Origin of the sequence: Gillisia hiemivivida (assembly GCF_007997295.1) — a bacterium.
Lineage (GTDB): Bacteria > Bacteroidota > Bacteroidia > Flavobacteriales > Flavobacteriaceae > Gillisia > Gillisia hiemivivida.
Window position 1 is genome coordinate 1 of sequence record NZ_VORY01000021.1, and the last position, 57,671, is coordinate 57,671.

Here is a 57,671-nt window from a genome sequence, read left to right on the forward strand (position 1 = left end):
GTTCTTTCTTCATTTAAAAGGGTCTGGATAATGACTCTTTCTTTATAGGTTAGTCGCCTGTGTTTTTTTACTTCCATTTTACAAATCTATTATTTTAGATTTGTTGCGTTAAGTTATTGAATGGAACCTGGAAACAAAAAAAAGCTTCAGTTTTTAACTGAAGCTTTTTAAATAATATTAAAATTGAATTTTATTGGTCTTCTACCTTTTCTGCTAATTTCTCATTTTTTCTGCGCTCTTTCAAAAAGGATTTTAAATCTTTTCCATATTTAGATTTTTTGACTTGGGGAGTAAGAGAAGTGTAAATAGTATCTAAATATTTAATATTTGCATCAAACACTTCAGATAGTGCTAAATAAGGTGCGATCTCTAGATCTTTATTATTCATCGCGTAATTAACGGTATAAAGATATTTACGCGTTAAAAGTTTGTCGAACTGTTCATTTGTAGAAATGATCAATTCTTCATTTTCATCTCGCTGTGCTTCAAAATTCATCTGGATCAATTCCAGATTCTTATCATTAAACCGCTGCATCATCTTTCTGTAATCCATCAGTTTTTCCTGATTTACAGAACCTACTACTTTAGCATCGACTTGAAAATTCTTTAGAGTCGTGTTAATTGTTACTTCGCCTTCTTCGGCAAAAAACTCGATACGATCATCATATTCTATATTATCTGCTTTTTCTAAGAATAAATACATAATTTGAGGGCTTTCCAAATAACCGCCTAATTCAAAATTCGCATCGCCATTTATCTGTATAGAATCTACATTTATCAATAAAGTGTCATCAATTTTCTGAAGATAGATAGTTCCTTTCTTTAGCCCTTTAACTTGGCCTGTAACAAAAAGGTTGTTTTCTTTTTCAGAGCATGCAGTAATACCTATAAGAACTAGAAGTAATAAGCTTAGTTTTTTCATGAAATTTGATTGGAATATTGGATCGCAAATATCTTATTATTTTTCAATTTATACTAACTCGCGGCAGCCAATTGCATAAGAATTGTACACAAAATAGCACCGTAGGTTCCCACCACATAACCAAAAACGGCAAGTAGCACTCCTACAGTAGCTAAAGAAGGATGAAAGGCTGCAGCTACCACCGGAGCACTTGCTGCGCCACCTACATTCGCCTGACTACCAACTGCGAGAAAGAAATATGGAGCTTTAATTAATTTAGCAACCAAAATTAAAAGTACCGCATGAATACCCATCCATACTAAACCAATAGCAATTAGGCCCGGATTTTCAAAAACCATGGTTAAATCCATTTTCATCCCAATGGTTGCTACTAACATATAGATGAACACACTTCCTATCTTGCTTGCTCCAGCACCTTCATAAGATTTGAATTTGGTGAATGAAAGTATTATTCCAATTGCCGTTGCAATAGATATCATCCAGAAGAAAGAGGAGGAGAAGGACGATAATGCACTTTTACTATCGGTAAACACTTCAAAGTTAGCAGTTAGATATGTCGAAATTACATCTGCACCCCAATGTGCAAGCCCAACAGCTCCAAACGCTAAGGCTAAGAGTATCATGAGATCTGCAAGAGATGGAACTCTTGTAATACTTTCAGAATAAGCTGCTACTTTGTTTTTTAAATTTACTATTGCCGAATCATCTGCACCTAGCCATTTATCAATTCGCTCGTTTCTTCCAATTCCAAACAAGATTAAGGCCATCCAAAGATTCGCTACCACAATATCTACAAGTACCATCCCACCATATAGATCTGGATTGTATTCGTATATCTCTAGCATAGCAGCTTGGTTAGCGCCACCGCCAATCCAGCTTCCAGCTAATGTAGATAAGCCTCTCCAAACAGCATCTGGTCCAATTCCCCCAACAGTTTCAGGAGAAAAGAATGAGATTAAAAGAATTGCTAAAGGGCCACCTATTATTATTCCTATGGTACCAGTAAAAAACATTATTAATGCCTTTGGCCCTAAATTAAAGATGGCTTTCAAATCTATGCTCAAGGTCATTAAAACCAAAGAAGCTGGTAATAAATACCTACTGGCTATATAATATAGTTGTGAGGTTTCATCTGAAATGATATTCAAGGAATTGAAAATCGCTGGAATCAAATAGCACATTAAAAGTGCGGGAACTATAGAATAGAATTTTTTCCAAAACCCATTTTCTTTAGAGGAAGTTAAAAATACAAAGCCTAAAGAGACCATTAAAATTCCTAGTACAATAGCATCGTTAGTGAAGAGGGGAGCGTTTTCCATGAATTATTTTGTTTGCCCGGCAAAATACAATTTTAATCCCTCATTGAGGGTTTAATTTCCCGAGGCTTGTTTCGAATTTTTAAAAGGATTTTCGTCCCGAGTCATCTCTCTTGGGCTTGTCCCGAAGTTCTTTATTAATCTATTCTCCTATTAGGGATTGTTACCGCTAAGCTAGCGTCAAAATTTTAAAATTATTTTCCTCCGGAGCTACCGCAATGTAATTCGGTGGCTTGCAGTGAGATTACTTATATGGAAAAGACAAAGAGTTTTACCAATTTTTCAGTGGGCCTAATTGCTGTAAGCTTAGAGCAACACCATCTTCAATACTTAAGGCTGTGATATGTTTTGCGACAAGCTTAGCTTCTTCTCTTGCATTTCCCACCGCAACTCCAAAACCTACATGGTTAAGCATTTCCACATCGTTGTAGTTATCACCGTAAGCAATCACATCTTCAAGAGCAAAATTAAAATGTTGATCTAGTAAAAATTTAATTGCTGTTAGTTTAGAAATACTTTTAGGGGAAATTTCGAGATAAGTAGATTTAGATCTATAAAGATGAAGTTCATTTGGATATTCTATACTAAGAAAATCTACAATTTGGTCTATTTCATGCACCTCACCCATAGCCATTATCTTATGGGCGCCTTTATTTTCTTTTCTCCATTTTGTAATAATATCTTCACTTATTTTTACATCTGGCGAGATCTTGGTATTATTCTCTTCCCTTTTTGCCCAATAATCCATCGAAGGGACATACCATTCGTCATTATGATATAAACTCAAATGACACTTTAAATTAGAATTCCAATTGCTTAGATGCTCTATGATGGTAACAGGGATCTCAGTAGTGCTTACTACCTGATCATTGACTATGATAAGACCGCCGTTATAACTAATAATCGGGAGCTCTTCTATTTCTAATTCTTTCTGAAGATGCCTCATGGCTGCTGGCATTCTAGCTGAAATAAGAATAAAAGGGATCTTATTTTTCAACTTTCTTATTTCTGAAATGGTAGAAGGAGATAACTGGCGTTCCTTATTAAGTAAGGTGCCATCTATATCTGAAAAAACTATTTTGTACTTCATTTAATTTTCCTCTTTCTTTTTGGGATGCCTTTTGGCTTCCTTCAATGCTTTAGAAAGCATATACTCTATCTGTCCATTGGTACTTCGGAAATCATCTGAAGCCCATTTCTCGATAGCTTTTAGCATATCTTCATTTAGCCTTAAGGCAAATGCTTTCTTTTTGCTCATTTTACTTTATTCTTCCTTCTTTATAAAATTCACTAAAACCGAAATAAGCTCTGGATGTAATGGTCTGTTTGGCTCATTATAGGCTTTGGTGTTCTCTAAATTATCTCCTTCAATCTTTCTAAAAACGTGATTCATTTTATCTAGTATCACTAATTCTGCTTTTGGATTAGCTTCTTTTAATAGCTCCGCTTCAGTAGTATCTACCTGAATATCGAAACTGCCATTAATAATAAGGATAGGTATTTCTAATTTGGCAATTTCTTCAGTAGGATTATATTTCATCCAGGATCTCATAAAAGGCTGTACGCTGGGTCTAAATATAGACTGAAGTAAAGGATTGTAATTTGAGGTCTTACCTTTTTCTTCTATTTCTTGAAAAGCATTTTTTGCGTTTTCAGCTAAGTCTTCAGATTGTTTTGCTAACTGATCTATAATTATTTTATCTATACTTCTGGCTGGTCCTGCAAAAGAGATAAATGCATCAGCTTTATTTTGTGCAGCAAGCATTCCTATGAGTGATCCTTCACTGTGTCCTGCAATAATTATCTTTCTGTAGGTTTGCTCTGTTTTAAAATGATCTAAAATATCACTTACATCTTTTACGAAATCTTCAAAACTAAGTTCTTCTTCGCTAATCTTAAATTTATTCATTTTGAATATTCGCTTGTCAAATCTATAAGAAGCAATACCATTTTTAGCAAGTTCTTTTGCGATGAGTTTCGAGCCGTCATTTTTCATCATAAATCCATTCCCATTCCTATCTGTAGGGCCAGATCCTTGAATCAAGATCACTAGATAAGGATTTTCTGCCGCTACAGGTATTGTTAAAGTGCCATCTATAAACTTATTGATGGACAATTCGCTTTCAACTATAGAATCGTTCTGTGAAAACCCTAAATTGAAAACCAATATTGCTAAAATGATTAAGTGATTTTTCATGATTTCTAGTGAGAATTTATTTGCTAATTTTTTCAGTATATCTTTTTAAAACTCGTTCTGCATCTTCTGGCCTTTGAGTTCCTATTAAAAATTGCTTGCTCTCCTTGGTTACAATTTGAATGCCATAATTACCTGAAACGTTATAAGCCTTGGCTTCAGTAAATCCTCTAATTCCCCATCCGCCATATTCTGTTAATGCTGAATATTTTCTAACATAAATTTTATCTATTTCAGACCAATTATAGTGTCTTTTGAAAAAAGGAAAAGGTCGAAAACTTGTATTTATTCCATTTATATCTATTTTGGTATGTAATTCCATTTTATAAAGCAATATGAGCAATGAAAAATTTAAAAAAAGTATCGCGAATAAAATTGTTGTTTCTTGTAAATTCGAGCTGTTCGAATAATAAATTTGAATAGAAATTCCCAAAATGACTATTAGAAATATGACATGTACCCACCACTGCCTGAATTGTTGCTTTTCTTCAAAAACCCTCATTTTAATGATTTAAAGTTCCGGCATTCACAATAGGGGAAGCATCTCTATCGCCACAAAGGATCACCATAAGGTTGCTTACCATAGCTGCTCTGCGTTCGTCGTCCAGATTCACTATATTTTTCTTACCCAACTCATTTAATGCCATCTCAACCATGCTAACAGCACCTTCCACAATCTTATGTCTCGCAGCAACAATAGCTGTGGCTTGTTGACGCTTAAGCATTGCACTTGCAATTTCATTAGCATAGGCTAAATAACCAATTCTAGCTTCTAATACTTCAATTCCTGCAATATCCAGTCTTTCTTGCAATTCTTTCTCTAAAGCTATACTCACTTCGTTAACACTAGAGCGTAGAGTGATATCTTCTTCCAATCCTTCATCGGCAAAATTATCATAAGGATACATACTTGCTAATTTTCTAACAGCAGCATCTGTTTGTACAACCACGAAATTCTCAAAATTATCTACATCAAAAGAAGCTTTGAAAGTATCTTTCACCCTCCAAACCAAAATGGTACTTATCATTATGGGATTACCCATTTTGTCATTTACTTTTAATCTTTCGCTATCAAAGTTTCTCGCTCTCAGTGAGATTTTTGTTTTAGTGAAGAAAGGATTCACCCAGAAAAGTCCATTGCTCTTTACTGTCCCTTTATATTTCCCGAAGAGTAATAATACTCTAGACTCATTAGGATTAACCAAAATCAATCCTGGAATAAGACCAAGAGTTATTAAAATTAAAAAGAGGAATAATGGCATTTTCATTGCTATAAGCCCTCCAACCCCTATAATTAAAAAGAGTACGATAACAGAGAGCATTACATAACCATTAGAAGGAGTGGTAGTTTTTTCGTTGGAATTCATAAGAGTATAATTAGTTATGATATTAAATTGATATCATAAATATATCTATTTAAATTTAATATTCAAAATTTATTATTATTAATTGTATTCCTTTAAGATGTATATATTTGTAAAAAATGATTTATGAAAAGTATAATACTAGCAGTTTGTTTTTTATTTAGCAGTTTGGTTGGATTTTCTACTGAAAATGATTGGGGCCAGACGGGCCATAGAACAACCGGAGAAATTGCACAAGTAAATTTAAGCAAGAAAGCTAAAAAAGAAATAGCAAAATTATTGAATGGTAAAAGCCTAGCTTTTGTTTCTACTTATGGAGATGAGATAAAAAGTGATTCTAAGTATAGAAAATACAGTCCGTGGCATTACGTGAATTTACCTGGTGGGGCAACTGAATATAAGGCAGAAGACGCGAATCCAGATGGAGATCTTTTAATGGCTATTAGAAAATCTGTGGAGGTTTTAAAAGATAAGAATTCACCAAAAGAGGAGAAAGAATTTTATTTAAAAATGTTGGTTCATTTTATGGGAGATCTTCATCAGCCACTTCATACGGGTAGAGGAGAAGATAAAGGCGGAAACGATATCCAGGTAAGATGGTTTGGAGATGGATCTAATCTCCACCGGGTATGGGACAGTGAAATGATAGATTCTTATGACATGAGCTATACTGAAATGGCAAGTAATACTCTTAACATTTCAGAAATACAACGCAAAGCGATTGTTGCGGGAAGTTTTGAAGATTGGATGTATGAATCTAAGAAATTGAGCGAACGAGTTTATGCTTCTGCCGAAGTTGGTGAAAAATTAAGCTATAGATATATGTACGATTGGTTTCCTGTAGTGAGGGAACAGCTTCAAAAAGGCGGAATCAGGCTAGCTCAGGTTTTAAACGAGATTTATAAGTAATTAAGGTTTAGATACTTTAATCCTTAACAAGGAACGAAATCGGTTGCTTTTAAAGCAGCCGATTTTATTTTCTATTAATTTGGATTAATCTATATAATTGTCCTGAAGGTTAGATTGATCCTCGGAGAAATTTCTTTTTTGGTCTTTGGTAATTGATGTTTCCAAAATTCCTGAGTGCTGCCTTTCATAATAAGTAAACTTCCATGCTCTAATGCCAATGCATATTTTAACGCTGAATCAGTCTTGTGCTTAAGTTGAAAATTTCTGACAGCCCCCAGACTTAAAGAGGCTATTATTGGGTTCTTTCCTAATTCTTTTTCGTCATCTGCATGCCAGCCCATACTATCATTCCCATCTCTATAAAGATTTGCTAGGCAATGGGTAAAATTAGATCCGGTTAATTCTAAAATTTTGGAGTTAATAAAACTGAGTTCTTCAGTGAAGGGTATAGGTTGAAGCTTTAGGGCAGAGTAGGTGTATGGCTCAGAATTTATAGCATATAATGCTGTTAATCGAGGTTGTGGAATTGTTTTTCCGAAGAGCTTGATATAATATTGTTCCCATTCAAGTGTATTTAAAAATGTCTTATAATAGGAATTAGCTAATTCATTATTCAAAAAATTAGGATAATATTCCAGATTGGCATCTGGTATCGTGATTTTTCCGCTCTTAAATTCAAAATTCATTTTAAATATAAAAATAAGCCCACCATATTAGAACAAATTGAAGTGGAAGCCTTATAATTAATGCCCAAACAGGAAATCCTGCTGCTGCTTTTTTGGAACTAAGCATATAAAAATGCACCAGTAAGAAAACTAATAACATTGCGATTATTCCGTAAATGGCTAAGGCTTTAGTTTCTTCAAACAATAGCCCTATCCCAAGTAAAACTTCCGAAACCCCGCTTAATACTATCAATAATTTGGGTGCAGGTAAATATCGCGGCATAATTCTTAGATATGCTTTTGGTTTAATAAAGTGGAAAATTCCAGCAATAATATACATTGCAGCCATTAGTAAAAAATGCCAAGGATAACTCATAGATCTAGATTAAATATTTGAAATGAAACTTGTTGAATTTAATTAAAATGATTCGCAAAACCCCATATTTTAATGAAATAGATCGATTAATTCTTAAAATAAAGATTTTATTTTGCCTAATTGATTAGAATAGAGTAACTTCCCCACCCAAATTCACTTTACTTAACAGCAGAACTTCTTGAAAAAAAACTACTTTTCGCTTTTACTTTTATTCTTTATCGCTGGAAATATCTTCTCCCAGGGGGAAACTTATGAAGATAAGTATTTGGATTCTTTAAATGTTGTTTCTTCAGATTATTTGGAAAATTATAATTATAAGGAAGCTATTAATAATTCTATGACCTTAGTTGAAGAGGCTAAGAAAAAAGAAAACACTTATTATAGTTATCGTGCTCACACTTTACTTGGATATAGTTATGAGGATCTTAATGATACCGTTCAAGCTTTAATACATTATAATTATGTTTTAGAATATGCAGAAGAGCTTGGTGAAGTTGCTTATTTGATGAAATCTTATAATAATTTCGGTAATATTTATTCTGAAAATAAAAAAACAGTTCAAAAAGGGATAGATTATTATCACAAGATCATCGATTTGGCTTTGGAGAAAAACATGGACGATGAACTTTTAGTTCCAACATTAAATATAGCATGGACTTATATAGATAATAAAGACTATGATAACGCCTGGATCTATTTAAGTAAGGGTTTAGAATTGTCTTCTGAAACAAAAAATGAGCAACATCTTTCTCAACTTAACTTCTTAGCTGGAAGGTATTATATGGCTAAAAATGATCTGGTAAAAGCAAAAGATTATTTTGAAAAATCTGCAGCTTTAGTAGAAGATGAAGGTCTTATCCTAATTGGTGGCGATGTTTATAGTGAGTATTCTACACTATTGTTTAAAGGTGGACAATTTGAAGAAGCCTATATAGCATTATTAAAATCTAAAGAATATAATGACAAAATTTTTCAAAAAGAAAAACTAGAACAAATTCAACTTGCGAGTGCGAAATTTGGTTTAGGAGAATATCAAAAGGATTTGGAGGTTGCAAAAAAAGAACAACTTTATAAAGACGGCTTAATTGAAAAATCCCAGGAGCGAATGTATATTATGATCATCGCTTCTATAATTCTAATAGTAATTATAATTTTAGTGTATCGTATAAATCTTTCCAGAAGAACACTAATTCAAGAATTAAGTTTAAAGAACGAAGAGCTGATAGCAGCCAAGGAAGAAGCGGAACGTCTTACCGTGCTCAAAACAAAATTCTTTTCTACCATAAGTCACGAATTGCGAACGCCACTTTATGGAGTGATCGGACTTACTTCAATATTAATGGATGATAAATCACTTTCTAAACACGAGGAAGATCTTAAATCTTTAAAATTCTCTGCAGATTATTTATTGGCATTAATAAACGATGTTTTACAAATGAATAAAATGGAATCTAATTTATTAGATTTAGAACCCATGCCTTTCAATTTGAATGAATTAATGAGAAGTATTGTTAAATCATTTGAATTTACCAGGCTTCAAAATAAAAATACGATCCATTTAGAATTATGCCAAGAAGCAAATTCTAACTTGATTGGAGATAAAGTTAGACTTTCACAAATTTTGATGAATCTCGTTGGTAATGCAATGAAGTTTACTGAGCGTGGAGATATTTGGATAAAAACTAAGCTAATTGAAAGTTCAGAAAAAACGGCTAAAATTTATTTTGAAATTAGGGATAATGGCTCTGGGATCTCCAAGCATAATCAAGAATTGATCTTCGAAGAATTTTCTCAATTACAATCTGCAAATTACAACTATCAAGGAACCGGACTTGGTTTGCCAATTGTCAAAAAATTATTGGTATTATTCAATTCAGAAATAAACCTTGTGAGTAAGGAGGGGGAAGGTTCTACCTTTAGTTTTGAAATTGAATTTGAAAATGGGAAACTCTCTAAAGAAGATTTTATTCAAAACATACAGGATCACGAGTTAAGTTTAGAATCTATTATGTCCTCAGGAGAAAAGCGCATTTTAGTGGTAGACGATAATAGGATTAATCAGGTGGTAACCAAAAGAATTTTAGAACAGCAACAATTTGTGGTGGATATTTGTGATAATGGAGTTGATGCTATAGAAAGGGTGAGAAATAATCATTTTGAGTTGGTTCTAATGGATGTGAACATGCCAGGGATCTCTGGATTAGAAGCCACAAAAAGAATTAGAGAATTCAATAAGGATATTCCTATTATAGCTTTAACAGCGATGGAAATAGATGAAATAAGAGAGGAGATCTATGAGTCCGGCGTAAATGACATCATCGTTAAACCTTACGATACGGCTAGATTTTATCAGGTCATCTTCAAAAATCTCCCTTCTTCAATTTTAAACTAAATTTTATTTTTCTATAATTCTAGAATCTTCTGGTTTTTCGAACAGCTCATCTTCGGCGTTAAAAAATACGATATTGCTTAGACTGGCTTCCCCTATTTGTTCTCCAAAACCATCTTTTAAGCTCCAATTATGAAAAGTCCATTTGGTAGCTACAGGGATTCCATCAATCACTTTATATTCTGAATATACAATCCCATGTGGGTTTTCTTCAGCTTTTGCCTGATCACCACTTCCAAAAGTTACAATGTATCCTGCCCCATGCATTAAACCGGTTTCTCTTTCTTGATATACAACATACCAATCGTCTGGAGCATCTCCTATATTTTCACCAAAACTGAGTCTTCCTACATCAAATTTATTTCCACCCATTTCTACAGATTCCAAAGTTTCCCAATTGGTTCCCGGATCGGTCAATTTAAATGGGATTGCAAAGAAATATTGCCAAGTAAACATATCGAATCTTGCGCCTTTTGGTTCTGCATCTGCAGGACATAAATAAACTTGATTCCCATCATATATCAACTGGGTGTTGTTATTTTTATCTACTCTAACTTTGGTAGAATTTGTTAGTGTGGTAACTTTTCCATTCAATCGTTCTTGTCCTCCAAAAGTTAAAGAGATATCAAAAGAAACTGCTTTATTGGCATTCCAATCTGTTTTATTATGGGCACTTTCTATCCCTTGTGCAAAGGCAACCGCAGGAGAAACAGCGCCATTTCCAATGCCGCCATCTGGCTCTGTCATTATAACCTCATCTGGAGTTGTTTCTTTTTTTTGCTCCTCTTTACAGCCAATTAGCATAAGAATAGAAATTAATAAAATTAAATTTTTCATAGTATGTTTTTTGTTTAGGTCCTTAAAATTACGAAAGCTTTCAGTACAGAGTATAAAAAAACCGTTTAGTTGTAATGAAACAAACTAAACGGTTAAATAGTTATAGATAAAATATGCTTATTTCACCATATCAAAACTTCTCTTGATAAAAGCAGTTAACTCTTCTCCTTTCAAAAGATTCTGAGATAATCTTGCCAAATCTAAAGATTGCTTAATTAGGCGCTCTTGTTTCTTTTCGGTTTTAGAGTTTAGAATTTCAGAAATTAACTCATGATTGGTATTAACAACCAGATTGTACATTTCTGGCATATTACCCATTCCAAACATTCCACCGCCACCGGTTTGTTGCATTTCCTTCATTCTTCTCATAAACTCAGGTTGAGTGATGATAAGTGGAGAAGCAGTACTATCCATAGATTCTAATTGAACAGTATATTTTCCTTGTGGAATCACTTTTTCGAAATCTGCTTTTAGTTTTTCTTTTTCTTCTTCAGAAAGTTTAGAGATCTTCTCTTCTTCTTTCTTGATCAGATTATCAATATTATCTCCATCTACACGCACAAAAGAGACCTTTTCCTTACTTCCTTCAATTTTCTGAATTAAATGCGAAACTATCGGAGAGTCCATCAATAAAACTTCGTAACCTTTATCCTTTGCAGCTTCAATATAACTGTGCTGTGCATCGGTATTTGAAGCATAAAGAATAATTAAGTTCCCATCCTTATCTGTTTGGGTATCTTTAGTTTTCTCCTGAAGCTCTTCAAAAGTGAAGTAGTTATTATCTACCGTTGGATATAGTGCGAATTTATCTGCTTTTTCAAAGAATTTATCTTCTGAAAGCATTCCGTATTCAATCACGATCTTGATATCATTCCATTTCTTTTCGAAATCTTCTCTGTTATTGGTGAAAAGTGCTTTCAACTTGTCTGCAACCTTTCTTGTAATATAACTAGAGATCTTTTTCACTGCACCATCTGCCTGAAGGTAAGATCTAGAAACATTCAATGGAATATCTGGAGAATCAATAACTCCACGTAACATTGTTAAAAACTCTGGAACGATCCCTTCAACATTATCTGTTACATATACCTGATTTTGGTATAATTGGATCTTATCCTTTTGAATATTCATATCCTGACCCATTTTCGGGAAATATAAGATCCCAGTAAGGTTGAAAGGATAATCTACATTAAGGTGAATATGAAACAAAGGATCCTCAAATTGCATAGGATATAATTCCCTGTAAAATCCTTTGTAATCTTCATCTTCCAAATCGGCTGGCTGCTTAGTCCATGCCGGAGTTGGATTGTTAATGATGTTGTCTACCTCTAAAGTTTCTGGTTTTGCATCTTTTTCAGCATCCTCAGCAAGTGGTAAAGTTTCTTCTCTTGTTCCAAATTTAATTGGCACTGGCATAAACTTGTTATACTTCACCAAAAGCTCCTGAATTCTTCCTTCTTCAAGAAACTGATTGTCTTCCTCATTAATATGAAGAATAATCTCTGTTCCTCTTTCAGTTCTATCAGATTCTTCTATACTAAAATCTGTAGTTCCTTCACAAACCCAATGAGCACCTGGCTCATCTTTATAAGACTTAGTGATGATCTCTACTTTATTTGCCACCATAAAGGCAGAATAGAAACCTAGACCAAAATGTCCTATAATTCCACTGTCTTTAGCAGAATCTTTATATTTTTCTAAAAACTCTTCAGCTCCAGAAAAAGCTATTTCATTAATATACTTTTCTACCTCCTCCTTAGTCATCCCAACTCCTTGGTCTATCACATGAAGGGTTTTATCCTCTTTATTTATTTTAACTTCGATCTTCGGATCTCCGTATGCCACATCTATCTCACCAATACTTGTAAGGTGCTTTAATTTTAAAGTCGCATCTGTTCCGTTAGAAATTAATTCTCTTAAAAAGATCTCATGATCACTGTATAAAAACTTCTTTATTAACGGGAAGATGTTTTCTACAGATACATTAATTTTTCCTTTAGCCATATATCAAAAATTTTATTGAATTAGTACTTTCCTTTCTACAGTCAAAAAAAATACCAAGACCGATGCGCTGACAAACTGACACTTGTAATGTGGAATTCTTAATTACGTCTAATAAATATTGGCAATTTAATGCCAAATAAGATTTAACAAATATTTCTGTTTAATCATTATCAAAAAAGACTAAACAAGTTGTATCTTTGAAAAAGAAAGAAAGAATTATGGCAACGAAAAAGCAACCCGCAGAAAAGAAATTCAGCAAAGAGATCTTAATTGGTCTTTATATGAATTATGTGTTAGAGCATGAACATATGCCTAAAAGCGTTTATAAATTCGCAAAGGAGAATAAGATAACAGAACAGCAGTTCTATGATTACTTTGGGAGTTTTGAAGGATTGAGAAAGGGTATATGGAATCAGTTCTATTTGAATACTATGCAACTAATGCATAAAAGTCTCGAATTCGAAGCTTTTACTCCTAGAGAAAAACTACTCACCTTTTACTATACCTTTTTTGAATTGCTAACTGCAAATAGAAGTTATGTCCTGTTAACTTTAAATGAGAATCCAGATAAATTTAAAAATTTAGAGCAGTTAAAGGAATTGCGTAAAGACATAAGAGTTTTTGCAAAAGGCTTGATCTCTGAAGGGAATGAAAATAAAAACAATCAAATTCTTAAACAATCTGAAACAGTTTTTTCTGAAGCAACATGGGTTCAATTTTTATTTATTCTAAAATTTTGGGTAGATGATAATTCAACAAAATTTGAAAGTACCGATATTGTTATTGAAAAGTCTGTAAATACTGTTTTCGATCTTTTTGATAATACACCTCTGGAACGTGTTATTGACCTGGGAAAATTTCTTTGGAAAGAAAAAATGAATTAATAGTTTTTAGAATCACTCGGGTGTGTCATCCTATAAGTGTATTTCCCTACAAGTAACTTTCACGCCTGTGTGATTTTAATAACAATAGCATAATATGAAGACAATAGACAGCATACCTACCGGAAAAATAGGAAGAACTAGTAAAATGGTTCAGACTGGAGTTAAGATTGGTGGGAATTATATCAAATATTACAGTAAAAAGGCTTTCGACAAGAATATAAATCGCGATGAGTTAAATGAAGATAATGCATCAGATATTTATGATGGCTTAAAAAGTTTGAAAGGAAGTGCACTTAAAGTGGCACAAATGCTCTCTATGGAAAAGAGTTTGATGCCTAGTGCGTATGTAGAGAAATTCTCTTTAGCGCAATTTAGTGTCCCACCTTTATCTGCTCCTTTAGTACGAAAGACCTTTAAAAAATATAATGGAAGCTACCCCGAGCAGCTTTATGATACGTTTGCAGCGCAGTCGGTAAATGCAGCCAGCATTGGACAAGTGCACATGGCTACAAAGAATGGGAAAAAACTTGCTGTGAAAATCCAATATCCGGGCGTTGCAGATAGTATCAGTTCAGATCTTGCAATGGTAAAGCCTATTGCTACAAGAATGTTCAACATGCAGGGGAAAGATTCAGAAAAATATTTTAAAGAAGTAGAAGGGAAGCTATTAGAAGAAACAGATTATATTTTGGAAGTGCAGCAAAGCAAAGAGATTTCCGAAGCTTGTGTAAATATTCCAAACCTTAAATTCCCTAAGTATTATGAGGAATTATCTAGTGAGCGTATTATTACGATGGACTGGATGGATGGAATTCATTTAAGTGAGTTTACAAAGTTAAATTCAGATCAAAATCTATCTAATAAAATAGGTCAGGCGCTATGGGATTTTTATATGTTCCAGATTCACAACTTAAAAGCAATGCATGCAGATCCGCATCCTGGTAATTTTTTAATAGATAAAGATTACAATCTTATTGCAATAGATTTTGGTTGTGTTAAAAGAATTCCTGAAGATTTTTACAATCCATATTTTCAGCTTGCTGAAAGGGAGAATTTAAATAATGACGAGTTTTTCAATGAGAAATTATTTGAATTGGAAATCCTACGGGAAACTGATTCAAAAAAAGAAAGAGATTTCTTCTCAGAGATGTTTTACGAAATGTTCAACATGTTCTCTACCCCGTATCAATCGGAAACTTTTGATTTTTCTGATGAAGCCTTTTGGAACAATCTCACAGAATTAAGTGAAAGGTATAGTAAAGATCCAGAATTACGAAAAATGAATGGAACTAGAGGAAGTCAGCATTTTTTATATATGAGCAGAACTTACTTCGGACTTTACAACTTGCTTCACGATTTAGAAGCAAAAGTAGAAGTCAACAATTATAAAACAATGAGTTAAAGGTTAGTATTGGTTAGGTTGTTTAGGAAAGCGTCACTATTGCGAGTGATGCTTTTCTGTTTTAAATCCCTCATTGAGGGTTTAATTCCCCGAGGCCTGCCCGAAAAGAATTTCATTCAGGCGGGCTTGCCTCGAATTTTTAAAAGTATTTTCCTCCCGAACCATCGGGACATACCTCGTGGGCCCGCCCTTACCGTTCGGGCGGGCTTGCCCCGAGGATCTTGATTATATAAATAAAACACCCGCCTTAATAAAGACGGGTGTTCTATTTGAAATATGAATACTTAAAAAAATTAGTCAACCATAACTTTCTCTTTCTTGCTAATTTCAGTTTTCACTCTATTCTTCACATATTTCTCCAACCATTGGTCTTGTTCCCAAAGTACGTGTAATACAGATTCCTTTGCGCTATAACCATGACTTTCTTTAGGAAGGATCACCAATCTTGCAGTAGCACCAAGTCCTTTTAAAGCATTAAAATAACGCTCACTTTGCATTGGGTAAGTTCCAGAATTATTATCTGCTTCTCCATGAATTAATAATAAAGGAGTCTTCATTTTATCGGCATGCATAAATGGAGACATTGCATTGTATACCTCTGGTGCTTCCCAGTAGCTACGTTCTTCACTTTGAAATCCAAATGGAGTTAACGTTCTATTGTAGGCACCACTTCTCGCAATTCCAGCAGCAAAAAGATTAGAGTGAGATAATAAGTTGGCTGTCATAAAGGCTCCGTAACTATGGCCACCAACGGCTACTCTATTGCTATCTATATAGCCCATTTCATCTACAGCATCTATAGCCGCTTTTCCGTTAGCAACCAGCTGTTTTCTAAAACTATCATTAGGCTGCTCATCTCCCTCTCCAATAATAGGAAATGAAGCATCATCTAATACCACATATCCGCGATTCACCCAGTAAATTGGAGATCCGTAATAGGGATATGTGAAATCATTTGCATTGGAGGTGTTTTGTGAAGCAGAATTTTTATCCTTGAATTCTCTTGGATATGCCCACAGGATCATAGGTAATTTCTCTTTAGAATCTTTATCGTAATCTGCAGGAAGGTATAAAGTTCCGTTTAATTCCAATCCGTCATCTCGTTTATAAGTGATCACTTCTTTATGAACATCTTGAAGTGCTTTAAAAGGATTTTCAAAACTCGTAATTTGAGTTAACGCATCTTTTTTATTGATGTCTCTTAGATAATAATTCGGATATTCTGTCGAAGATTCTATTCTCACCAAAAGTTCACCTTTAGTAATATCTATAGCTTCTACTAAGGTTTCTTTTTTCTTGTTATAGTTAGATCTATATAAATTGGTGGTTTGTCCACTTTCTAGATCTATTTTGTCCACAAAAGGGAACTGTCCTTTTTCTGTAAATCCGCTTCCAAGTAAATATGCATTGTTATCTTTTAATGCTAGAATACTTGTTCCATACTGATTTTTCTTAGTGACAAAATTCCCTGGATCGCTGTATTGATCTTGATAATTCCTATTGAATAATACTTTTGGAGCTTTTTTATTATTGGAAGGATCAAAAACATAGGTTCTGGTATTTCTGTTATTCCACCAGTAATCGTATGCGATAGCAGTATTGTTATTTCCCCATGAAATACCAGAGAACCTATCCTTTGTTTTTAAGATAGATCTTCCTTCACCTGAAAATGGGGCGTCTAAGAGAAAAACTTCATCTCTAAATTCCACCTCTACTTCTGGATCTCCACCATCTAATACTTTTGCGTAAACTAAGCTGGCTGGAGCATCACTTCTCCAATTTAAATCTCTTCTGCCTTCTCTTTCTGCCATAAATCCAATTGGCAACACTTCAGAAAGAGGAACATCATTCACTTTGCTTATTTCCTTTCCAGTTTTATCATAGATCACAGTTTCAAAAGGAAACCTGTAATAAGGCACTATATAGGAAAATGGTTTTTTAATAGTTGAAACCATTACATAATTTCCATCTGGAGAAAAGGAGATCTCATTATACATTTTAGAATCCATCCACGGTGTAGCGCTCCCGTTAAGATCTACTTTTACAAGACTTGCTTTTGCTAATTGCTCAAAATTGAATATGTCATTAGGAGTTTGAAGTAAATCTTGATACGTTCTGTTCTGAGCTTTTTGACCATCACTGGTAGATATTGTAGGTCCTGAAGGCACAGCAGTAGTCGTATTTATTAACTCTTTTCTATTTTCTGGAAGCATTTTTACTAGAATTGCAGAACCATCTTTAAACCAATTAATCACGTCTCTCATGTTTGCATTCAGCGTGGCATCGGTTAATTTTTTAGCTGAAGCAGCTGCAATATCCAATACCCACAATTCTACACCAGTATCTGTAGTATGGGTCATGGCGATTTTAGATTCGTCTGGAGACCAAGAGAAATTTGCCAAACGTGGATTTTCAGGTAAGCCGGAAATAGATTTTGGAGTTTCAGATTTTAAAGATTTTACTTCAACTTTATTATAATAGGTTGTTCTACTATTTATATTGGTTTTAGGGTTTATTCTTAGTCCGCCTAATCTTAGTTCCTGTTCGCTTAATTCAGCTATAGATTTATATTGATCTCTATACAAGAACACCATCATTTCTCCTTTACTATCTACTAGAGTAGCTGGAGCCAATGGAACATCAACAAGATCCATGATTTCTTGTGGTGGTTTCTGATAAGTTAAATTTTCTTGAGCTTGTAGAGTTGCGAATAAAAAACTCGCTAAAAAACATAATAGAATTTTTTTCATAAGTTAATTTTTAAGTATTTCAGTAACGCCCTTGAATAATAGAGTTTCAAAAAATTAATGTTTCTTATATTGCGGAGGCGAAAAATTATTAATTGCTTAAATTTAAGAAGAATAAATATTAATACCATAATTATAAACGTATGTATCAATCAAAAATAGCCGGATTGGGAAGTTATGTTCCTGAAAATGTGGTAACAAATGACGATCTCTCCAAATTGATGGATACCAACGATGCTTGGATCCAAGAGAGAACAGGGATCAAGGAGCGTAGACATATTAAGAAAGGAGATGGGAATACTACCGCAGTTATGGGAGTAAAGGCAGCTAAAATTGCTTTAGAACGTTCAAAGATCTCCAAAGACGACATTGATCTTATCGTATTTGCAACTTTAAGCCCAGACTTATATTTCCCGGGATGTGGAGTGCAAGTGCAAGAAATGTTAGATATAGATACCTGTCCTGCTTTAGATGTGAGAAACCAATGTAGCGGATTTATATATGCATTATCTGTAGCAGATCAATTCATAAAGACCGGGATGTACAAAAATGTGCTGGTAATTGGAAGTGAAAATCATAGTGGTGGATTGGATTTTACAGATCGAGGGAGGTCTGTTTCCGTTATTTTTGGCGATGGTGCAGGAGCAGCCGTACTTACCAGAAGCAATCATATTGGACAAGGAATCCTATCTACACATTTACATTCTGAAGGAAAACATGCCATGGAGCTTTCACTTAAAGGACCAAGCACGCTACATTGGGTGCCAGAGATAATTGCTGAAAATCCTCAGGGAGACGATATACCTTATTACCCTTATATGAATGGTCAATTTGTATTTAAAAATGCGATTGAACGTTTTTCTGAAGTGATCCATGAAGGGCTTACAGCAAATGGTTTGGAAGTAAAAGATATCAATATGCTTATTCCGCATCAGGCAAATTTGAGAATTTCTCAGTTTATTCAGAAGAAATTAGATCTTAGTGACGATCAGGTGTTTAATAATATTCAGAAATACGGAAATACTACCGCTGCATCTATTCCTATTGCACTTACAGAAGCTTGGGAGCAAGGAAAGATTAAAGAAGGAGACCTGGTTGTTTTAGCTGCTTTCGGAAGTGGATTTACTTGGGGAAGTGCTATTATAGAGTGGTAATTTAGTAGATTTGAGATAATAGATTTGAGAGGTTAGATTATAGAGAAGAGAAAAAAGGAATCAAGAGTCAAGAAACAAGACTTGGACTTGGAACCTATACAAAAACATTCGTGTATTCGTGGCTTTTTTTTGAGATTAGAAAAAGAGTCAGGAGATGAGAACCAGACTTGTAAACGGTACAAAAAAACACTGGTGTTTTCGTGGCTAAAAAATAGAAAACCAACAATCAGCTAAAAATTAAAAAAACCCGCATCTCCAACGAGATTGCGGGTTTTTGGCTAACCACATCAACAAAAATTAAAATCAAGAACCTCAGGGCAAGCCCACCCGAATGAAATTCATTTCGGGCAGGCCTCGGGGAAACTACAAGGCCGCCAGGCGGGTTAAGCCCTCAAGGAAGGATTAAAATAAACCGCCACCCTGGGTTTCATTGTCATCACGGCTCTTGCGTTTTAAAGCATCATTTTTTCCGCCACCAAAATTATAGGAGAATCCTAAATACACAGTTTGACTGTCTGGTTTAAAGGCTCCTTTCTGGCGGTATGGTAGATCCGATTTAAACCGAAATTCCTATGTGTCAAAAATGTCATTAAAATTTAAGCTTATAGTTGCCTTGTCATTAAGGAAATTATAACGGGCGCCTGCATTTATGAAATACATCTCCTGGGCTTCAATTTGTAAATGCTGGGCCCTGCTGCGGTACATTCCAAATAATTGCAGGCTTAGGGCTTTTGTTACATTAAAAGTCTGGTTAAGCCTTAAATTATAGGCGGTGTTTTCAACTTCTACATACTGGGAACCAACAATCCCTCTTATATTACGAGTATATAGCTCAAAACTTGGGTTAAGGCTCCACCATTTAAAAGGCTTGTATGAACCGGATATTTCTGCCCCAAAAGCCGAGTTGTCTTCTCCATTGGCAAAGGTGAGTATGAGCTTGTTGGGATCTTCGGGATCCAGCAAGAGGGTTTGGTTGATCTCATTATTGATCACCCTGTAAAATAAACCGGTATTTAAATTCCCCTTTGAAAAATTTTGAGTGTAATTGAGTTCAAGGGAATTGGTAAACTGCGGATCCAATTCAGGGTTTCCTATTACGGTAATTCTTGGAGAGCTAAAATCTCTCACAGGATTCACCTGCCCTAAATGGCCTGTCAACCCGTCTTCCAAAACTAAGCTGAAGCGTTCTCATATCGCTTATTTTATAGGAAGTAAATGCCGTTGGATAGACAGTCAAATAATCATCTTCAAATATTTTTTGATCGTTATTGGTGGCTTCTACATCATATTGTTCAAGACGTGCCCCCATTTGATAGGACCACTTTTCAAAGTTCTGTCCAAAAGTGGCATAAAGGGAATAGATACTGTTTTTATATTGAAAATCGGCACCGGGAATATTCTCGTTTGTAGATATGTAAACGCTTTCACTATTTCTCAACCTGGCTTCGGCTCCCAATTCCAGTTTTGAGGTATCGCTCAGCGGATTTATATAATCAAGGTTCAATGTGGTATTGTTAATGTCATTTTTGCTATTATCGGTATAGCTGGCAAAGTTTCCGTCACCGCCACTAATATCAAACCTGCCTTTGTCACTGCCATCAACTATATTATGGTCGGCTTCAAGCTCAAGACTATGGCCTTCTTTTTCAAAACTGCGCTTGTAAACCGCATTATAGGTATAGGAATATCTCTGGTTGTCAAAAAGAAAATTCTGAAAAATATCCGGCTCATCATTGTTGAGGAAGAGTACATCTGAATCTCCGGAAGTATCCCCATTAAACCTGTTTTGATTAGTGAAAAAGGAAAAAGTGTTTTTGTCATTCAAATAAAAATCTACACCGGCCTTATATAGCATACTCTCATTATCGCTAAGGATGAAAAGCACTTGTTGAGAATTGTTGGTCAGATCTTCAATAATTGCGGTTTGGGGGCTTTTTCCAAAATTGCCTCCAAGATTCCCGAAAAAGTTGAATTTCCCGCTTCGGTAATTGAGGTTGAGCGACCCGTTTTACCTCGTGTTTTCTCCTACGGTCACCCCTGTATTAAGATTGCCATTGAACCCAAGGTTGGTGTTTTATGAAGGACAATATTAATGATCCCGCTCATTCCCTCGGGATTATATTTTACTGAAGGGTTGGTGATCAATTCAATGCTTTTAATAGAAGAGCTTGGAATTTGCTTAAGCAAACGAGCTGCGGGAATATTGGTGGGTTTCCCGTCTACGAGAATACGTACATTATCATTGCCGAGCACGGCAATATTTCCGTCCTGGTCTACGGTTAAAGTGGGAAGATTTCCCATGATATCAGCAGCAGAAGCACCCGCCGTGGTAAGGTCTTTTCCTACATTAATCACTTTCCGGTCAATTCGCTGTTCTATGGTAGATCTTTCAGCAACAATATTAACATCGTCCAGCATGGAAATATCAGTTTCCAGGAAGATGGTCCCAATAGTTAGAGTGTTGTTATTTCTTGAGATCTCAATTTCCCTGGAAAAGGTTTTGTATCCAATAAACTGAGCCTGAAAATTGTATTTTCCTGCCGGAATATCGGTTATATTAAAACTACCATCCTCCCGGGGAATACTACCGGAGACCAGGTTTCCTTGAAGGTCATTAATTTTATAATTGTTACAGTATTTTGAAAAAAATAATATGAGGCTGTCCAAAAAGGCCGTCTTTTTTTTCGTTTTAAATAGTGTTCTATTTTTACGCGAAGAATTAATATTGCGCGGGTGGGCATAGTTAAGGACCTTTAACAACATCCTTGCCTGGTAACTGGAATTGCCAACGTCTTAGTAATTTCTCTTTAGGGCTGAGATGTTGATTTGAGAAATGATTGTATTTACGAGCTGCAGTGGTTGTACCTTGTGCATTTCCAGAAATTACTCACAACTTAAGTTTTACTGATTTTCCACATCCTATGGAACAAACTAGTTGCAATGGATTAATAGGTAATACCGGAAGTAGTAGAAATGTGTTTATGAGTTTTGGAGGAAAAAATTTTATTCTTCTTTTTTATTAGGCTGAGAATCCTTGTTGTTTTCTTTTTTAAGTTTATTTTTTTTGTACTCCTCATACTCATTGATTTCGGTTTTTTTCCAAAGTGGCACACCTCCATCGTATGCCGCTCTTCCAATAATATGTGCAGCTATGGGTGAGGTAATCAATAAAAATAAAACTACACCAAATGCTTTTATGGCGACACTAATTTCGTTGAAGTTTAAAGCGACACCTATCATGATACACGCCACACCCATTGTAGCTGCCTTTGTTATGGCAGAGATCCTAATGTAGAAATCGGGGAGTCTCAAAAGGCCTACAGAACCAATTACCACAAACAATACCCCAACTATAATGATGATAGCACTAATAATTTCAGTCATAATTTTTTCTTTTTCATATAATAAGCAAAAGCTATGGCGCCAAGAAACATTACCAGAGACAGTATAATGGCTGCATCCATATAGGATTCAACACCGGTTGTTATAGAATAAATGGCTATCATTCCAATGGTAATGGTTCCAATTAAGTCAAAAGATATGACCCTGTCTGGCAAAGTGGGGCCCAGAACAATTCGTATAAAAACCAAAATAATTGAAAAACTCAACAGTATTAAGGCAATCATTAAAACAATATCATACCAGCTCATCGCGTAATTTTTAGTAATTTTTTTTCAAACCCTTCTTTTAAATCTCTTTTTATCGCTTCCGGATCCATTTTTTTAAATGTAATGGCATGGACAAACAAGAGGGATTTATCATCAGATAAATTTAAGCTTAAGGTGCCCGGAGTTAAGGATATCATACAAGCAAGCACTGTAATTTCAAAATCAGTCTTAGCATCCAGTGGCAAAGCTACAATGCAAGGCCTCATGTAAGTTATAGGTGTTACCACATCATAGGCAACTCTAAAATTGGCAACAATGAGTTCTTTCGTAAAAAAAACTATTAGGCCCATAAGCCCTGGAAGCTTTCTGAAATAGTCTTTTGAAAAAAAATAACTGAGAGGCCAGGTCAATGAAAAAATAACGATTCCTGCCAAAATATATCTATTTGCACTGCCTTCATAAGGCGCTACATTAAAAAAAAGCACGGCCAGGATTATAGATAAAATGATATGTGGGATGAGTAATTTCATTTTTTTTAATTAACTGTCATTACCAAGAACTGCGTGTATATAAATTTCCGGATTCAATAATTGTTCTGCGGTCATCATGGCCAAATTTAAAACAGATTCACCAAAAAGACCAATGAACAAAGTGATACCTGCCAGCATGACTACGGGAATTATCATTGGTTTTATTGAACTTAAAGGTACTGATTTGGTTTGAGATTCTTCCATGTATTCTTCAGGCACCTTTTTCCAAAATGCTTCATTCCAGATTTTTGTCATCGAGTACAGGGTTAAAAATCCTACAACCAATGCAACTATAACTAAAAAGGAATCACCGGATTCTAAACCTGCTTTAATCACAATGAGTTTTGCCCAAAATCCGGAAAGTGGAGGAAAACCTGCTAAACTAAAGGCTGAAATTATAAAAAGTATAGCCAGAAAGGGATATTTTCCATAAACCCCACCAATTTTCTTTAAATTAAAGCTGCCACTAGATTTTTTTACAATTCCGGCAATAAGAAAAAGATTGGATTTTACGATAATGTGATGAATTATGTAAAAAATAGCACCGGTCAACGCCAGTTTTGTTCCAATGGCAAGTCCCATGATCATATATCCAATTTGGCTTATAATATGAAAAGACAATATTTTTCTGAAATCCATTTGTGCAGCAGCTCCCAATACACCAAAAAACATAGTAGCGGCTGCGGTATAGAGCAACAGGTTGTCTATAAATGCACTTTCATGATTAAAAATCATGGTGAAAAACCGTATAAAAGCATACACACCAACCTTGGTTAGGAGTCCGGCAAAAAAGGAAGAAACAGCGATGGGCGGTGTATGGTAAGATGCAGGAAGCCAATTAAACAAAGGGAATACTGCGGCTTTTACCCCAAAGGCGATAAAGAAAAAGATAGCAGCTAAATCCAGTAAACTTGAGTTGGGGACAGATTGTAAGCGCACGGCAAGATCGGCCATATTGAGTGTGCCGGTTAATCCGTAAAGTATTCCTATACCTGCTAAGAAAAAGGTAGATGCCACAATATTGATGGTAACATATTTAATAGTTGCCTCAACCTGAGATTTTCCATTGCCTAAAACCATTAATACAAATGAGCTTATAAGCATCATTTCAAACCACACATAGAGATTGAACACGTCTCCCGTTAAAAAAGCACCACACACACTAAAAACCAGAAAGTTCATCAAAGGGTAAAAGCCAAACTGTATGCGATGTTCATCGACTTCACTAAACGAGTAGATAGCAACGGCAATACCAATAATGGCCGCAAGCAAAACCATGATGGAACTAAGGAGGTCTGCCACCAGGGAGATGCCAAATGGAGCTTCCCAGCCGGCAGATTGCAGCACAATAACTTCGTGAATAAGTACGCTATTAAGAAGAAACCCCGCGGCTACGATCAACAAAAAAGTACCAACCAGAAATATGTATTGCTGTAGTTGCTTTCTTCCCCAGGCAAACAAGCTAAAAATCCCCGACAACAAAGGAATAAGTAAAACAATAAGTATATGGTTTTCCATTAATTATCCAATCTATCCGTTGAGGTTGTTTTATCAAGGTCATCGGTCTTCAGTGTTTTGAAGCCCACTTTTATAAGTACAATTGCAAAAGCCTGCAATCCAAAACCAATTACAATAGCCGTTAAAATCAAAGCTTGTGGAAGTGGGTCTGCAAAAGTCTCTGTTAATTGGGTGGCATCATCAGGAATCAAAGGTGGTGCATCTCTGGTAATTCTGCTTATGGTAAACAAAAATAAATTTGAAGCATACCCCAGGATTATAAGACCAATAATCAATTTAACAAAACTTCTGTGAAAAATTAAGTAGATGCCCCCGGCATACAAACAACCTATTAAAAATGGTAATATATCTTCCATATCATTCCTCCCAAAGAGTGAAAATTAAACTTAGAATAGTGCCTGCCACCAGTAAATACACCCCAATATCAAAAAGTATTGGTGTTCCCGGTTTTCCTAAAACGGGGATCGTAATTTCATCATGCCATAATCCGGTTAAAAATGATTCTCCGGCAAAAAGGGGAATCAATCCACTTAAAACGGCCATGAGCAACCCCCAGGCAATAAGCTTCAAGGGCCTGATTTTATATTTTTCTTTTGTGCGCTTCACTCCATAATTGAGGGTGTACAATGAAAAAGCTATAGAAAATACCAGGCCGCCCACAAAGCCACCTCCCGGAGCATTGTGACCCCGAAAAAGCAGGAAAAGTGAAAAAATCACAAACAAGGGAACCAATAATTTTATTCCCATTGATAATATTGTCGAATTCATAGTTCCTCCTTTTTTCCTGTTTTATTAAATTTCACCAAAGCATATATCCCAATAGCTGCAATGCCCAATACAACCATTTCACCCAATGTATCCAGCGATCTAAAGTCAACCAAAATAACATTTACAACATTTTTGCCTTTTGCCAATAAGTAACTGTTTTCAGCGAAATAAGCTTTCAAATGTGACTCCAATGGATATTGGGTTACTATCATGACGATCCAGGTCATTAAGCCGCCAAAGACAATAGAAATCATAAAGTATCTAAACTTGATAAAGCTTTCAGTAAAAATTAAAAATTTAGGCAACTTCCATAAAACTAAAACAAAAATCACGACCGTTATGGTCTCGATTAAAATTTGGGTTATAGCCAGATCAGGAGCGCCAAACATGATGAAAATAAATGCCACACCGTAACCCACCACGCCAAGTAAAGCGATTGCCAAAAGTCTGGATTTTGCCATAACCGCATAAAAACAGGCAGCAATCATTATAAGACCAATAACGATGTCATAAATTCTAAAGTCACTCCACAAAATCGAAATACTGGGAACACTAAAATCTTTTAAAACCCACAATGACAGCAAACTAAACACTGCAATTAGCACAAAAACGTAAATTCTCAGGTTTCCGTTTTGAATTATTATGGTAACCCGTTTAGAAATTTCCACTACTGTACTTATAGTTCTATCGTAGACGCTTGAGGTTTTAATTTTATCAGAAACCTTAATAGAAGCTATAAATTTTGGGTTGAGGTAAATGAATAAAAATGTTAGGTAGCCAATAAAAATAGTCGCCATACTCATTATAAGCTCAGTATTGATACCGTGCCATAGGCTTAATTGTAGTTCGATATTTTCAGGCATTACTGCCAGGGAAGCTTGATTGAGCAAAGGAGAAATGAATCTGCTGCTTATTCCCAAAGTTACAGCAATCACAGCCATTAACAAAGGTCCTGCAACCAGGCTAAACGGGGCTTCTGTGGGTTGTGATTCCAGTTTGTTTCGCTTTCCAAAGAAAACTTTGTAACTAAGTATACCTGCAGCTGCAGTAATAAGAACCCCTGCAATAAAAAACGCCGAAGTCGTTAAGGGCGAGTTTATCACCATATCTATCGTTGAGGCATAGATTAACTCTTTGCTTATAAATCCAAATAACGGGGGGATTCCTGCCATGGACAAGCTGGCAATGATCACTGCCGTTCCGGTATAGGGCATTTTTTTAAATAATTTTCCAAGCTTCCTGATGTTTCTTGTTCCGGTTTGGTGGTCGATTATTCCGGCAAGTAAAAACAGGGCGCCTTTGTAGAGTGCATGGGCCAGTATAAAAACCACAGCAGCCTGAATGGCAATTTCTGTCCCAATACCCAAAAGCATCGTAAGCAACCCTAAGGCACTTACGGTGGTGTAGGCCAAAATCTTTTTTAAATCAGACTGTATAACAGCCGTGGATGCGCCCATGAGCATTGTTATCCCACCAACCACCAGCAAAGTTGTATTCCAATTGCCGGTTCCATTAAATAATGGGCTCATTCTGGCCAGCAAATAGATACCAGCTTTTACCATAGTGGCTGAATGTAAATAGGCGCTTACCGGTGTGGGTGCCGCCATAGCAGCGGGTAACCAGAAATGAAAAGGAAATTGAGCAGACTTTGTGAAGCAGCCCACAATAATTAGCATCATGGCAACGTGAAGAAAACCGCTATCGGCAATTTGATCGCCGCGCATCAGTAATTCTGAAATCGTGTTTGTTTCTCCCCCTATGCCAAGTAAAATTAATCCTGCCAGTAATGCTAAACCGCCACCCGCAGTAATTAACAACGCTTTAAGGGCAGCACCTCTTGACTCTTCTTTCTCATGGCTAAAACCAATCAAAAAATAGGAACTAAAACTGGTCAATTCCCAAAAAACAAAGAGACTAATGATGTTATCAGACAAGACGAGTCCGAGCATAGAAGCCATAAAAATCATCAAGGCAACAAAAAACCTGTCGGTTTTCTCATAAGCCTTCATATAAGTTCCTGCATACAGCAATACTATTGCTCCAATACCGGAAATTAAAAAGGCAAACAGCAAACTCAATCCGTCAAGTTTAAAATCCAAACTTACACCTAGACCCGGCATCCAGTTATAGGCCTCTTTAACTATACCACCGGCTGCAATTTGATTGTGTTTTGTGGCAAACCAAACAAATGCTGCAGCTGGAAATACAGCAAGAAACCTACCGGTGTTTGCTTTAAAAAATTTATAAAGCCACGGAAGTAAAACTGCTAGTAAAAATCCAATTAAAATGGTTGTTAGCATATTTATATTGGTTGATAAACTACGATTAAACCGGAATGCTGTTAGTATCTACTTTCAATAAATTAAATGAACCTTAAAAATAAAGAATTTATTTAGTTTTTTGAGTCGGATATTTAAAAACCCGTCAATGATTTTAAGGGCAAGTGTTTAAAAGCAAAATCTAACTACATTTTTAACCCGGTAGTACTTTTACTTACAAATTAGGGAGTGGTATATTTAAAGGATCTTATTGTGAAGGGTGATACGATAAAGGCCATGCCATTCGTTAAACCCTGGTTTGAGGTGAATCCATCAAAATTAGAAAGTTGTTGATAAAGAAATGATTTAAATAGGTGCGGTTTTTTTGGTGAAGATACATGCCGAGTAACAAGCTGCTGGGGCCTGAGAGTAATTAATTTCTACCTTTCTTCACTAAAAACAAGTGCTGAATAAGTTGGTCGATCATTATCAGCTATACCCATAAAAAAAGACCGCCTAAGAATGTATTTTAGACGGCCTCTTTCTGTTCCTCCGGGTAAGCCAACCATCTCGACCTTCCCGGTTTCACAGCGAGCTTCAGTTTACAATAAAGACAAGCAGACCCGGAATTTGTTACAATGCTGGTTTTATGCTAAATTTGTATCTTATGGAAAACAAGAAAACATTGGTTTTAGGGGCTTCCTTAAATACTTCAAGATATTCCAACCTTGCTATAAACAGATTGGTTGCTTATAAACACCCTGTTGTAGCGGTTGGATTAAGAAAAGGTGAGGTAGCCGGTGTTCCTATTGTTACTGAAAAGGAAAGTTTTGAAGAGGTAGATACCGTAACTTTATATCTAAATGCAAAAAGACAGGAGGAATATTATGATTATATAATTTCCCTGCATCCTGAAAGGGTGATTTTTAATCCCGGTACGGAGAACCCTGAATTATACAGGTTATTGAGGGAAAATAATATTGACTTTGAGAATGCATGTACCTTAATTATGTTGGGTACGAATCAATATTAGACCTAAGAATGTTAAAGCTCCATTTAGAATAAGTACAAAAAAGCCAAATTCAAATCCAAACCAAACTTCACTGTTCATACTTATTAGATAGCAGACTATTGGGGATAAAATCGCGATTACAGGTACCAATTTATCTTTCACCATCCATTTAGTAAAAAGTCCAAAGCTATAAAGTCCAAGTAACGGGCCGTAAGTGTATCCAGCAAATACAAAGAGTTTGGCAATTACGCTTTCATCCTTAATAATATACTTAAAACTTACTATTACAAGAATTAGCACTATAGAAACTGCGACATGGATTCGCTTTCTAACAATTTCTTGTTTAGCGGCTTTATATCTTTTTTCAATATCTAAAATATCGATACTAAAAGAGGTGGTAAGTGCAGTAAGAGCACTATCTGCACTACTGTATGCCGCAGCGATTAGTCCCAATACAAAGAAGGTGGCAATTCCAGCCCCCAATCCGCTTTGTGTAGCAATCACTGGAAATAGGTCATCTTTAGAAGCATCTATTCCGTTTAATCTGGCATATTCTGTAAGCAGCATGCCCAGTGCTAAAAACACCAAATTCACGAAAGTGAGTACTATGGTAAACCAGAACATGTTCTTTTGTGCATCCTTTAGATTCCTGCAGGTAAGATTTTTCTGCATCATATCTTGATCTAAACCTGTCATAACGATCGCTATAAAAGCCCCAGAAATAAACTGTTTCCAGAAGTAGTTGGCACTTTTGAAATCATCGAAAAAGAACATCTTAGAGAAATCACTATCTGCAATATGACCAATTAAATTACTTCCTTGAATCCCTAAACTATCAGAGACATAATAAATACTAACTCCCACAGCAATAAGCATACAAAGGGTTTGTAAAGTATCAGTATAAACAATGGTTTTTATCCCAGATTTAAAAGTATAAAGCCAAATTAAGGCAATGGTCATAACAACTGTGGCCCAAAATGGAATCCCTAAAGCATCAAAAAGAATTATTTGTAAAACATTGGCTACCAGAAAAAGCCTAAAACTGGCACCTACAACTCGGGACAATAGAAAGAAAGAAGCTCCCGTTTTGTAAGAGTATTTACCAAATCTACTTTCCAGATAAGTATAAATGGAGGTCAGGTTCATTTTATAATAGAGGGGAAGTAGTACTAATCCAATTACTGCGTATCCTACAATATAACCTAATACCACCTGCATATAGCTAAACTGGCTAGCTTCTACCCATCCAGGAACTGAGATAAAGGTGACACCACTAAGTGAAGCGCCAATCATTCCAAATGCTACAACATACCAAGGCGATTGCCTGTTGGCCTTGAAAAAAGCATCATTATTAGAATTTTTACCGGTAAAGTAGGAGATAATTAATAATGCTCCAAAATAAGAAGCTATTAAGAGTAGGATGTAAGCTGGTTGCATAGAATTTCAATTTCGCAGCCAAAATACAAATTAATGTATAGGTTCTTGTTTAGTATGAGCTACTAAAATTTAATAGTATCCTATAAAAAATGTAATTTTGGACTATGGATTTTTCTTCTAAATTATTGGAACAAGCCGTGGCAGAAATGTCACAATTACCAGGTATTGGTAAACGAACTGCATTAAGATTAGTGCTTCATTTACTAAAACAACCAACTTCTCAAACTCAGCAACTTGCCGAAGCCTTATTAGATCTAAAGGCAAACATCAAATTATGCAAGAATTGTCACAATATAAGTGATACCGAAGTTTGTGAGATCTGCGCTAATCCTAAAAGAATAAAAGAATTGGTATGTGTGGTAGAAGATATTCGGGATGTTATGGCCATAGAAAATACAGGTCAATATCGCGGATTATATCATGTGCTTGGAGGTAAGATAAGCCCTATGGATGGGATTGGACCTTCGCAGTTAACCATAAAATCTTTAGTTGATAAGGTAAAAGAAGGAGAAGTTGAAGAAATTATTTTTGCTCTTAGTAGTACTTTGGAAGGAGATACTACCAACTTTTATATTTTCAGGCAATTGGAAGGTATAAATATAAAGACTTCTACCATCGCAAGAGGAATTTCTGTTGGAGACGAATTAGAATATGCAGATGAGGTCACTTTAGGAAGAAGTATTACCAATAGAATTCCTTTTGAGAGTTCCTTAAAAAGCTAAAGGCTACGGACAATTCATTTTAAATTTTCTTTAAATGATTAGATTCCCTTTAATTTAAAGGATCAGAATCGTAATTTTACAAGCATCAGAAGAGGTTGTTTTGAGGTTGAATACAGCTTTAGAAATAATTTTATTACATATTTAATACTTATGAAGCGTTAAATTAAGTAATTTCGCAATCAGAATTATAAAAAACATCGTTGAGATAATAATATGGCAAAGTTTGAACTTAAGTTACCCAAAATGGGGGAAAGCGTCGCAGAAGCAACAATTACTAGCTGGTTAAAAGAAGTTGGAGATACTATTGAAGCTGATGAGGCAGTACTGGAAATAGCAACAGATAAAGTTGATAGTGAAGTTCCAAGTGAGGTAGATGGTGTGCTTATTGAAAAACTTTTTGAGCCAGATGATGTAGTGCAAGTTGGCCAAACTATCGCTATTATTGAAATAGAAGGCGAAGATGATTCTAAGGAACAGCCTACGGAAGCTAAAAAACCAGAAGGAGCACTAGTTGAAGAAGCAGAAGAAATGCTGACTTCAGCCAAGAGTGCTTCAGAAACTTCAGAAACAGATTTCTCTGATTCTACCAAATTCTATTCTCCATTAGTGAAAAATATCGCTAAAAAAGAGGGAGTAAGCCTTCAGGAGTTGGAAACCTTAGAAGGAACCGGAAAAGATGGCAGAGTTACCAAAAACGATATTTTAGGACTTCTAGAAAATAGAAGTTCTCAGCCTAAATCTACAGCAAGTACATCTGCTCCTGCTCAATCGGCTCCGGCTGCTAAAAAGCCTTCTGCCCCTGTTAGTGTAAATGGAGGAGATGAGATCATCGAAATGAGTAGAATGGGTAAAATGATTGCGCATCACATGGTAGAAAGTGTTCAAACTTCTGCGCATGTTCAATCTTTTATAGAAGTAGATGTAACCAATATTTGGAATTGGAGAAGCAAAAACAAGACAGCTTTCGAAAAAAGAGAAGGAGAGAAATTAACCTTTACTCCAATCTTTATGGAAGCAGTAGCTAAGACTATCAAAGATTTTCCAATGGTCAATATAGCTTTAGACGGTGATAAAATTATTAAAAGAAAAAATATAAACCTTGGAATGGCTGCGGCACTTGGTAATGGCGATTTAATTGTACCGGTTATTAAAAATGCCGATACTTTGAATCTTGTAGGAATGGCGAAAGCTGTGAACGATCTTGCAAATAGAGCCAGAGAGAATAAATTAAAACCAGAGGATATCCAAGGGGGAACCTATACGGTAACTAACGTAGGTACTTTCGGAAGTATCATGGGAACTCCAATTATCAATCAGCCACAAGTTGCTATTTTAGCTCTTGGAGCCATAAGAAAGGTGCCTGCGGTCATTGAGACTCCGGAAGGAGATTTTATTGGGATTCGTTATAAGATGTTCTTATCTCACAGTTATGATCATCGTGTAGTGAACGGAGCATTAGGAGGACAGTTTGTGCAACGTGTTGCACAATATCTGGAAGCTTTTGACAAGAATAGAGAAGTTTAATCCTTCATTGAGAGTTTAATCCCTCATTGAGGGTTTAATTCCCCGAGGCTTGCCTTGGATTTTTAAAAGTATTTTCCAATTCATACCTCGTGGGCTTGCCCCGAGGTTCTTGATTTTCCCCGTCAAGATTCTTGATTTTCAAAACATATACCCTTAAAAAGCCACAAATGCTTCATTAATTATGTAGTGTAAGTGGCTTTTAAGTTTTCTAAAATTAGATAACAAAACTTTTTTACTGAAGACGACTTTGAATTTTTAGAACATTCAAAATATAGTATCTTTACAAAAATCAACTATTTTATGGAGTTAAAACTCACAAAACCAATTTGCTTTTTCGACCTTGAAACCACTGGAACTAATGTTGCTAAAGATCGAATTGTAGAAATTTCTATTTTAAAAGTATTTCCCAATGGCAATAAAGAAAGTAAAACATGGTTGGTGAACCCTGAAATGAATATTCCGGCTGAGGTAATTGCTATTCATGGAATTTCTAATGAAAAAGTAGCAAATGAACCCACTTTTAATACGTTGGCACCTAAAATCTATGAAATGATTAAAGGCTGCGATCTGGGAGGTTATAATTCAAATAGATTTGATATTCCGTTGCTTGCTGAAGAATTATTGCGAGCAGATATAGATTTTGATATGAAAAGTCAGGCATCTGTAGATGTGCAAACTATTTTTCATAAAATGGAACAAAGAACACTGTCTGCGGCCTATAAATTCTATTGTGATAAAGATCTGGAAGGAGCACATGGTGCCGAAGCAGATACGAATGCTACTTACGAGGTTTTGAAATCTCAGCTAGACAAATATGAAGATCTGGAGAACGATATGTCATGGCTATCTAAATACAGTGAAAGAAGAAAATTTGCAGACTTTGCTGGATTTATAGCATTCGATAAAAAAGGGGAAGAAGTATTTGCATTTGGGAAACACAAAGGAAAACATGTAGAAAAGGTCCTGGAAGAGGAACCTGGATATTTCGGATGGATCCAAAATGCCGACTTTCCATTATACACTAAGAAAATCCTAACCAGGATAAAATTGAGAAAGCTAAATACAAAAGTTAAATAGTAGGGCTTCTATGAAAATAATCTGCATCGGGAGAAATTATAGCGCCCACATTTCAGAATTAAAGAATGAAAAACCAACGGAGCCAGTTATATTCTTAAAACCTGACACTTCAATTCTTTTAAAAAAACAACCTTTTTTTATACCAGATTTTAGCAATGATGTTCATTATGAAGTTGAAGTGCTGGTGAAAATAAACAGGGTAGGGAAATATATAGAAGAGCAATATGCTCATAAATATTACAACGAGATTGGTTTGGGTATAGATTTTACGGCTAGAGACCTTCAGCAAAACTTAAAAGATAAAGGTTTGCCCTGGGAAAAGGCGAAAGGTTTTGATGGTGCTGCAGTAATCGGAGAGAAATGGATTGATAAAAAATCTATTTCCGACCTAAATAATATTAACTTTAGCTTAATTAAAAATAATCAGCCTGTGCAAACAGGGAATACTGGTGATATGTTGTGGAAAATTGATGAGATCATTTCTTATGTTTCAAAGTATTTCACTTTAAAAATCGGGGATATTATTTTTACAGGAACTCCAGAAGGAGTTGGTAAGGTTGAGGTTAACGATGTCTTAACTGGACTAATAGAAGAAAAGCAACTATTTTCAATACAGGTAAAATAAATGAAGAACTACAACTTAGACGACGTAATAGAAATGGCTGGTGGGGATGACGATTTTGTGAAGATAATTGTTCAAACATTTTTGGAAGAAATTCCGCCAGATGTAGCTTCAATGTCTGAAGCTATTTCTAGCAGTAATCCCGCATTAGCCTATCAATATGCCCATAAGATGAAGCCTAATCTTCAGCTTTTTGGCTTGAATCAGATGGATAATATATTAGTGATCGAGGCTTGGTCTAAAGGAAAGGAGCGCGAAACAAATGCTCGGGATGCGGGTGAAAAGATATCCGCTAAGGTTAGATTGGCAGAAAGAGAGTTGAAAAATGATTTTACCATCTAATGATTGCAGAAATAATTACAATTGGAGATGAGATTCTCATTGGTCAAATTGTAGATACTAATTCTGCACATATTGCCCAAGAGCTCAACAAGATTGGTGTCTCTGTACATCAAATCACTTCTGTAGAAGATGAGCGTCAACATATCCTTACTACTCTTAAAGAGGCTTCCAAACGCGCAGATATCATTTTGATCACTGGTGGGTTGGGTCCTACTAAAGATGATATTACCAAAAAGGTATTATGTGAGTTTTTTGAAGATTCTCTGGTTAGAGATGATGATGTTTTAATGCATATTGAGTCTATTTTTGCTAAATATATTAGCACCCCTATTTCAGATCTTAACAGGGAACAAGCGCTAATGCCTTCAAAAGCAATTGCGCTACACAACGAGTATGGGACAGCTCCTGGCCTGTGGATGAAAAAGGATGAAAAGGTTTTTGTTGCTATGCCTGGGATCCCATACGAGATGAAATCATTGATGGAACGTGAAGTCTTACCAAGATTGATAAAGGAGTTTAAGAGGCCATTTATCTATCATAAGACCATTAGAACCTATGGACTAGGGGAAAGTGCCATTGCGCAAAGATTAGAGGGCTGGGAGAACAACCTTCCTGTTCATATTAGACTTGCTTATTTGCCAAATTTTGGTACTGTGAGGTTAAGACTTTCAGGAAAAGGACTTAACGAGGAGGAGCTTAAATCTTCTATTGAAAAAGAATTTGAAAAGATCTATCCGATCTTGCACGACATAATTTCTGATGTTAATGGAGAGAATGAAGATATCAGCATCACAATTAGGGAATTATTGAACACGAAAAATCAATTTTTATCTGTTGCAGAGAGTTGTACAGGAGGGGAGTTAGCGACAAAATTCACTATAAATCCTGGAGCATCTACCTTTTTTAGAGGCGGGATTGTGACCTATGCGACGGATACTAAAGAAGATATTTTGAATGTTCCTCATGCTATTATCGAGAAAAACACTGTGGTTAGTGCGGAGGTTGCAGAAGAAATGGCACGGAATTCTAAGCTGATTTTTAAATCAGACTATGCTATTGCGACCACAGGAAATGCTGGACCCGATAAAGGTGACAGTGATAAAGAGGTCGGGACGGTATTTATTGGAATTGCTACTCCAGAGAAAGTTTTCTCTGAAGAATTCAAATTTGGAAAAAGTAGGGAGCAGGTAGTAAAAAAAACAGTGAATAAAGCCTTGGAAATGTTGCTCAAAGAGTTACTTTCTAAATAAAATATATATCAGAAGTATTTGATATCAAAACAACTAGAATGCATCTTAGTGATAAACAGTAAATAAGCTATAAAAAATTTTATTTTTATGTTGGCAGTTACTTAAAAAAATCGTTAATTTGCAGCCTGTTTTGAAATAACAAGATAAAGAATAGTACAATGTCAAGAGTTTGTGAACTTACAGGTAAAAAAGCAATGGTTGGGAACAATGTTTCTCACGCCATGAATAAAACCAAGCGTAAATTTAATATCAATTTATTAAAAAAACGTTTTTATATTCCCGAAGAAGATAAGTGGGTAACCCTAAAAATATCTGCTTCTGCATTAAAGAACATCAATAAAAAAGGGATCTCTGCTGTCATGAAAGATGCTAGAGAAAAAGGATTTTTAAACAAATAATCCTAAACCATAAAGACACGAGAAAATGGCAAAGAAAGGCAATAGAATTCAGGTTATCTTAGAATGTACAGAGCATAAAGAATCTGGTAAACCAGGTACTTCAAGATATATTTCAACAAAAAATAAAAAGAACACGCCAGACAGATTGGAGTTAAAGAAATTTAACCCTATTCTTAAGAAAATGACGGTTCATAAAGAAATTAAATAATATAAGTCATGGCAAAAAAATCAGTAGCATCGTTACAAACTGGATCTAAGAGATTATCAAAAGCCGTTAAAATGGTGAAATCTTCAAAAACTGGCTCTTATACTTTTGTTGAAAGTATTATGATTCCAGAGCAAGTAAATGACTTTTTAGCTAAAAAATAAGTTATTTTAAAATATTTTAAAAGCCGTCCAGAGCCATCTGGACGGCTTTTTCTTTTTATGTATATTTACGCATGAATTTGTGCTGATTCTAGGTTTGACTTCAGCAAGAAAACCATCCAAGAGAAATGAGTTTATTTAAAAAAATATTTTCCAAAGAGAAAAAAGAAACCCTGGATAAAGGACTAGAGAAATCTAAAACCACCTTTCTTTCTAAGATGAGTAAAGCCGTTGCCGGTAAATCTACTGTGGACGACGATGTTTTAGATGATCTTGAAGATGTATTGGTAAGTAGTGATGTAGGTGTTGCAACCACGATTAAGATAATTAAGAGAATAGAAGAACGTGTAGAGCGTGATAAATATTTAGGGACAGCCGAGCTTAATGAAATATTAAGAGAAGAAATTGCCGGATTGCTTTCTGAAACAGAAACAGGTTCTGGAAATGGATTTGATTTCGATAATTCCAGTAAACCATATGTAATTATGGTAGTTGGTGTGAATGGGGTAGGAAAAACTACTACTATCGGGAAATTAGCACATCAATTTAAAAAGGACGGTAAAAAAGTGCTTTTAGGTGCAGCAGATACTTTTAGAGCTGCCGCTATAGATCAACTTCAAGTTTGGGCAGATAGAACCGGAGTGCCAATTGTAAAACAAAAAATGGGGAGTGATCCCGCTTCTGTTGCTTTTGATGCAGTAGAAGTTGCTGTGAAACAAGATGTAGATGTGGTTATCATAGATACAGCAGGAAGGTTGCATAATAAAGTGAACCTTATGAATGAGCTTACCAAGGTAAAAAGGGTAATGCAAAAAGTAATTCCTAACGCACCTCATGAAGTATTGTTGGTTTTGGATGGCTCTACAGGGCAGAACGCTTTTGAACAGGCTAAACAGTTTACAGCGGCGACAGAAGTAACTTCTCTTGCTGTAACTAAATTGGACGGAACAGCTAAAGGTGGTGTGGTGATTGGAATTAGCGATCAATTTAAAATACCTGTTAAATATATTGGAGTTGGGGAAAGACTGGAAGATCTTCAAGTATTCAATAAATTTGAATTTGTAGATTCGTTCTTCAAAAAATAGTAGTTTCTATATTTTTCTGCTTAGAAACCTTGAATTTTAATATTTTTTATATAATATGAAACAGTTTTTACTCTCCCTCTCCTTATTATTAGTTATTGCTTGTAAAGAGGAGTCAAAACAACAAAGTTCTGTACAACCAGTTCAGGATACTACAAAAGTTGCTGATTTTAGAGAATTCAAAGTCTTGGATTCAAAATATATCCAATCAGATTCTATCTGGGCTCCATTCATTAAAGAATTAGAAGCTTTTTCTGAAGATAGATATGATCAATTATTGCCACTTATCTTGGATCAAGATATTCCTAGTTTGCAAAAAGCGATAGCTTCAAACACTTTTACCTACGAGGAACTAGTGTTGTTTTATTTAAAACGCATTCAGAAATATGACAGAAATAATGACTTGAGTCTAAATTCTGTTATTTCATTAAATCCGAATGTTTTACAAGAAGCTCGCGTTAAAGACCAAGGGCTTAAAAATAAAATGATGAAGCATCCAATTTTTGGAATTCCAGTGCTTCTAAAAGACAATATCAATACAGCAAACATGCCTACTACGGCGGGTGCTATTGCTTTAACCAAAAACATAACTGAAGACGCTTTTATAGTGAAGCGTCTAAAAGAAAACGGCGCTCTTATCTTAGGGAAAGCCAATCTAAGCGAATGGGCATATTTCTTTTGTGGAGATTGTCCTAGTGGATATTCTGCAGTTGGAGGCCAAACATTAAATCCTTACGGAAGAAGAATCTTAGATACAGGTGGTTCCAGTTCCGGAAGTGCGGTCTCTGTTGCGGCAAATTTCGCTGCGGGTGCAGTAGGATCTGAGACTGCAGGTTCTATTTTATCTCCTGCAAGTCAGAACTCTTTAGTGGGTTTAAAACCAACAATTGGGGTACTAAGCAGAGGGGGAATTATTCCAATTTCCAGTTATTTAGATACTCCTGGGCCTATCACTAAAAATGTAAGAGACAATGCTATCTTGTTTTCTGCGATGTCTGGAAGAGATTCACAAGATCCAGCTTCTGTAGAAAACAAAAACAACACTTCTAATTATTATGAAGATCTAGCTGAAGTTTCTCTAAAAGGGAAACGTTTTGGCGCTCTAAAATCTTTGATGGAAGATACTCTTTATGTAGCGGCTATAAATGATCTTAAATCTGCAGGTGCTGAAATAGTTGAGTTTGAAGGAGAGGATCTAGATCTTCCAAACTTTACTAGATTCCTTAATTTAGAGATGAAGAGAGATCTTCCTGTATATTTCAAAAAATATGGAAATAAGGATTTATCTTTTAAGACTGTGAAGGATGTGGTTGCTTATAACAATACAGATACTTTAATGCGTTCACCTTATGGGCAGAAATTGTTTGATGGAATAGTGGCAGATTCTGCTACTCCTGAAGAATTTGCAGCTATTCAGGATACGTTAATCACAAATGGGAAACGCTTTTTTGAGGTGCCTATGAAAGCTCATAATTTAGATGGAATTCTCTCCATAAATAATTACCATGCGGCATATGCTGCGGTTGCTAAATATCCAGCTATTACTGTTCCTATGGGATATGCAGAAAATAAGGCTCCAAAAGGCTTAACATTTATTGCCAGACCATACCAAGAAGCAGCTCTATTTAGTTGGGCTTTGGCCTATGAAAAAGCCTCAAACAAAAGAGTTTCACCTTTAAATTATAAAAATTAGGATGCCTAAAACCAATTTCAAGGCAATTATAAGTAAGATCATTGTGTTCTACAGTGTGTTTTATGTGATAATGAAATTAATTGCCATCCTTTTTGATGATGTTTGGGTGCTTCCCAATCTAATTTTAGCTTTACCTTTTTTGCTTTTCGCAATAATTGGAGGTTTGCTTATAAAAAAAGAGAGCTTTTCATGGATCTTCGTTATAACAGGAGTATTGGTGATAAGCGCTATCAGGTATTATGAGGCTGAATGGGTAGTTGCTCTGCACGAGTATTTTACTTAATATATAGAAAACCGCTAATCTTCTTTTAATCAATTTTTAGGTTGTATCTTTGCAGCCGTTTTCCGCTACCACTATTTTTGTAATAGGCGGGAATTCAAAAAGGTATTAGGTTATGAGAACAAAGTCCAGAAGAAAGAATAAGATTAATGTAGTGACACTTGGTTGTAGTAAGAATGTTTACGACAGTGAGGTGTTAATGGGGCAGCTTCTTGCAAACGATAAAGAAGTTGTGCATGAAGAAGAAGGAAATATTGTTGTAATTAATACTTGTGGATTTATAGATAATGCCAAGGAAGAATCTGTAAACACTATTTTGGAATATGTTGCAAAAAAGCAAGAAGGAGAAGTAGATAAGGTTTTTGTAACAGGATGTTTGAGTGAAAGATACAAACCAGATCTTCAGAAGGAAATTCCAGATGTAGATCAATATTTTGGAACCACAGAATTACCAGAATTATTAGCGGCTTTAGAAGCTGACTATAAGCACGAACTTTTAGGAGAGCGTTTAACTACAACCCCCAAAAATTACGCCTATTTAAAGATTGCCGAAGGTTGTGATAGACCTTGCTCTTTTTGTGCAATCCCACTAATGCGTGGAAAACATAAATCTACTCCCATAGAACAATTGGTTAAGGAAGCAAAAGGTTTAGCGGCTAATGGCGTTAAAGAATTGGTGTTGATCGCGCAAGATCTTACATATTATGGTCTGGATATTTATAAGAAAAGAAATCTTGCAGAGTTGTTAGAAAACCTTGTGCAGGTAGAAGGAATAGAATGGATTAGGTTGCATTATGCATTCCCAACAGGTTTCCCAATGGATGTGTTGGATGTGATGAATAGAGAACCTAAGATCTGTAATTATCTAGATATTCCATTGCAACATATTTCTGACGATCTTTTAAAATCTATGAGACGTGGAACAACTCATGAAAAGACCACTAAACTTCTAAAAGATTTCAGAAAAGAGGTTCCAGATATGACTATCAGAACGACTTTGATCGTTGGTTATCCGGGAGAAACGGAAGAGCATTTTCAGGAATTAAAAGAGTGGGTTAAAGAAATGCGTTTTGAGCGTTTGGGTTGTTTTACCTATTCTCATGAAGAAAATACGCATGCCTACAATCTAGAAGATGATGTGCCACAAGAAGTGAAACAACAGCGAGCTAATGAGATCATGGAAATTCAATCTCAAATCTCTTGGGAATTGAATCAGGAGAAAATAGGCCAAACCTTTAAAGTTATCATAGATAGAAAAGACGGGAATCATTTTATTGGTAGAACCGAATTTGATTCACCAGATGTAGATAATGAAGTTCTTATTGATGCTACAGAGATTTACCTGAAAACAGGTGAGTTCTATGATGTTAAGATAAATGAAGCAGCAGACTTTGACCTATACGGAACTCCGGTGAATGCAGATGTTTCTAAGCCCGTTAGGAAAGAATTAAAGATAAGGACATCATAATTAATAGAAGTTTGGTTACAATAGCTTAATCATTGCTTAATTTTTAGTTGACATATATCTTAGATATAACAAGGATATTTGGAATGTCTTAAGAAATTAAGTCAATTTCGTAAAATCTTTAGTTTTTGTCGACTTCGATTTATGAAAAAGCCGTCCCCAAAAGGACGGCTTTTATTTTAAATAACTAATTTTGACTTAAGGGTAACTTCCAAGTAACATTAACTTAACATTGGAGTCGCACATTTGCACCGACAAAAACAAAAAGATAATGAAATTAAAATGGTCCATGTTACTTGTTTTCGGATTGGTGACTTCTTATTTTTCACAAGCGCAAGATATCACAAACAACAAATTTGGTAAAGGTTTGGTAAACGTTGTAGCAAAAGATAGCTCTTTTAGCTTAAAATTTGCAGCGCGCTTTCAATCTTTGTACACAGGAAGCTGGGATTTTGCAAACAACGATAATTTAGAAAATGGAGTAAGCCAATTTTCAATTAGAAGAGCACGATTAAAATTTGAAGGTTTTGCTTATTCTCCAAAAGTAACTTATAAAATAGAGTTAGGATTATCTAACAGAGATATTAGCGGGGCTTCAGAATTTACTAGCAATGCACCAAGATATATTCTAGATGCTGTTTTAAAGTGGAACTTCTATGAGAATTTTGAATTATGGGCTGGGCAAACTAAACTTCCCGGGAACAGAGAGCGAGTTATTTCTTCAGCAAACTTACAAACGGTAGATCGTTCCTTAGTGAACAGCGAATTTAACGTAGATCGGGATATGGGATTCCAATTACACCATTTTACTAATTTTGGTGAAAATGTTATTGTGAGAGAAGCATTGGCAATTTCTCAGGGTGAAGGTAGAAATGTAACTTCAGAAAACCTTGGTGGATTTCAATATACAGGACGAGTAGAAATACTTCCTTTTGGAGATTTCGATGATTATTCCGGAGCAGATCTTGATAGGGAAGAAACTCCTAAATTGGCCTTGGGTGTAAGTTACGATCATAATGTTAATGCGGTAAGAACAAGATCTAATAGTGGAAGCTATATGACCACAGATACCGGTTTTTTTGAAACCGATATAAACACGTTCTTTGTAGATGGAATTTTTAAATATCAAGGATTCTCTGCAATGGCCGAATATGCTAAAAGAACCGCAGATATTCCAGTTGCTTTAAATTCTGATGGTACTCCAACAGGAAGAGTGGTAGAAGTAGGAGATGGTGTTAACGCACAGGCAGGTTATTTATTTAAGAACAATTATGAAATTGTAACTAGATACACGCAGGTTACCTTAGATGAAGCTTTAACCGGAGAAGGGGTAGAGAATCAGTATACTTTAGGACTTTCAAAATATATTGTGGGTCATAAATTAAAAGTTCAAACAGATGTAAGTTGGAACGATTACGAGGACAATGCAGACAATAGCTTATCATATAGATTACAAATAGACATTCATTTTTAAAAATAACTAAACCATGAAAAAAGTATTATTAATTGCAATTTTATCTTTCGCTGTTATTTCTTGCGGAAATAATAAAGGTCAGGATAAAAAAGGAGGAGAGTCTGGAACGATATCTATAGATGGATCTAGTACGGTGTATCCTATTACTGAAGCTGTTGCTGAAGAATTTAGAGCAGTAAAACCTGAAGTAGATGTTACTATTGGAGTTTCTGGAACTGGAGGAGGTTTCCAAAAATTTGGAAGAGGAGAGATCAATATTTCAGATGCTTCAAGACCAATTAAAGCTGAAGAAGCTGCCGTCGCTAAAGAAAACAATATCAATTATGTAGAATTGGAAGTCGCTTACGACGGACTTGCAGTTGTAATTAATCCTGAAAATGATTGGGCTACTTCTTTTACAGTAGAAGAGTTGAAAAAGATCTGGGAGCCGGCAGCACAAGGGAAAATAAAAAAATGGAACCAAATAAACCCAGCTTGGCCAAATGAAGAAATTCATTTATTCGGACCTGGTGTTGCTTCTGGAACTTTCGATTATTTTACTGAAGCTATCGTTGGAAAAAGTGGATCTAGTAGAGGTGATTTTACTGCCAGTGAAGACGATAATGTATTGGTACAAGGAGTTGCAGGTGATAAATACGGATTAGGATTTTTTGGATTGGCTTATTACGAGGCTAATTCAGATAAATTAGCCTTAGCTTCTGTAGATGGCGGAAATGGTCCGGTTAAACCTTCTACTGAAACTGTAAAGAATGGAACTTATACTCCATTATCCAGACCCTTATATATTTATGTAAACAGTTCTTCTCTTAACAATCCTGACGTTGTGGAATTCGTAAGATTTTATTTAGAAGAAGCTGGAGCTTTAGCTAAAGATGTAGGGTATATTGCAATGACAAAAGAAGAATATGCTGCACAAATGGAAAAATTCAATAAGTTTGTGGCGGATAATAAATAAATTAATCTGAAAATAAAGAATTATTTCTAAGAAGACTTAAAGTTCCTAAAAGCTGAATTAACCTGACCAAATATTGGTCGGGTTTCAGTTTCTAATATTGTATGGATATATTTCTATTTCTTTACTTACAAGAATTCAGAACTTTAATAGAGACCTCTTTATTTATTATATAATTTTATAGATGCGAAAAATAAAGGAATTAGTAATAGAAAGAGCCTTGCTATTTAGTGCTCTTATTACTATTGCCGTTACAATTGGAATTATTTTAGTACTCTCTATAGAAGCTTTTAGCTTTTTTAGTGAAGTTTCTATAATAGATTTTCTAACAGACCCGGAATGGACGCCATTATTTACTAATAAACATTTCGGAATTTTATCCCTGCTTTCAGGAACATTATTAACTTCTTTTATTGCAATTGCATTTGCAGTTCCTGTAGGACTTTCTATAAGTATCTATCTTAGTGAATATGCTCCCAAAAGTTTTAGGAGAACTATAAAGCCATTATTAGAATTACTTGCAGCAGTACCAACAGTAGTATATGGTTTCTTTGCGTTAATGGTGGTAACTCCATTTTTGCAATCTTTTATTCCGGGATTATCGAGTTTTAACTCCTTATCTGCAGGATTGGTAATGGGTATTATGATCATTCCATACATCTCTTCTTTAAGTGAGGATGCATTACATGCAGTACCAAATTCTTTGAGGGAAGCAGCCTATGGAATGGGTTCTACAAGATTACAAAATTCTTTTAAGGTTATGGTGCCTGCAGCTTCATCTGGAATTATAGTGTCTATAATATTAGCTATATCCAGAGCAATTGGGGAAACTATGATTGTTGCTATTGCAGCTGGGCAACAACCAAGATTGACATTTGATCCTACAGTACCTGTAGAAACAATTACCGCATATATTGTTCAAGTGAGTTTGGGAGATGTACAACATGATTCTTTAGAGTATAAGACCATTTTTGCAGCAGGAATTACCTTATTTGTGTTCACTTTCTTGTTGAACACTATTAGTTATAGAATTCGTAAAAAATTCCAGGAGAAATATGAATAATATTAGAAAGAACAGGCTGAAGGATCAGGCTTTCAAAATATGGGGAATTTTCTGTACACTATTGGGGCTTGTACTGCTTGCCATTTTTATAGGAAATATATTTGTAGATGGAGTTATGAGAATAGATTGGGAGTTTGTAACGAACCTCCCATCTAGGCATGCTGAAGAATCAGGAATTTATACTGCTTTAATGGGTAGTATTTGGGTATTGTTATTAACTACTTTAATTGCGCTACCTGTTGGGATCGCAGCAGCAATCTATCTGGAGGAGTATTCTAAAAAGAATAAACTGGCTACAATTTTAGAGGTAAATATTTCTAACCTTGCGGGAGTACCTTCCATTATATACGGATTGTTAGGTTTGGAAGTTTTTGTGAGGATTATGGAAATGGGAGCCAGTGTTTTGGCAGGGAGTTTTACCTTGGCCTTATTAATTTTGCCTATTGTAATTGTATCTACCAGAGAAGCTATAAAAGCAGTTCCAAAATCTATTAGAGATGCTTCTTTTGCAATGGGAGCTTCTAAATGGCAAACGGTATATCATCAATTATTACCGGCTTCATTTGGAGGAATTTTAACGGGAATTATATTGGCCTTGTCCAGAGCGGTAGGGGAGACTGCACCATTAATTGTAATTGGAGCCTTGGCATATGTGCCATTTGCACCATCATCCCCAATGGATGAATTCTCGGTATTGCCAATTCAAATATTTAACTGGATTACGCGTCCGCAACATGGGTTTGTAGAAAATGCGGCTGCAGCTATTATAATATTATTGTTGATTACCTTTGTAATGAACGGGATCGCGGTTTATTTCAGAAATAAATGGCAGAAAAAATTTAAATAACAGAAGTGTTATATTATGAGTAAAGAGAAAAAGGAAAGCGTGATAGAAAGTAGCATTAAACGCAAGTATAAATTACAAGCGAAAGATGTTAAGGTGTGGTACGATGATTTTATGGCTATCAAAGGAATCAGCATGGACATAAAACCCAATAAAGTAACTGCTTTTATTGGTCCTTCGGGTTGCGGGAAATCTACTTTTTTAAGATTGTTCAATAGAATGAACGATTATGTGGATGGTTTCAAAATGGATGGTGAAATCAATATAGACGATAAAAACATCAACGATAAGGATATAAATGTGGAATTGCTTAGAAAGCAAGTAGGAATGGTGTTTCAGAAACCTAACCCGTTTCCAAAATCTATCTATGAAAATGTTGCTTACGGACTAAAGATACAAGGTTTAAAGGATAAGAAATTCCTAGAAGAACGCGTGGAAAGTTCTTTAAAAAGGGTCGCTCTTTGGGATGAGGTAAAAGACGATCTCAACAAAAATGCTTTGGCACTCTCAGGTGGTCAACAGCAACGTTTATGTATAGCCAGAACACTGGCGGTAGAGCCTTCAATCATTTTAATGGATGAGCCAACTTCTGCTTTAGACCCTATCTCTACAGCAAAAATTGAAGAGCTTATCTATAAATTAAAAGATAAGTACACCATTGTAATTGTTACGCATAACATGCAACAAGCGAGTAGGATTAGTGATAACACAGCATTTTTCTATTTAGGGGAACTTATAGAATATGATAAGACCAATAAAATTTTCACCAATCCTGAAAAGCAACAAACCGAAAATTACATCACAGGAAGATTCGGATAAACTTAAAAAATTATGTTGAATTTAGAAGATCACAGAGAAATTTTGAATCAGTCCGGGTTGGAAATGTTCCAACTTGTTAGAAAACAATTTATAAAATCTAAAGAAGCTTTTCTTAATCACGATAGCGATCTGGCAGAAGAAGTTTTGCATACAGAGAATAGAGTGAATGGAATGGACCTTAAGTTAGATAGGGAATGCGAGCGTTTTATCGCATTGCATAATCCTGTAGCCAGCGATTTACGTTTTGTTTTGGCCTTAAGAAAGATCAATTTTGATCTGGAGCGTATCGGGGATCACGCTTATGGAATTTCCAGTTATATAGTTGAGTTAGATACTCCTGTTAATAAGGAAGTATTGGATAAGTTGGAATTTGAAGAAATGTACAAGGCAGCCTTATCTATGCTAGATGATATCAGGGATGCCTACCAATCAGGAAATGCTAAAAAGGCTAGGAAAGTGTTTAAAAAGGATAAGATCCTCAATAAGATCAACCTAAACTCTTTTAGCGTTATTTCTGAAGAGGTTCAAAAAGATCCAAAGTTGATAGATCAATATTTATTGCTTTTTTCTGTGATAAAGAAAATTGAAAGGGTAGGAGATCTGATCACTAATATTGGTGAAGAGATTATTTTTTATCTTGAAGCTGAAGTATTGAAGCATAGAAAGAAAAAAGGCCCATCTAAGCCAAGTAAATAAAAGTTTGAATAAATCTTTTAAGATTCAGTAAGGCACTTGACTATCTCGTCACCCTGAACTTGTTTCAGGGTCTTCTTCCGACTTACTGGGATGCTGAATCAATTTCAGCATGACAAAAAACTGAAATGCAGCTTGTTAAAAGTGATATTTGACAAAAAAGCGGAGAATCAAATAAATGTTTATAAATACTTAGAATGCAGCCCTAAGTAATGCTTGGTGGCTGCTTTTTTATTTTTGATCAGTTCCATATCGCATATCAATTGTTTTCTAGAATATTTTTCGGGTTGAAAAGTTGAAGTTTCTGAATCTTGCAATTCTTCAAATTGATCCAAACAAACTAAGACTCTGGAGATTCCTAAGAGTATAAAATTAATGAATTGCTTTATATTATTTTTGGGATAAGTAGTTGCATGGGCATAAACCACTACAAAATTTAACTCTTCTATAAAAGCTGTTCTTAGCTTATGGATATCTTGCGCACAAGTGGCTAAAGTTTGAATTTCTTGCTGTACATCTTCCCAAACATCAAAAATGTCATTACCCATTTGCATTAATCCGCCTGCCTGATAAATCAACTTTTCTTCAGCAGCATCTAAAGGATGTTTCATACAAAGCCTATAAAATAAAAATGAATTTCCTCCCTTCAAAAAAGTAAGCTCTTTGATTTTATCTTCTGAAATTTCTTTTCCCTGTTGAAAGATACTTTCCTTTTCCGTTTGAAATACTTCGAAAGCTTTTTGCTTCAATTTTTCAGGCTTTGAAGCTTTATTAAGTCCTTTTTGGTATAGTTGAAGTCCTAATGCTTCAAAACTATTTTTAGGTATCAAGGAGTCTGGAGTCAAAATAAATTTTTCCAAATGACTCCATTCTTTTATAGGATCATCAAATAGATCATCTAAAAGACCAGAGATCCCTCCTAGATAGGTCATTGTATACCTTTCGGGATCTAATAATGTTTTGCCTCGCAGCGTGCCGAATGCTGCACCTAAAAAGCCGGGAACTCCTAAAGCATAATAGTTAGTGATCTTTTTAAGATCGGCTTTAGAGATACTTCCATCATTGGTCTCCTCAAAAGAGCTAAGAAGTGGTAGGAGATTTTGTTTTATAAAGCGTTTTTGCTTCTTTGCATTTTTATAGAAAAAAAATGCAACTGAAGGAAGTTTTAAAATCCCAACCGTTGCATTTAAAAATGAATTTCGATTATTTTTCATTCAAAAGAATTGGTTTCCCAAATTCAAGTTTTTCTAATTTTTCTAATTGTGTTTCAGCATCGCCCACAATAAGATAATACATTTTAAAAGGGTTTACATATTCCCCGGCTAATGATTTTAAGTCTTCCAAACTCATCCCTTTTACAATAACTTCTTGTTGTTTTATAAAATCGTCCTTATAATTAAAGTTTGCAATATCACTTAGCATATTTAGTTTTGCTCCTAGAGTTTCAAATTTTCTAGCATTGCTTTTAATCATAAAACTCTGAGTGATATCTAAGTCATCTGGTTCCAGGCTTACCGGATAATTAATTAAGATATCCTTTATCAAATCTACAGCCTCATAAGTGATGTTTGTGCGAACACCGCTGGAGATCTCAAAAGGACCTTTTATATTTCCGCCATTAAATCTGGAACGAATTCCGTAGGTGTAGCCTTTTCCTTCTCGTAATTCCTGTGTGAGCTGTGAGGCAAAACTTCCTCCCCCAAGACGATAATTCATCACTTCTGCTTTATAGAAATCCTCATCTGTAGCTTTTAAGGCTGGAGTTCCAATTTTAATAATAGACTGCTTTGCTCCCGGTACATTATAAAAATAAACTTTTGATGCTTCCGGGGCTTTTGGCTCAGAAAATTCAGGGATCTTTACAGTAACAGGTTTCCAATTCGCTGAAATAGCTTTTAAAGACTCCTTAGCCATTTTTTGGTCTAGATCTCCCACAGCCATATATTTAGCTCTCATTGGAGAGAGATTGTTTTTATAATAGGCTTTAAGATCTTCTAAGGCAATCGCCTCCACAGATTTTGAAGTTCCTAAAATATTCTTGGAAAGGATATGATCTTTACCATAGATCAGTTTTTTAAATTCTATTTCAGCTATACTGTTAGGATTTGCCTGCTGCTGTTGTAACTGACTAAGAACTTGCTGTTTTGCTAATTTAAATTCGGCTTCATCCCATCTTGGTTCCAATAGAATTTCTTCTACTAGTTTCATTGTTTCCTCAAAATTGCGAGTCAAGCTGCTTCCGGAAAGAACGATTTTTTCATCCTCTGCATTTACGTAGATATTAGAGCCTAGTAATTCTATAGCTTCTTCCAACTCTTGCGGAGTCTTATTTGCTGTTCCTTTGGTTAGTAACTTAGCCAATAAGTTAGAAACCCCGGTCTTATTTGGTTTTTCCAACAACAACCCGCCTTCCATTTCTAAACTGAATTGAACAATTGGTACTTCTCTAGAAGTAATTCCTGAAACGCTCAAGCCAGATGGTAAATTGAATTTCCATATTTCAGGAACTACAATTTCCGGATTTCCCCAGTAAGGAGGTTCGGTACTTCTATCAAAACTACTCGGTGTTTTTTCATAGGAAATATTACTAGTGGAATCAAATTCTTCTTCGGCTCCTTCAACGATCTTCTCTTCAACAACTGTTGCTGGTATTGCATTCTCTAAAGCGAGCTCTTTCTGCCCTTTCGGCACAAAACTGGTAGCAACATATGGCTTCCCTTTAATATATTTATTATACACCCGTTTAACATCTTCTGCAGAAACCTTTAAGATCTTCTCCACATTTTTATTGATCTCATTGGGATCATTTGCGAAGATCTGATATTGTGCCAATTGAAAACCTTTCCCTAAAACACTGGAAATACTATTATAAAAATCTGTTTCTTGTCCGGCTTTAATTCTTTTTAGATCTTTTTCTGAAATCCCATTCTTCTCGAACTCTTTAAAAGTTTCATCGATAGCCTTTTGAACTTCATCCAGATCTTTTCCGTCATAGGCTCTTACCTGAAGCATTAATTGTCCAGCAAGTTCAGAGGTATAATCGAACATATTCACCCTATCTGTAAGCTCTTTTTCTACTACCAACTTTTTATAAAGAGGCGCATTTTTGCCATCTGCCAGATATTTAGATAAGATCTCAAGAGCATAAGAATCCTCATGATACGAATATTGAGAAGGCCAGGTAAGAGTTAGTTCGGGAAGATTTGCAAAATTATCTTCATAATAAAGACTTTTGGTCTCTTTTAAATTAGCCGGTCTTTTTTCTTGTCTAGCGATATCGGTTCCTGCAGGAATCTCATCAAAATATTTATGAACCCATTCTTTGGCTTGCTCCTTATCAAAGTTCCCTGCAATAGTTAAGGTTACATTATTTGGAACATACCATTTATTATAAAAATCTTTTACATCCTGTAAGGTTGCATTTTGCAAATCTTCTAGAGAGCCAATCACTTGCCAGTGATAAGGATGATCTTTGGGATAAAGGTTTTGGTCTATTACTGCAAAAGTATGGCCGTAAGGTCTATTATCTACTCCTTGTCTTTTTTCATTTTTCACTACTTGCTTTTCCTTAGCTAATACTGGTTCAGTCACCGTGTTGATAAAATAGCCTAATTTATCTGCTTCTGCCCAGATCATTTTTTCAAGCGCATCGCTGGGAACAGTCTGGAAATAGTTCGTTCTGTCCCTGCTTGTAGATCCATTAGCGCCAGAGCCACCAATACGTGCGCTCATTTTATCGAGTCCGCCTTTCCCAAGGTTTTCAGATTCTAAAAATAATAGGTGCTCAAAAAGGTGCGCAAAGCCTGTTCTGCCTTCTAGTTCCCGTGCAGAACCAACATGGCTGGTAAGTGCTACAGCAACCACAGGATCTGACTTGTCTTGATGCAGGATCACTCGCAAGCCATTTTGTAAAGTAAAAGTCTCAAAATCCACATTGATTCCGGTCCCTTTTTCTTGAGCTATTATTGAAATAGGAATCGCTAAGAAAAGGAGTAATAGTGCTGAAAAAGTAGTCTTCATATTTTTATTTCTAAGTTTATTTTAATTTTCTTATCCTTTTTATGTTGTAAAAGTATTTTGTCACCTTGAGACCTGTGATAAAAAAAATTATCTAGCGTAGGATATCGACGTATGAGAGATGCTGAAACGAGTTCAGCATGACGGCAGTTAAAATAGTATCGTCACCCTGTTCCGAGAGCTATCGGAATGGTTTCAGGGTCTCTTATTCTGAGGCAACTTAGAAAATACGTCAATTGTAATTTATTTTAGGGTCTAAATTTATTGTATTTATTTATTATTCATCGAGATTCTGAAACTCCGGAAGCGTCGGGAAAGAATGACGTCATTTATCCTTTTGTGATACTTTACGGACAATCAATTAAATTTTTAATCTATAAGTATCATTGTTTACAAAGAACACTGCATTCACAAAAAACAATTTTCCGTTCTCCCAGAAAGCTCTAAACAAAGGATTATCTACCATATAAATAATGCTTCCATTACCTATTTGTTCCTCCCCGAAGATCATGGAATTCTTCATATTTTTTGTGGCTTCGCTTCCTGCAAAACCAGAGACAACCTCTGGAGAATCCTCCAAATAAGCGATATTATATCCTTCAGATAAATAGCTGTAACTATCACTGCTTAATTTTAAACTGAAATAAGAATCTCCGTATCCAAATGCCATTGGGTGTGTTTTGTCTAAAGTAGTTTTTATAATACTCCCTGTTATTAGGTCTTTAATACTTTCTCGTTCCCGAGTAGCATAAGGAATTAGATTTGCGGTTGCAGTAGTATCTTTTTTAGTTTCAGGTTTATTCTCTTTTAAGTTGAAGCCTTCCTTACCGGAGAAACTACCGACTGCATCTCCAATTGCAATAACTTTTCCACCCTCCTTAATCCAGGATTTAAGATTTTTTAAAGCCTCCTCATTCAATAGACTATTATACCCTCCTGAAGGCATCACTAATACATCGATAAGAGAAAAATCTATATTCTTAAAATAGTCGGTATCAATTGGGGTGATAGGGTAGTGTAGATCTTTTTCAAAAAAGTGCCAAATCTCACCAAAGTTTAACGAGGAAACTCCCTCTCCCCTAAGCACACCTACTCTTGGTTGGTTAATTATTTTTATTTCTGAAGAACCAAAATCAGGTCCGCTTTTAGAAAAACCGGAGGTAGCTGCCGTAAGTTGTCGTCCATGCTCATTGGCGATTTGGATTACTTTAGTATTGAAGTCTTTAAGAGTTCTATTATCACTTTTAGTAATTATAAGACTTCCAGGATTGAATATCTGACCCTCATTTTCAAACTCCAGCGTACTATATCTTAGCTTAATTCCTTCTTTCAGTAAAGCTGCCAGAAAACGTGCGTCCTCCATGCTATCCCATTTGGAGATATAACCGCTTGCATTAGAAGTAGTATTAACTATAGAAGTGGTCGAAGCAGCTTGAGTACTGTTTAATAATTTATTACTCGCTACTGCTTCAAGTCCGTAGGCGTAGGGTAAACTCCAGGCAGTAATGTCGTAAGTCAAGGAGTCACTTAACTTGGTGTTAGGCTCGAATAATACTTTAACCATTTTTCCTTTTGGCTGATTGGTATTTATAACCAAAGTATTCTCGTTGGTATTAAAATCTGCTTGCTTATTCTGAGAGTAATTAAAACCTTTTATTTTTCCTGAATTGGTTGAGCCATATTTTATTTCATGAAGATCGAGCAGGGATTTTAAAGCTTCAATTTTATCTGGGCTACCATTTAACGCATAACTTTTATAGGATAACTGATCATTTTGAAAGAACTTATTGAATTCAGAATTTAATTTTTCAACATTTTCCGAAGCGATCTCTACGGTAGATAATCCTGTAGTAAAATGGTGCGCTACACGGTCTACAAGAGTTAACTCGTAACCTTCAGTAGTTTGAATTCCAAGCCCTGCTTGTCCGCCACCTGCTTGCTCGTAAGTCATTCCAATTGAGCCCATATAAGTTGGGTAGGTATCTCCATAACTGGGATATAAAAGATCGAATCGTTCTTTGGTGAAATAAAGCCAACCCTTTTCATCGAAATATTTTGCATGATTTTTACCTATTTCAGCTTGGAAATCGCGTTGAAATGGAGTGATTATTTCATGAAAAGGCTCTGCTGCCGGAGCAAAATAATATGGATCGTTGATGCTTTGCTCATGAAAATCTACATGAATATGAGGTAGCCACTTGTTATATATTTTTAATCTGGCTTTAGTCTCTATCTGTGTAGCCCAAGCCCAATCTCTATTAAGATCAAAAAGATAATGATTTGGTCTTCCTCCAGGCCAAGGTTCATGGTGCTCTGCCGCCAAAGGAGACGCATTATAAGGAGTTGCTTTTACCTGATTGTACCAGTTGGCATAACGGTCTCTCCCATCAGGATTAATACAAGGATCCATAATTACCACCGTATTTTTAAGCCATTCTTTTTTATTGGTTACCAATTCATACAAGGTTTGCATAGCAGCTTCAGTACTGGAAGCTTCATTTCCATGGACATTATAGCTTAACCATACAATTGCTTTATCTGCTTGATTTCCGGAGTTATTGGTGTTTACTCCTGCATTGCTTAGATGATTCTTTCTAATTTCATCAATATTCTTTAAATTTTCTTCTGAAGAAATTGTCGCATACGTAAGTTGCCTATTCTCATTGGTTTTTCCGTAAGTACTATATTCAACTAAATTGGAATTTTCTGCAACATGCTCAAAATAATTCACCACATCTGCGTGTCGTGTAAATTGAGTTCCAATTTCGTAACCTAGAAACTGTTCAGGAGATTGAAGATTTTGTGAGATTAAGGTAGAAGTAATTAAACAATTGAGGAGGAGGAATAAGATCGATTTTTTCATGTAGATAAGCGAATATTGAAATTTGAGTAGTAAAGATAGCATACAGGCCGGAATTAACTATAATTTAGGGTGTAAAATACTTATCTTCGATATCTTTACCGCTTAAAATTTATTTATGCCTGCAGACTGTCTTTCCTATCGTGAAACAAATTATTACTCTAGTCTTATTTCAGATTATCTGGACCAAAAAGAGGAGCTAAAGGGGTTCTATCATAGATTTCCAAGTATAGAGAATTTTGAGGCTCAGATTAAGGATAAAAAAGAGCTTTTTTCAGCTGATAAGCGCGAGTTGTTGGTGAGAGTTTTGGAGCAACAATATTCCGAAATTGAAAAAGGAGAAGAGGTTTCAGCCAATATAAAAGCGCTATCAAACGAAAATACTTTTACAGTTACCACAGGGCATCAATTAAATCTCTTTACCGGCCCACTGTATTTTTTATATAAAATTGTTTCTACTATAAATTTAGCTTCAGCATTAAAAAAAGAATACCCTAAAAATGATTTTGTGCCTGTGTATTGGATGGCTACAGAAGATCATGATTTTGAGGAGATAAATTATTTCATTTTGAATGGTAAAAAATTCAAGTGGAACAGCCAACAAAAACAAGCTGGAGAAGATGCGGTTGGAGATTTAAATACAGAAGGCTTAGAAGAAGTTTTTAATCTTTTTTCAGCAGAAATAGGAGGAGGGAAGAATGCCGAAGATCTTAAAGATTTATTTAAGTCGGCTTATTTAGAGCATTCGAATTTAACCGATGCAACACGCTATCTCGCACATCAACTTTTTAAAGAATACGGACTGGTAATTCTTGATGCTCAAAATAAAGAATTAAAGGCTGAATTTATCCCGTATGTAGAAAAGGAGTTATTTGAAAAGGTGTCCCATACTACTACGATTTCTGTAGCAGAAAAGCTGGAGCAACTTGATTATGGAATACAGGTGAACCCGAGGGAGATCAACTTGTTTTATTTAAATGATGGTTTGCGTGAGCGAATTATAGAGAAGGAAGGCTCATTCTATGTAAACGGAACAGAAATTTCTTGGAGTAAAGACGAAATGCAAAAGGAAATTCAAGATTTCCCAGAACGCTTTAGTCCCAATGTGATGCTTCGGCCACTTTATCAAGAAGTGATCTTACCCAATCTTTGCTATATAGGTGGAGGAGGAGAGTTGGCATATTGGTTTGAACTAAAGGAAATGTTTGAAGAATTAAAGGTGCCTTTTCCAATTTTATTACTTCGGAATTCAGCCTTGATAGAAACAAGCAAACAAAATAAAAAACGCGGTAAATTAGATATTTCTCAATCAGAATTATTTCTGAAGCAGCACGAACTTATCAATAGAAAAGTGAGGAAAATATCCAATATAGATATCGATTTTTCTCCGCAGAAGGAACATCTGGTAAAGCAATTTCAGCAACTATATGAATTGGCAGAAAAAACTGATCCTACATTTCTAGGTGCTGTAAAAGCTCAAGAAGTAAAACAATTGAAAGGCTTGGAGCATCTGGAAAATAGATTGCTTCTGGCACAAAAAAGAAAACTGAAGGATGAGGTTTCAAGAATTGCAGCACTGCAAAACGAGCTTTTTCCGAATAAGAGATTACAAGAACGGCAAACTAATTTTTCTGAAATGTATCTGGAATTTGGACAAGTTTTAATTCCTACATTAATTGAGAATTTAGACCCCTTAAAATTAAAATTTAAAATACTGACTTTTGGAGAAAAATAAAATGCACAGCATAGATATGGATTTGGTGGAAATGACGCTAGACGTGATGAAATACACCATAGACCGTATATCGAATGTAACTCCGGAATTGGGTGCTCCAAAAAAGGAAGAAGAGTTGTTTGCAATGGTTGGCGAAACCATCACTCCAAATGGTATTGGAGGAGAAACAGCTTTTAAGCTTTTTAAGGACGTTTTAGTAAAGGCAACGGTGCCTATAGATCACCCAAGACACTTGGCTTTTGTGCCTGCAGCGCCAACCAGAGCAGCAATTATGTTCGATCTGGTAACCTCTGCTTCCAGTATTCATGGTGCTTATTGGATGGAAGGTGCAGGTGGAATTTTTTGTGAAAATCAGGCGATGAAGTGGTTGGTTTCCTTAACAGGCTTGCCTAAAGATGCATTTGGGGTTTTTACCAGTGGAGGTACAGCCGCAAATTTATCGGCATTAGTTGCTGCAAGGGAAGGTTGGAGAAGTAGAGATGAAAAGCATAAAGCTGTAAAAGGGCTTTTATTGACGTCTGATGGTGCACATAGTTCTATTCAGGCAATGGCAAAGGTGATGGATGCAGACCTGGAAATGGTTTTATGCAATGGAGAAAATCTTACCGGCGCTGAATTAAGCAAAACTATAGCTAATTTAAGCAAAGAAGATCGGGAAAGACTATTTGCAGTTGTTGCTACCGGTGGAACAACAAATGCAGGAATAATTGATCAATTGGACACTATCGCTGATGTTTGTGAAAAAGAAAACGTTTGGTTTCATGTAGATTGTGCTTATGGCGGGGGTGCTTTAGCTGCTCCATCGGTAAGACATTTATTCAATGGAATTGAGAAAGCAGATAGCATTACTATAGATCCTCATAAATGGCTTTTTTCACCTTATGATTGTGGGGCGGTGATTTATAGGGATATGGAATTAGCTAAGAATGCACATTCACAAAAAGGTTCTTATCTGGAGATCTTTAAAGATGATGGTGCGCACGGATTCAATCCAGCAGATTATCAAATTCAGCTAACCAGAAGATTACGGGGAATGCCATTATGGTTTTCCTTAGCGATGCATGGAACTGAAAAATACAGAGATTCTATAGAACGCGGAATTGAACTTGCTAAGATTGCTGCAAATAAAATCAAGGAGAGAGATTATTTGGAATTGGTTAGGCCTGCGAGTTTATCTGTGGTGCTATATAGAAGAATAGGCTGGAATCCAAATCAATACCGAGATTGGACCTATAAGAACCATAGAGAAGGAATTGCTTTGGTAACTCCAACTAAATGGAAAACAAATGGGGAGGATGAAACCATTTCCAGATTTTGCTTTATAAATCCGGATACTACAGAAGCGGATATAGATTTGATTTTGGATACGATGAGGTAGAATTTAATTTTTATCTGAATAAAATGACCTTTTTACAGGCTCAGGGTGACAAGCTCACTTGATTGTCATTCCGACTTAGGAGGAATCTCTTATAAACTAAAATCTTGCTTCGTTGAGATCCTTCCTGCGTCAGGATGACAAGAAACAAAAAAAAGCCTGAAAGATAACTTTCAGGCTTTTTTAGTTGAATTCAGTAAAAATTACTTAGAAGAAGTTTCTGCTCCTTTATCTACTGCAGGACGTTCTGCTCTATTGGCAATTTCCCATGCTGTTAAGAATACTAAACGAGCACGTTTTTCTAAAAGATCGTATCTAATTTTATCTGGAGTATCTGTCATTTTATGATAATCGGCATGAACACCATTGAAATAGAAGATAATTGGAATATCGTTTTTAGCGAAGTTGTAATGATCACTTCTGTAATAAAAACGGTTGGGATCGTTCTCATCGTTATAAGTATAATCCAAGTCTAATTTGGTGTACTTGGCATTTACTGCTTCACTTAATTCATGAAGTTCTGTGCTTAACTTGTCACTACCTATAAGATACACGTAGTTGTCGTTCTTTTTGTGAGCCTCATCTGTTCTACCAATCATGTCGATATTAAGATTAGCAACAGTTTGAGAAAGAGCAAAAACAGGATTGTCTGTATAATACTTAGATCCTATAAGTCCTTTTTCTTCACCAGTTACATTCAAGAATAAAATAGAACGCTTTGGGG

At 35.5% G+C, this 57,671-nt stretch carries 54 protein-coding genes (1 of these 54 running past the window's edge); 27 read left to right on the forward strand and 27 right to left on the reverse strand.

Annotation, left to right across the window (positions count from 1 at the left end; all coding sequences use genetic code 11):
• Positions 1-190 precede the first annotated feature (190 nt).
• The 7 genes from ES724_RS13695 to ES724_RS13725 all read right to left on the reverse strand — a co-directional run bounded on the left by ES724_RS13695 (position 191) and on the right by ES724_RS13725 (position 5,799).
• Positions 191-922 carry a DUF4369 domain-containing protein gene (locus ES724_RS13695; protein WP_146933838.1) on the reverse strand — a complete coding sequence of 244 codons (732 nt, stop codon included), beginning with the start codon at positions 920-922 and terminating at the stop codon, positions 191-193.
• Positions 923-975: 53 nt separating this feature from the next.
• On the reverse strand, positions 976-2,241 hold the full coding sequence (locus tag ES724_RS13700) for a DUF819 family protein (protein WP_146933840.1): 1,266 nt from the start codon (positions 2,239-2,241) through the stop codon (positions 976-978).
• Positions 2,242-2,509: 268 nt separating this feature from the next.
• Positions 2,510-3,328 (reverse strand): HAD family hydrolase, encoded by an 819-nt coding sequence (locus tag ES724_RS13705; RefSeq protein ID WP_146933842.1) that lies wholly within the window; start codon positions 3,326-3,328, stop codon positions 2,510-2,512.
• Positions 3,329-3,496, reverse strand: a complete 168-nt coding sequence (locus ES724_RS13710; protein ID WP_083932887.1) for an Arc family DNA-binding protein — start codon at positions 3,494-3,496, stop codon at positions 3,329-3,331.
• Positions 3,497-3,502: 6 nt separating this feature from the next.
• Positions 3,503-4,435 carry an alpha/beta hydrolase gene (locus ES724_RS13715; protein ID WP_146933844.1) on the reverse strand — a complete coding sequence of 311 codons (933 nt, stop codon included), beginning with the start codon at positions 4,433-4,435 and terminating at the stop codon, positions 3,503-3,505.
• A gap of 16 nt (positions 4,436-4,451) precedes the next feature.
• Entirely contained in the window at positions 4,452-4,754 is a 303-nt protein-coding gene (locus ES724_RS13720; RefSeq protein WP_146933846.1) for a hypothetical protein, read from the reverse strand.
• Positions 4,755-4,935: 181 nt separating this feature from the next.
• Positions 4,936-5,799 (reverse strand): SPFH domain-containing protein, encoded by an 864-nt coding sequence (locus tag ES724_RS13725; protein ID WP_026839318.1) that lies wholly within the window; start codon positions 5,797-5,799, stop codon positions 4,936-4,938.
• Positions 5,800-5,922: 123 nt separating this feature from the next.
• On the opposite strand from ES724_RS13725, the gene ES724_RS13730 reads away from it, so the two are divergent.
• Positions 5,923-6,705: a S1/P1 nuclease gene (locus ES724_RS13730; protein WP_146933848.1), complete on the forward strand. Its 783-nt coding sequence runs from the start codon at positions 5,923-5,925 to the stop codon at positions 6,703-6,705.
• Positions 6,706-6,794: 89 nt separating this feature from the next.
• Here ES724_RS13730 and ES724_RS13735 read toward each other — a convergent pair whose 3' ends face one another.
• Positions 6,795-7,391, reverse strand: a complete 597-nt coding sequence (locus ES724_RS13735; protein ID WP_146933850.1) for an alpha-ketoglutarate-dependent dioxygenase AlkB family protein — start codon at positions 7,389-7,391, stop codon at positions 6,795-6,797.
• Between the two features lies 1 nt (position 7,392).
• Positions 7,393-7,746 carry a DoxX family protein gene (locus tag ES724_RS13740; RefSeq protein WP_146933852.1) on the reverse strand — a complete coding sequence of 118 codons (354 nt, stop codon included), beginning with the start codon at positions 7,744-7,746 and terminating at the stop codon, positions 7,393-7,395.
• Between the two features lie 178 nt (positions 7,747-7,924).
• Here ES724_RS13740 and ES724_RS13745 point away from each other — a divergent pair, with 178 nt between their 5' ends.
• Entirely contained in the window at positions 7,925-10,138 is a 2,214-nt protein-coding gene (locus ES724_RS13745) for a tetratricopeptide repeat-containing hybrid sensor histidine kinase/response regulator (protein WP_246136883.1), read from the forward strand.
• A gap of 3 nt (positions 10,139-10,141) precedes the next feature.
• Here ES724_RS13745 and ES724_RS13750 read toward each other — a convergent pair whose 3' ends face one another.
• Positions 10,142-10,972, reverse strand: coding sequence for a hypothetical protein (locus tag ES724_RS13750; RefSeq protein ID WP_146933854.1), 831 nt, complete (start codon positions 10,970-10,972; stop codon positions 10,142-10,144).
• A 117-nt stretch (positions 10,973-11,089) separates the two neighbouring features.
• On the reverse strand, positions 11,090-12,976 hold the full coding sequence (gene htpG, locus ES724_RS13755; protein ID WP_146933856.1) for a molecular chaperone HtpG: 1,887 nt from the start codon (positions 12,974-12,976) through the stop codon (positions 11,090-11,092).
• Positions 12,977-13,194: 218 nt separating this feature from the next.
• Between htpG and ES724_RS13760 the strand changes: the two genes are divergently transcribed.
• Both ES724_RS13760 and ES724_RS13765 read left to right on the forward strand, forming a co-directional pair.
• Entirely contained in the window at positions 13,195-13,860 is a 666-nt protein-coding gene (locus ES724_RS13760; RefSeq protein ID WP_146933922.1) for a TetR family transcriptional regulator C-terminal domain-containing protein, read from the forward strand.
• A gap of 94 nt (positions 13,861-13,954) precedes the next feature.
• Entirely contained in the window at positions 13,955-15,262 is a 1,308-nt protein-coding gene (locus ES724_RS13765) for an ABC1 kinase family protein (RefSeq protein WP_146933858.1), read from the forward strand.
• A 293-nt stretch (positions 15,263-15,555) separates the two neighbouring features.
• Here ES724_RS13765 and ES724_RS13770 read toward each other — a convergent pair whose 3' ends face one another.
• Positions 15,556-18,012 carry a S9 family peptidase gene (locus ES724_RS13770; RefSeq protein ID WP_146933860.1) on the reverse strand — a complete coding sequence of 819 codons (2,457 nt, stop codon included), beginning with the start codon at positions 18,010-18,012 and terminating at the stop codon, positions 15,556-15,558.
• A 140-nt stretch (positions 18,013-18,152) separates the two neighbouring features.
• Here ES724_RS13770 and ES724_RS13775 point away from each other — a divergent pair, with 140 nt between their 5' ends.
• Positions 18,153-19,163, forward strand: a complete 1,011-nt coding sequence (locus ES724_RS13775; protein ID WP_146933862.1) for a 3-oxoacyl-ACP synthase III family protein — start codon at positions 18,153-18,155, stop codon at positions 19,161-19,163.
• 570 nt (positions 19,164-19,733) lie between these two features.
• Here the strand turns inward: ES724_RS13775 and ES724_RS16925 are convergent.
• From ES724_RS16925 to ES724_RS13825, 10 genes are all read right to left on the reverse strand, one after another.
• Positions 19,734-20,291, reverse strand: a complete 558-nt coding sequence (locus ES724_RS16925; protein ID WP_170249901.1) for an outer membrane beta-barrel family protein — start codon at positions 20,289-20,291, stop codon at positions 19,734-19,736.
• Entirely contained in the window at positions 20,278-21,018 is a 741-nt protein-coding gene (locus ES724_RS16930) for a TonB-dependent receptor domain-containing protein (protein ID WP_146933866.1), read from the reverse strand. Before ES724_RS16930 ends, ES724_RS16925 begins: the two co-directional genes overlap by 14 nt.
• Positions 21,019-21,194: 176 nt before the next feature.
• The gene (locus ES724_RS13790; protein WP_170249902.1) at positions 21,195-21,830 is read right to left on the reverse strand and encodes a carboxypeptidase-like regulatory domain-containing protein; all 636 of its coding nucleotides are present in this window, start codon (positions 21,828-21,830) and stop codon (positions 21,195-21,197) included.
• Positions 21,831-22,166: 336 nt separating this feature from the next.
• Positions 22,167-22,547 carry a monovalent cation/H(+) antiporter subunit G gene (mnhG, locus tag ES724_RS13795; RefSeq protein ID WP_146933870.1) on the reverse strand — a complete coding sequence of 127 codons (381 nt, stop codon included), beginning with the start codon at positions 22,545-22,547 and terminating at the stop codon, positions 22,167-22,169.
• Entirely contained in the window at positions 22,544-22,813 is a 270-nt protein-coding gene (locus tag ES724_RS13800) for a monovalent cation/H+ antiporter complex subunit F (protein ID WP_146933872.1), read from the reverse strand. Before ES724_RS13800 ends, mnhG begins: the two co-directional genes overlap by 4 nt.
• Complete coding sequence (locus ES724_RS13805; protein WP_146933874.1) at positions 22,810-23,301, reverse strand: Na+/H+ antiporter subunit E; 492 nt, start codon at positions 23,299-23,301, stop codon at positions 22,810-22,812. Before ES724_RS13805 ends, ES724_RS13800 begins: the two co-directional genes overlap by 4 nt.
• Positions 23,302-23,310: 9 nt before the next feature.
• Positions 23,311-24,819: a Na+/H+ antiporter subunit D gene (locus tag ES724_RS13810; RefSeq protein ID WP_146933876.1), complete on the reverse strand. Its 1,509-nt coding sequence runs from the start codon at positions 24,817-24,819 to the stop codon at positions 23,311-23,313.
• On the reverse strand, positions 24,819-25,175 hold the full coding sequence (locus ES724_RS13815) for a Na+/H+ antiporter subunit C (RefSeq protein ID WP_146933878.1): 357 nt from the start codon (positions 25,173-25,175) through the stop codon (positions 24,819-24,821). Before ES724_RS13815 ends, ES724_RS13810 begins: the two co-directional genes overlap by 1 nt.
• Before the next feature lies 1 nt (position 25,176).
• Positions 25,177-25,587: a Na+/H+ antiporter subunit B gene (locus tag ES724_RS13820; RefSeq protein ID WP_146933880.1), complete on the reverse strand. Its 411-nt coding sequence runs from the start codon at positions 25,585-25,587 to the stop codon at positions 25,177-25,179.
• Entirely contained in the window at positions 25,584-27,887 is a 2,304-nt protein-coding gene (locus ES724_RS13825; protein WP_146933882.1) for a putative monovalent cation/H+ antiporter subunit A, read from the reverse strand. Before ES724_RS13825 ends, ES724_RS13820 begins: the two co-directional genes overlap by 4 nt.
• Before the next feature lie 625 nt (positions 27,888-28,512).
• On the opposite strand from ES724_RS13825, the gene ES724_RS13830 reads away from it, so the two are divergent.
• Complete coding sequence (locus tag ES724_RS13830) at positions 28,513-28,878, forward strand: CoA-binding protein (RefSeq protein ID WP_146933884.1); 366 nt, start codon at positions 28,513-28,515, stop codon at positions 28,876-28,878.
• On the opposite strand, the gene ES724_RS13835 is transcribed toward ES724_RS13830, so the two are convergent.
• Complete coding sequence (locus tag ES724_RS13835) at positions 28,849-30,294, reverse strand: sodium:solute symporter (protein ID WP_146933886.1); 1,446 nt, start codon at positions 30,292-30,294, stop codon at positions 28,849-28,851. The two genes, ES724_RS13830 and ES724_RS13835, sit on opposite strands and share 30 nt — an antisense overlap.
• Positions 30,295-30,398: 104 nt before the next feature.
• Between ES724_RS13835 and recR the strand changes: the two genes are divergently transcribed.
• The 19 genes from recR (at position 30,399) to phoU (ending at position 46,963) form a co-directional block, all read left to right on the forward strand.
• Positions 30,399-31,016: a recombination mediator RecR gene (gene recR, locus ES724_RS13840; RefSeq protein WP_146933888.1), complete on the forward strand. Its 618-nt coding sequence runs from the start codon at positions 30,399-30,401 to the stop codon at positions 31,014-31,016.
• A gap of 213 nt (positions 31,017-31,229) precedes the next feature.
• A complete protein-coding gene (locus ES724_RS13845; protein ID WP_146933889.1) occupies positions 31,230-32,540 on the forward strand; it encodes a dihydrolipoamide acetyltransferase family protein in 1,311 nt (436 codons plus the stop codon).
• A gap of 300 nt (positions 32,541-32,840) precedes the next feature.
• Entirely contained in the window at positions 32,841-33,617 is a 777-nt protein-coding gene (locus ES724_RS13850) for a 3'-5' exonuclease (protein WP_146933890.1), read from the forward strand.
• Between the two features lie 10 nt (positions 33,618-33,627).
• Positions 33,628-34,242, forward strand: a complete 615-nt coding sequence (locus ES724_RS13855) for a fumarylacetoacetate hydrolase family protein (protein ID WP_146933891.1) — start codon at positions 33,628-33,630, stop codon at positions 34,240-34,242.
• Complete coding sequence (locus ES724_RS13860) at positions 34,243-34,581, forward strand: hypothetical protein (RefSeq protein ID WP_026839301.1); 339 nt, start codon at positions 34,243-34,245, stop codon at positions 34,579-34,581.
• Positions 34,581-35,831, forward strand: coding sequence for a competence/damage-inducible protein A (locus ES724_RS13865; RefSeq protein ID WP_146933893.1), 1,251 nt, complete (start codon positions 34,581-34,583; stop codon positions 35,829-35,831). Before ES724_RS13860 ends, ES724_RS13865 begins: the two co-directional genes overlap by 1 nt.
• Before the next feature lie 158 nt (positions 35,832-35,989).
• Positions 35,990-36,229 carry a 50S ribosomal protein L28 gene (gene rpmB, locus ES724_RS13870; RefSeq protein ID WP_026839299.1) on the forward strand — a complete coding sequence of 80 codons (240 nt, stop codon included), beginning with the start codon at positions 35,990-35,992 and terminating at the stop codon, positions 36,227-36,229.
• 25 nt (positions 36,230-36,254) lie between these two features.
• Positions 36,255-36,437, forward strand: coding sequence for a 50S ribosomal protein L33 (gene rpmG / locus ES724_RS13875; protein ID WP_010229301.1), 183 nt, complete (start codon positions 36,255-36,257; stop codon positions 36,435-36,437).
• Between the two features lie 8 nt (positions 36,438-36,445).
• The gene (locus ES724_RS13880) at positions 36,446-36,598 is read left to right on the forward strand and encodes a DUF4295 domain-containing protein (RefSeq protein ID WP_081661893.1); all 153 of its coding nucleotides are present in this window, start codon (positions 36,446-36,448) and stop codon (positions 36,596-36,598) included.
• Between the two features lie 125 nt (positions 36,599-36,723).
• Positions 36,724-37,680 (forward strand): signal recognition particle-docking protein FtsY, encoded by a 957-nt coding sequence (gene ftsY / locus ES724_RS13885; protein WP_146933895.1) that lies wholly within the window; start codon positions 36,724-36,726, stop codon positions 37,678-37,680.
• A gap of 55 nt (positions 37,681-37,735) precedes the next feature.
• Positions 37,736-39,370, forward strand: coding sequence for an amidase family protein (locus ES724_RS13890; protein WP_146933897.1), 1,635 nt, complete (start codon positions 37,736-37,738; stop codon positions 39,368-39,370).
• Position 39,371: 1 nt separating this feature from the next.
• Positions 39,372-39,653, forward strand: coding sequence for a hypothetical protein (locus tag ES724_RS13895; protein WP_146933898.1), 282 nt, complete (start codon positions 39,372-39,374; stop codon positions 39,651-39,653).
• Positions 39,654-39,765: 112 nt separating this feature from the next.
• Entirely contained in the window at positions 39,766-41,118 is a 1,353-nt protein-coding gene (gene rimO, locus ES724_RS13900) for a 30S ribosomal protein S12 methylthiotransferase RimO (protein ID WP_026839295.1), read from the forward strand.
• A gap of 268 nt (positions 41,119-41,386) precedes the next feature.
• The gene (locus ES724_RS13905; protein ID WP_170249903.1) at positions 41,387-42,589 is read left to right on the forward strand and encodes a porin; all 1,203 of its coding nucleotides are present in this window, start codon (positions 41,387-41,389) and stop codon (positions 42,587-42,589) included.
• A 13-nt stretch (positions 42,590-42,602) separates the two neighbouring features.
• On the forward strand, positions 42,603-43,544 hold the full coding sequence (locus ES724_RS13910; protein ID WP_146933900.1) for a PstS family phosphate ABC transporter substrate-binding protein: 942 nt from the start codon (positions 42,603-42,605) through the stop codon (positions 43,542-43,544).
• Positions 43,545-43,725: 181 nt separating this feature from the next.
• Positions 43,726-44,604 (forward strand): phosphate ABC transporter permease subunit PstC, encoded by an 879-nt coding sequence (gene pstC, locus ES724_RS13915; protein ID WP_146933902.1) that lies wholly within the window; start codon positions 43,726-43,728, stop codon positions 44,602-44,604.
• Positions 44,597-45,451 carry a phosphate ABC transporter permease PstA gene (gene pstA / locus ES724_RS13920; protein ID WP_146933904.1) on the forward strand — a complete coding sequence of 285 codons (855 nt, stop codon included), beginning with the start codon at positions 44,597-44,599 and terminating at the stop codon, positions 45,449-45,451. The genes pstC and pstA overlap by 8 nt, the downstream gene beginning before the upstream one ends.
• A gap of 15 nt (positions 45,452-45,466) precedes the next feature.
• A complete protein-coding gene (pstB, locus tag ES724_RS13925) occupies positions 45,467-46,267 on the forward strand; it encodes a phosphate ABC transporter ATP-binding protein PstB (RefSeq protein WP_146933906.1) in 801 nt (266 codons plus the stop codon).
• 12 nt (positions 46,268-46,279) lie between these two features.
• Complete coding sequence (phoU, locus tag ES724_RS13930; RefSeq protein WP_146933908.1) at positions 46,280-46,963, forward strand: phosphate signaling complex protein PhoU; 684 nt, start codon at positions 46,280-46,282, stop codon at positions 46,961-46,963.
• A gap of 179 nt (positions 46,964-47,142) precedes the next feature.
• Here the strand turns inward: phoU and ES724_RS13935 are convergent, their stop codons facing one another.
• The 3 genes from ES724_RS13935 to ES724_RS13945 form a co-directional block, all read right to left on the reverse strand.
• A complete protein-coding gene (locus ES724_RS13935) occupies positions 47,143-48,174 on the reverse strand; it encodes a type 2 periplasmic-binding domain-containing protein (protein ID WP_146933910.1) in 1,032 nt (343 codons plus the stop codon).
• A complete protein-coding gene (locus tag ES724_RS13940; RefSeq protein WP_146933912.1) occupies positions 48,164-50,980 on the reverse strand; it encodes a M16 family metallopeptidase in 2,817 nt (938 codons plus the stop codon). The genes ES724_RS13935 and ES724_RS13940 overlap by 11 nt, the downstream gene beginning before the upstream one ends.
• Positions 50,981-51,338: 358 nt before the next feature.
• Positions 51,339-53,840, reverse strand: coding sequence for a M14 family metallopeptidase (locus tag ES724_RS13945; RefSeq protein ID WP_146933914.1), 2,502 nt, complete (start codon positions 53,838-53,840; stop codon positions 51,339-51,341).
• 115 nt (positions 53,841-53,955) lie between these two features.
• Here ES724_RS13945 and bshC point away from each other — a divergent pair, with 115 nt between their 5' ends.
• Together bshC and ES724_RS13955 are read left to right on the forward strand one after the other, a co-directional pair.
• Positions 53,956-55,572, forward strand: coding sequence for a bacillithiol biosynthesis cysteine-adding enzyme BshC (gene bshC / locus ES724_RS13950; protein WP_146933916.1), 1,617 nt, complete (start codon positions 53,956-53,958; stop codon positions 55,570-55,572).
• Between the two features lies 1 nt (position 55,573).
• Positions 55,574-56,950, forward strand: coding sequence for a pyridoxal phosphate-dependent decarboxylase family protein (locus ES724_RS13955; protein ID WP_146933924.1), 1,377 nt, complete (start codon positions 55,574-55,576; stop codon positions 56,948-56,950).
• A 200-nt stretch (positions 56,951-57,150) separates the two neighbouring features.
• On the opposite strand, the gene ES724_RS13960 is transcribed toward ES724_RS13955, so the two are convergent.
• Positions 57,151-57,671, reverse strand: the 3' portion of a protein-coding gene (locus tag ES724_RS13960) for a M28 family metallopeptidase (protein ID WP_146933918.1). 502 nt of this gene lie beyond the right edge of the window; only the last 521 of its 1,023 coding nucleotides appear in the window; the start codon falls outside the window, past its right edge — the gene reads right to left on this strand; the stop codon is at positions 57,151-57,153.

Excerpts from the sequence above, each read along its gene's own strand:
- pstB (WP_146933906.1), top strand. The coding sequence starts at position 45,467 with ATGAGTAAAGAGAAAAAGGAAAGCGTGATAGAAAGTAGCATTAAACGC.
- ES724_RS13880 (WP_081661893.1), top strand. The coding sequence starts at position 36,446 with ATGGCAAAAAAATCAGTAGCATCGTTACAAACTGGATCTAAGAGATTA.
- ES724_RS13715 (WP_146933844.1), bottom strand. The coding sequence starts at position 4,435 with ATGAAAAATCACTTAATCATTTTAGCAATATTGGTTTTCAATTTAGGG.
- pstA (WP_146933904.1), top strand. The coding sequence starts at position 44,597 with ATGAATAATATTAGAAAGAACAGGCTGAAGGATCAGGCTTTCAAAATA.
- ES724_RS13905 (WP_170249903.1), top strand. The coding sequence starts at position 41,387 with ATGAAATTAAAATGGTCCATGTTACTTGTTTTCGGATTGGTGACTTCT.
- ES724_RS13735 (WP_146933850.1), bottom strand. The coding sequence starts at position 7,391 with ATGAATTTTGAATTTAAGAGCGGAAAAATCACGATACCAGATGCCAAT.
- ES724_RS13935 (WP_146933910.1), bottom strand. The coding sequence starts at position 48,174 with ATGAAAAATAATCGAAATTCATTTTTAAATGCAACGGTTGGGATTTTA.
- ES724_RS13750 (WP_146933854.1), bottom strand. The coding sequence starts at position 10,972 with ATGAAAAATTTAATTTTATTAATTTCTATTCTTATGCTAATTGGCTGT.
- ES724_RS13855 (WP_146933891.1), top strand. The coding sequence starts at position 33,628 with ATGAAAATAATCTGCATCGGGAGAAATTATAGCGCCCACATTTCAGAA.
- ES724_RS13695 (WP_146933838.1), bottom strand. The coding sequence starts at position 922 with ATGAAAAAACTAAGCTTATTACTTCTAGTTCTTATAGGTATTACTGCA.
- mnhG (WP_146933870.1), bottom strand. The coding sequence starts at position 22,547 with ATGACTGAAATTATTAGTGCTATCATCATTATAGTTGGGGTATTGTTT.
- ES724_RS13760 (WP_146933922.1), top strand. The coding sequence starts at position 13,195 with ATGGCAACGAAAAAGCAACCCGCAGAAAAGAAATTCAGCAAAGAGATC.
- ES724_RS13890 (WP_146933897.1), top strand. The coding sequence starts at position 37,736 with ATGAAACAGTTTTTACTCTCCCTCTCCTTATTATTAGTTATTGCTTGT.
- ES724_RS13895 (WP_146933898.1), top strand. The coding sequence starts at position 39,372 with ATGCCTAAAACCAATTTCAAGGCAATTATAAGTAAGATCATTGTGTTC.
- ES724_RS13825 (WP_146933882.1), bottom strand. The coding sequence starts at position 27,887 with ATGCTAACAACCATTTTAATTGGATTTTTACTAGCAGTTTTACTTCCG.
- ES724_RS13710 (WP_083932887.1), bottom strand. The coding sequence starts at position 3,496 with ATGAGCAAAAAGAAAGCATTTGCCTTAAGGCTAAATGAAGATATGCTA.
- ES724_RS16930 (WP_146933866.1), bottom strand. The coding sequence starts at position 21,018 with ATGCTATATAAGGCCGGTGTAGATTTTTATTTGAATGACAAAAACACT.
- htpG (WP_146933856.1), bottom strand. The coding sequence starts at position 12,976 with ATGGCTAAAGGAAAAATTAATGTATCTGTAGAAAACATCTTCCCGTTA.
- ES724_RS13810 (WP_146933876.1), bottom strand. The coding sequence starts at position 24,819 with ATGGAAAACCATATACTTATTGTTTTACTTATTCCTTTGTTGTCGGGG.
- ES724_RS13860 (WP_026839301.1), top strand. The coding sequence starts at position 34,243 with ATGAAGAACTACAACTTAGACGACGTAATAGAAATGGCTGGTGGGGAT.
- ES724_RS13765 (WP_146933858.1), top strand. The coding sequence starts at position 13,955 with ATGAAGACAATAGACAGCATACCTACCGGAAAAATAGGAAGAACTAGT.
- ES724_RS13850 (WP_146933890.1), top strand. The coding sequence starts at position 32,841 with ATGGAGTTAAAACTCACAAAACCAATTTGCTTTTTCGACCTTGAAACC.
- ES724_RS13800 (WP_146933872.1), bottom strand. The coding sequence starts at position 22,813 with ATGAGCTGGTATGATATTGTTTTAATGATTGCCTTAATACTGTTGAGT.
- bshC (WP_146933916.1), top strand. The coding sequence starts at position 53,956 with ATGCCTGCAGACTGTCTTTCCTATCGTGAAACAAATTATTACTCTAGT.
- ES724_RS13705 (WP_146933842.1), bottom strand. The coding sequence starts at position 3,328 with ATGAAGTACAAAATAGTTTTTTCAGATATAGATGGCACCTTACTTAAT.
- ES724_RS13940 (WP_146933912.1), bottom strand. The coding sequence starts at position 50,980 with ATGAAGACTACTTTTTCAGCACTATTACTCCTTTTCTTAGCGATTCCT.
- ES724_RS13730 (WP_146933848.1), top strand. The coding sequence starts at position 5,923 with ATGAAAAGTATAATACTAGCAGTTTGTTTTTTATTTAGCAGTTTGGTT.
- ES724_RS13725 (WP_026839318.1), bottom strand. The coding sequence starts at position 5,799 with ATGAATTCCAACGAAAAAACTACCACTCCTTCTAATGGTTATGTAATG.
- ES724_RS13955 (WP_146933924.1), top strand. The coding sequence starts at position 55,574 with ATGCACAGCATAGATATGGATTTGGTGGAAATGACGCTAGACGTGATG.
- ES724_RS13720 (WP_146933846.1), bottom strand. The coding sequence starts at position 4,754 with ATGGAATTACATACCAAAATAGATATAAATGGAATAAATACAAGTTTT.
- recR (WP_146933888.1), top strand. The coding sequence starts at position 30,399 with ATGGATTTTTCTTCTAAATTATTGGAACAAGCCGTGGCAGAAATGTCA.
- ES724_RS13835 (WP_146933886.1), bottom strand. The coding sequence starts at position 30,294 with ATGCAACCAGCTTACATCCTACTCTTAATAGCTTCTTATTTTGGAGCA.
- ES724_RS13910 (WP_146933900.1), top strand. The coding sequence starts at position 42,603 with ATGAAAAAAGTATTATTAATTGCAATTTTATCTTTCGCTGTTATTTCT.
- rpmB (WP_026839299.1), top strand. The coding sequence starts at position 35,990 with ATGTCAAGAGTTTGTGAACTTACAGGTAAAAAAGCAATGGTTGGGAAC.
- ES724_RS13830 (WP_146933884.1), top strand. The coding sequence starts at position 28,513 with ATGGAAAACAAGAAAACATTGGTTTTAGGGGCTTCCTTAAATACTTCA.
- ES724_RS13740 (WP_146933852.1), bottom strand. The coding sequence starts at position 7,746 with ATGAGTTATCCTTGGCATTTTTTACTAATGGCTGCAATGTATATTATT.
- ES724_RS13700 (WP_146933840.1), bottom strand. The coding sequence starts at position 2,241 with ATGGAAAACGCTCCCCTCTTCACTAACGATGCTATTGTACTAGGAATT.
- phoU (WP_146933908.1), top strand. The coding sequence starts at position 46,280 with ATGTTGAATTTAGAAGATCACAGAGAAATTTTGAATCAGTCCGGGTTG.
- ES724_RS13945 (WP_146933914.1), bottom strand. The coding sequence starts at position 53,840 with ATGAAAAAATCGATCTTATTCCTCCTCCTCAATTGTTTAATTACTTCT.
- ES724_RS13865 (WP_146933893.1), top strand. The coding sequence starts at position 34,581 with ATGATTGCAGAAATAATTACAATTGGAGATGAGATTCTCATTGGTCAA.
- ES724_RS13820 (WP_146933880.1), bottom strand. The coding sequence starts at position 25,587 with ATGAATTCGACAATATTATCAATGGGAATAAAATTATTGGTTCCCTTG.
- ES724_RS13815 (WP_146933878.1), bottom strand. The coding sequence starts at position 25,175 with ATGGAAGATATATTACCATTTTTAATAGGTTGTTTGTATGCCGGGGGC.
- ftsY (WP_146933895.1), top strand. The coding sequence starts at position 36,724 with ATGAGTTTATTTAAAAAAATATTTTCCAAAGAGAAAAAAGAAACCCTG.
- pstC (WP_146933902.1), top strand. The coding sequence starts at position 43,726 with ATGCGAAAAATAAAGGAATTAGTAATAGAAAGAGCCTTGCTATTTAGT.
- ES724_RS13805 (WP_146933874.1), bottom strand. The coding sequence starts at position 23,301 with ATGAAATTACTCATCCCACATATCATTTTATCTATAATCCTGGCCGTG.
- ES724_RS13845 (WP_146933889.1), top strand. The coding sequence starts at position 31,230 with ATGGCAAAGTTTGAACTTAAGTTACCCAAAATGGGGGAAAGCGTCGCA.
- ES724_RS13770 (WP_146933860.1), bottom strand. The coding sequence starts at position 18,012 with ATGAAAAAAATTCTATTATGTTTTTTAGCGAGTTTTTTATTCGCAACT.
- ES724_RS13775 (WP_146933862.1), top strand. The coding sequence starts at position 18,153 with ATGTATCAATCAAAAATAGCCGGATTGGGAAGTTATGTTCCTGAAAAT.
- rpmG (WP_010229301.1), top strand. The coding sequence starts at position 36,255 with ATGGCAAAGAAAGGCAATAGAATTCAGGTTATCTTAGAATGTACAGAG.
- rimO (WP_026839295.1), top strand. The coding sequence starts at position 39,766 with ATGAGAACAAAGTCCAGAAGAAAGAATAAGATTAATGTAGTGACACTT.